We start from the raw sequence: 57,671 nt of genomic DNA, 5'->3' as shown, positions 1-57,671 counted from the left end.
TGGAAATAGCTGTTTACTATTCGCATACGAGACCAAATGGTAAGGCTCCCTTTTCAGCATATTCCAAGTTCATGAGCGCCGGTGAGAACATCGCCTACGGATTCCCAACCGCATCAGCTGTATTCGAAGCATGGAAAGAAGATGATTTTAGTTATTCCGGACAGGGGCATCGCAGAAATATGCTTAGTTCTGCAAATACCTGCGTTGCAATAGGACATGTTGTGCGTAATGGAGTGCATTTCTGGGTTCAGGAATTCCGTTCTCCCACTGTTTCTACTACCGAAACGAAAGTCCTTAATGATAAGGAAACTGTAGATATAGATTTTCTCTCGTCTAAACTCGAGTATAAAGCAGCACCTTCCGTCATCAATGTGACATATGGTGAAAGTTATGACTTAACTACTATCAAGGAGAATGTTTACTATCAAGGCAGAAGCTATGGTAATGGTGCCATTCTCACAAAGGCCATAGATACATTTACTGTGTCCGATAACTCGGTCATTGAAGTTTCCGGGACCACGCTCACAGGCAAAAATGCCGGATCTGCCGATTTGAAAGGAAAGCTCTCAAATGGAACTGATTTTTCTATTCCTGTAACTATTGAAGCTGTAAATATTTATTCCGCAAATTGTTCGGATATTTCAGACCAGACAAGTACAGGTGCACCGTTAACTCCACAAGTTATGCTAACCTACAAAGACAAGACGCTTACTAAGGACACGGATTACACTTTAACGTACTCAAACAACATTGATGCCGGATATGGCAAAATTAGTATAGAAGGCATCGGTAACTTTACCGGATTAAAAACTGTCTACTTTCTGATTAAAAATCCTCCAAAAGAGGAAAAAAAGGATACCGATAGTAATGCCAATTGGTCTAAAAACAACGAGAGTTCTAATGACACCACAAATAAGGATGTAGCCACGGCTCCCACCAATGTACAATCATTTTCCCTTACCAAGGCTAAGAAGAGCTTTTCAGTCAACTGGTACAGCAATTCAAAAGCAGATGGATACGAAATACAGTATGCTACTAACAAAAAGTTTACCGGAAGTAAGATTAAGACTTGCAAAGCATCCAAAAGCTCTCTTAAAATCAAGAAGCTCAAATCCGGCAAAAAATATTATGTACGTATTCGTTCTTTTAAGAAGACTGGTGATAAAAAGCTCTACTCTACATGGAGCAAGATTAAAAAGGTAAAAGTGAAATAGCTTTAAAACAAAAGGACCATTTGACAGTACACATTATACTGTCAAATGGTCTTTTACCTATTATAGATTGCTTAAATTATTAGCCTTTACATTCAATTATTTCTTTTCTGGAAAATTTATTCACAAAAAAGCCAAATACATTTCTAACCAGGGGCCCTGCGAAGAATATCTGCCAGCAGAGGGCCATCGGAAAGTTCTTAACTGTTGTCTGAAGCCACACTGCAATGAACTCGGAACCGGCATCCTTGAAAAGGATTGTAGCTACAAGGCTCATCATAGGACACATCAGACATACGCTCATGGCAGAGATACCCAGAATAATCATTATCATAGGATCCTTTCCCGGAGTAACAAATCTAAATGCCAGCTTCTGAGCAAGCTTTCCGACAAATAACAGTTCTATTAAAACTGCCACCGGCAACATGATAAGCATTTCCTTAAATGCTGCAAGAAAAATGAAGTTCTGCATGCCTCCTACATTAAGAGAAATATTGTAGCAGATCATTGCATAAACCATGACAAAAGCCATAAAAATAGTGAAAATAACATCTTGAAACTTGTTCTGTGGTAACATACCTGGGATTCTCCTTTCATTTCTCAGGGGAAGACCTCGGGCGTGTTGTTCGTTTGCACCACACAGTGTTACGTTTCCAATGTTACCGGCTCTACATCTTCAAAAATAAATTTATATGACAAGCCATGATTATATCAGAAAAAAATTTTTCGTGTAATACCCTGTTTCAAAATCCATCTGTAAATTCATCAGCAATCCCGTAATAATCATCATAGCCATCTGTATTTGATGTATTGACATCATTATCACAAGATACATTTTCTTGATAATCCGAAATATACTGTGAAGGATCTTTGCCAACCTTCTTTACCATATACAGGAACTCGAGTTTTGCTGTGTTATCAGCCACTCCTGAAAGGCCTTTAAGTCTGTTGTATACAGAGTCATAGGTAGTTGTTCCCTTGTTCTCTGAATTTCTCATAAGCATACCAAACTGTGCGACTCCGCATGCCCATGAAGTATCATCGTCCATAGTCTCTTCGAGCATATCGTATGTTACGGGATATTCCCTAAGGACGCTTTCAGATGCTTCAGGCGCTTTGTATCTGATGTTTACAGTAAGAAGCTCTCCGGAAGGATCTTTTGAGGTTTCTTTTTCATTTTTCTGATATTTTGACTGTACCTTGGGCATATCCATTGCTGAACCTGCGGGAACTATCTCATAGAGGACAGTAACACACTGATTTGAGCCTATTTCACCGCCGTCCTTTGTATCATCAGCAAAATCCTCAGCAGCCATCTTTCTGTTCTCATATCCAACGAGGCGATATCCTTCCACTGTTTCCGGATTGAACTCAACCTGAAACTTTGTATCCTTTGCAACCGTGTAAATTGTTGACCAGAGCTCGTTCTTTAAAACACGCTCTGCCTCATCGGGGCAGTCAATATATGCATAATTACCGTTTCCATGATCGGCAAGGGCTTCCATCTTGTCATCCTGATAATTGCCTGTACCAAAGCCGAGGCAAGAGAACATAACTCCTGTTTCCCTCTCTTTTTCAATAAGCTCTATAAGTCCTGCTTCAGATGTTGTTCCTACGTTAAGATCTCCGTCTGTTGCCAGGATTACGCGGTTATTTCCTCCTTCGATAAAGTTATTTTCAGCAATCTTGTAGGCAGTAATGATTCCTTCGCTTCCGTTTGTTGAACCGCCTGCCTCAAGCCTGTCGATCATGTCCTTAATTTTTGAATGCTTATCTCCTGATACACCCTCCGCAACAACTTCGGAAGAGCCTGCGTATGTTACTATTGAAACACGGTCATTCTCATCAAGCCCATCGGTGAGTACTTTAAAAGCCTCCTGAACAAGCGGAAGCTTATCAAAATCGTACATTGAGCCTGAGGTATCAATAAGGAAAACTATATTACTTCCTTTCTCAGGGGTAGATTCCTCTGTTTTTAAACCGATTTTCAGAAGAAGTGTATCTTCGTTCCATGGACAGGGATTAAGAGTTGTTGTTACACCAAATTTTTCCCCGTTTTCCGGATCCTTGTAATCATATTTAAAATAATTCACCATCTCTTCTATACGGATGGCATCGTTGTCTATACCGTATCCATACCAGTCATATTCATGGCCAAGAATTTTTCTGCGAAGATTTGAATACACTGCAGTGTCTGTGTCAGCACCAAATGTTGAAAAGGGCTGCGTGCTTACTGATGTAAACCCGGACTCCGAAATTTTCCTGTATGACTCGGTATCCCAGATAACAGGTTCTTCGAAGGCACCCGGTTCTTCTACGCAGGCTTCTTCATACGTATCCTCGCATGCTGCCTCACAGCTTTCCTCTACTGCTGCTTCAGTTGCCATTGCTGCCGAATCACAGCTCTTTGATGCACCGAATAAACTACTTATACCATTTATAATACCCGGGGCAGATGCTGCAGTATCTGCTTCTTCATATGACCTTCCCTTTTTAAGGTAGTCCTCATATGCTTCTCCTGCATTATTAACAAGCTTATCCATTTCAGATGATGATTTAGCAGGTTTTTCCTCTTCTTTTTTCCCGGTTTGGGCAGTATCTTTATCATCCTGCTCTGTACCCTGTTCCTGTACAGACTGATTATTTTCCGGGACTGTCGGCTGTGCGCAGGCTGTGAGTGTTATTGATGCTACAAGTGCAAGTACCAGTAATGTTTTTCTTTTCATATTTGTTTCCTCCTCAAATTAAAGGTTTTTATTTACTTCTCTGCTATATATACAGATGAGGAAACATATATGTTGCAAAAAGACCAAAAAATTTTAAAAAAATTACAAATCTCAAAGTAATCATTACACAAGTGACAGCTCTGCATCAGCTCTGAGCGTGCCGTCAAACATGGAAGAATAGAATCCCGGCTTTAATGGTTCAACCTCTGCTCTTGATTTAAGTTCATAAACTTTTCCTGATTTGATCGATTCATCAAGTCCGAGAAGTACTTCCATGCAATGATATCCATACTCTTTACTGAGTCTGTTTTTCCTACCCTGCCTGATGGCATATGCCAGATCTGCAACGCCCACTCCGCGGTGACCGTATCCGTCAAAAGGTTTTGGATCTCCCAACATATTTTTACCGTTAAAACCATGTGTAAAAGGCATTTTCACGGGTTCATTTTCCGGAAGAGATATTGTTATTTCACCATCAAACCTGTTTGGATCTCCAAGCTCCATATTGCCTCTGGTACCAAACAGTTCAAATCTGGTCTTCTCACCTCCGACATTGTTTCCGTTAAAATGAATTGAAACAAGCACTCCGCTCTCAAATTCCAATGCTCCGCAAAGTACATTTGTACCGGGAATCTGCCAGGAATCCGGATTGCCTTTTACAAACAAAAGCTGCTTATCATGAATCAGGGCAGGTGCACCAAAACCTGAAACCCTTTTCACACTGCCAAGTAATGTAATCAGTGCACCTATATAGTAAATTCCCGCATCGTAAGGTATTGCTCCACCTTCCTGCTGTAAAAATCTGAAAAGCTCAGACATAAGACACTGATCACGGTTTACACTGACAAAGCCACTAGTAATCCCGCCTATAAGACCGGAATCAAGGTAATGCCTTGCTGTCTGTATGCCGGCCCCAAGAACCGTGTCAGGCGCCACCGCTATCAGCAGATTCTTATCATCGGCAATCTTCATAAGCTCTTCGGCTTCCTCAAGCTTTGTTGTAAACATTTTCTCTGTATATACGTGTTTTCCTGCCTCAAGCATCTGTTTTACTATTGAATAATGCACATCCGCAGGTGTAAGGTTTACAACCAGCTCAATATCTTGAGAAGCTGCAACCTCATCTATTGTCATAACCCTGTCTATCCCATAAATATTGGCTTTTTCTTTGGCTCCATTTACTGAGCGATTGGCTATTGCCGCAAGATCAATGATATCGAACAGCTCTTTCAGATTACGAATGTATATATCGCTGATCATTCCGCAACCAATAACTGCTGTTTTAACCTTTTTAAACTTATGTATAGAACTCATCTCGGATACCCTCCTCATCTATAAAAAAATGTTTTATCCGCCTTATACATTCATTGCTATAATAACTGCTGCATATTGAATCTTTGCAGATACTCCACAACATTAAAATCGTAGGTTCTTTCCAAAAGCTCTTTTGTCAGAATTTCTTCCTTTTTTCCGGAAGCCAGGATTCGTCCTTTTGAGATAAAAGCTATTTCGTCAGCCAAATACCGGGCGACATTTATATCATGAAAAACCCCTATTATGGTAGGCTTATACTCTCTTTTTCCGACCATTTTCACAGGCTTTTGCCGCCATTCCAGAAGATAGTCAAAAAGCTCCGCCTGTATCTTCATATCAATGTGATTCATAGGTTCATCGAGAATCATCACCGGACTCCCCTGCGCTATACATCTTGCCAGCATAACTCTCTGGAGCTGTCCTCCTGACAATGTGGTTATCTGCTTATCTGCTATATCAGTAAGTCTCAGTTTTTCAAGCGTCTCATCCACAATCTCCTTATCTACCGCGCCTGCCCCCGAAAAGAATGTACTTCCGTGAACATAACGTCCCTGCATCACTGTCTCATATACACTGTATGAAAAGTACACCTGAGACATCTGTGAGAAAAAGGAAATGTATGATGCAATCTCCTTGCGCTTCAAATCATGTATGTTTTTTCCGTCAAGCAGGATCTCTCCATAAGATGGAAGCATACCTGCAATCACTCGAAGGAGCGTTGTCTTACCGCAGCCATTAGGACCCAGAAGACACACGCTGTGCCCCTCCTTTATTTCAAGAGAAATGTCCTTTATGATCAGTTGCTCATCTTGAGGCTTCCTGTTTTTTCTGTTTTTCACATATCCTGCTGATACGCCCTTTAATTCAATGATTTTTTCGCCCATTCAGGTCCTCCTCTTATAATATACCCAGAGGAAAAACGGAGCTCCCACAAAGGCCGTAATCGCGCCTATTGGTATCTCCTGTGGTGCCATAAGGGTTCTTGCAAGCAGATCGCAGATTGTCATAAACGCTCCACCTAGTATAAGGCTCATAGGAACTACAACCTTATGTGCGGAACCGTATATCCGTCTTACTATATGAGGAATCGTCAGATCCACAAAGCCTATAACACCTGTAAAACATACTGATACTCCCGTGAGAAATGAGGCCAGAATAAGAAGAATAATCTTGGTCCTTTTATTATCAACTCCTACCGCTTGGGCCTCCTCATCGCCAAAGGAAAGAATATCAAGCTCCCTGTGAAAAAGCATGATAAGTATCATTCCGATGATAAGACATACAAAGATAACAGCCACATGAGCAAAACGTCTGCCCGAAAAAGTCCCAAGCTGCCATAAGATAAGTCTTTGCATGTGACTCTTGTTCAGTGCACTGAGCATAGTCATAATCGCATTTACAAAAAGTGAAAATATCATTCCGAATAGAATGATTGTGTGATTTTTAAATCCCGAATCAAGGCCGGTTGCGACTAATATAACAAGAAGGACAGTCAAAAGTCCGCATCCAAAGCCTACCGCCGGAAGCAGAAAATATCCGAGAAATGCTCCACCAATTCCCGTAATAATTACTATTGCAGCACCGAGACATGCTCCGGATGATACCCCGAGTGTGTATGAGGATGCTAACGGATTCTGAAGTATAGACTGTATTACTGCTCCGCTGACCGCAATGGCTCCTCCTACAAAAAAAGCACAAAGTGCCCTTGGAATTCTTATCTCCCACAGGATAGAAATAAGCGAAGGATCGACGGATTCCTTTACCGCACTGCCTGACAGCTTTGCCATGATTATCGAAAAAGTATCGGTTAGCTGTATATTCACGCTTCCAAGGCAAATTCCCATCAAAAGAGCTATAATTCCTACGATAAATGCTGCTATGATTTTTAATGTGTTTTTTCCTGAATTATAAGTCATATTTTTTTCTATACAGAACGCAGGATTTCTAAAAGCTTTTTTCATCTTTGCGTTCATAAAGTCAAAAAAGAAAAAAGTTCTGCTACCTTTTAATGATAGCAGAACTCCTTTCATTATTCAGCACCGTTTAGTGCAACATTCTCATATTTTTCAGGGTAAATGTATTTGGCCATCTCAAGCATGACATCCATTACATGTTGATTTGGCTGGTTAACCGCATCACTACTAAGCTGATATACTTCTGAATTTTTAATCGCAGTAACATTTTCCCAACCGGTTGTATTAAGTATAGTGTTTATAACATCCGGTGTGTACATATCTGCTGTAAGAATTACATCGGGGTTAGCTGCAACTGCTGCTTCCTCTGAGAGTGCCGGCCACTGCTCGGCTTCTGATGCAGCAACGTTCTTAGCTCCGATAGTTTCAAGCATTTCATTGATGTAGGTTCCGTTTCCTGCCGTGTAAATAATCGGATTATCAGCTGAGGGAGTGAAAAGCTCAAAAAGAACGTTCTTCTTTTCATCCTCGGAAATACTGTTTCCGATTTCAGAAAGCTCATCTATCTTTCTCTGCATATCATCCGCAATTGCCTGTGCTGCATCTACCTCACCTACGCACTGTCCGATGAAGGTTATGTCCTTCTCAATATCATTAAGAGATGCACTGCTGGGAATATCAGCTATGCAAACACCTGTCTCGCGAACAGTCTCAAATACGTCAATGCCCTGGCTTGCGCTCATTCCTGATGTAAATATGATGTCAGCTTTAAGTGCAATGATCTGCTCCTGATCCGGCGTCATCATATCGAACTGGGGAATATCGGCTTTGAGCTCTGATCCATAGCTTGCAAATGAATTGGTGTCACATGCGACTATCTTATCTGCAAGGCCAAGATCTATAAGAATTCCAGTTGTAGATGGTGCCATTGAAACAATGCGCTCTACAGTCTCAGGAACTGTGATTTCATTACCGCTTCTGTCTGTAGACACAGTGCCTGCAACTTCTGCATCCCCGTTTTCTGCCCCGGCAACCTCATTTTCATTGCTCTCCGGTTCTTTATCTTCTACAGCATTGTTTTCAGCATCTGTATCTGCAGCAGCCTCTTCCGAAGCTGACTCTTCCGATACAGATTCTGTACTCTCTGCCTTAGTGTCTGCTGTCTTATCTGCGCCACAGCCTATTGCAGAAAGTGCCAGCATGCACCCCATCATAATTGCTACAAGTCTTTTTTTCATAATGTCTCCTTTTTCGAGAATTGGTTATTCTCATTTTTGTGTAAGATTCTTTTGCCTCAAATATAATAACCATTGTTCCCGAAAAAATCAAAAAACAATTTTGCCTGTTACACCCATGTGAAAAATTATGACTTCTTATATCTGTGTCTTTTTCGATAGCATTCCTGACACATATTGAATCTGAAAGACCATTTAAGCTTCTTTCCACAATAAATACAGGTTTTCATACTAAGATTCTGCTTATCAAGGATTTTAAACATTTTTTCGGATATACGTCTCTTTTCCTCAAGAATTCCCGAAAGATCATCCTCTTTTCCGAAAAATCGGGTGAAAGCATAAAGGAAATCATATACCGCACTGCTTATTTCAAGCATCTGCAGAGCATCCTTTTCATCCTCATCCACATTTTCTGCCCTGTAATCATCCATGGTTCTTTTAAGATCCGGCACCCTGCCCTCAGCAAGAACACTGTAAAAATCCAAGTACACTCCAAAGGTCTCCCTGCTGTCCGGATTAGTCGGAATCCTGATGAACTGCCTTATCAGTTCACGCTTATCAGCGATCTGCTCAAGAGCCACTGCAATCTTTATCTTTTCGGAAATATCCCCTTTATCATAAAAATCACTCGCCGGTATCTCATTCCACATCTCGAGTATGGTTGATACTTTTCCGTTCTTTCCCAGAAATTCCTCGGGTATGCTTATCATAGCTTTGTCTATGGGCCTTACCTTTTTATTAAGCAGTTTTTCTATCATCTCATAGTCAAAATATGATGTCACATAGCCTGTATCATATATTCCGTATCTTCCCGCACGGCCGGCAATCTGCTTTACCTCCGAAGCATTAAGCCGTCTGTCGTCTTTTCCGTCGAACTTCATGGTCTGCAAAAATACTATGCGTCTTATTGGCAGATTCATTCCCATTCCTATCGCATCAGTTGCAACGACCACTTTTGTCTCGCCACTTGCAAACTTACCGGCCTCACGATGCCTCACATCGTATGGTAATGCGCCATAGATCACGCTGCAATTAATCCCCTTGTCCTGGAGTTCTGCCGCTACGCTGTGTACGTCTCTTCTGGTAAAAACAATAAGCGCATCACCATCCCTTACATCCTCGGGAAATCTAAAGTCCATGGCATATTTATCCATAACAAGCGGCGTCATTCGCTTATGATACATAATCTCATACGTATCCCCGCAGGATAGCACCATCTTCTTCAAGGCTTCTTCCGCATCCGGTGAAGCACAGACATGTATGATCTTTGCCCTGATCCCAAGTATAGCGGCAGTCCACGATCCACCTCTTTGCTCATCAGCTATCATCTGGGCTTCATCGATTACAGCCATATCCCATTCTTCTCTGATATCGAGCATCTCAATGGTGGAGGATTGATGAAAAGCTCCCGGCATAAGTATCCTCTCTTCACCGGTTATCATTGCACAGGGAACGCCCTCACGGTTCATTCTTTCATATTGCTCATAGGCAAGTAGCCTAAGCGGTGCAAGATAAATGCCACTATCTGCCTTCTTTAGTTCTTCCATTGCCTGATAAGTTTTTCCGGAATTCGTTGGTCCGATATGGATTATAAATCTTCTCTCCATCTGCCTTGCAAGCGGAAACAGCATTGTCAGATCATCCGGTGTGGAAGATTGAATATTTTCGTATAGAAGCTTCTTTGCTTCCATAACCTTCTTGATACGCTTAGTAAGATATGTATAGTTTGGATTATGATCGAATTGTTCAAAGACTACCTGCTCCGAAAGATTTTCCCTTAGATAATATATAATATCCTTAATTTTTCCGGTCTCGCGCAGGTGCTTCATTATGATCTTGGAAGCAACCTTTTCCCTGCTGTCAGTTGCAAAGGTCACTATTTTCTCATCCTCAGCCTCCATCAAGAATTCATAAATTATATGCGAAAACTGAGGGAATGTTTCATGTATGTTTGTAGCGTTAAGCTTTTCGGAAAGCCGGCTGCAGAACTTTTCTATATTACCCCTGTACAGCTCCTGCTTCTGCATTTTTCCGTAAGCAGTTTTTCCGTCCATGAAAAACCTGTCATTTTGCAAGGACTTAAGACATGCTGACAGTACTCCCCGCTTTATGACAGATATATTTTTTTCCCAATATTCATTAAACTCATTCTCAGGAAAAATATTCCTTGCATGAGTTATTTCATTTTTAAGCTTTGCTCTTTTTCTGGCAAATCTGTGCTGATATTTTTTTGATGACATACATTCTCCTCGCTAAGCATATTTTACAGGCTTTTTCATAGAGAGTACAACCCCAAAGGTACCCATTCCAAACGGACTCCTTTGGGGTTGTACATAAAAAACTCTGTCACAATAATGCACTGATCAGATCATTCATCAAAATTCAGCTCAGGATATTTTACAACAGCGCTCTTGTAGAATTCCTTTAACGCCTTTTCCTTATCACATTCGCCTCTGATATACTTTTTAAAGGTTTGCAAGAATGAATCATTAAGTCCTGCGTCATAAGGTCCTACATGGGACATATCGATTTTAGGCGCAGCCTGTGAAAACAGTTGGATGTGATTCTGTCCGTTTAGGAATTCCGACTTATAATCCGAAACAGCAAGAGAATCCATTCCTGATTTCGTATTTGTATAATCCTCAGTTTTCTCGGTAATATCAAGCATGATAGCCTTATCACATGTAAGCTTTCTTATGATGTCAGCTACAAGATCGGCATTGTCCGTTCCTCTCGCACCGGCAATCCATGTTCCGCCCCAGTACCAGGCTGCAGGCCCTTCACACACAGCCCAGTCACCATAGCCCGCTTCACCTGCATTTCCAAGAAGTGTGAAATTAATTCCCCATGTGGACATGAAGAATCCAAATACCTTTGATTCCGATGTCTGATCAAAATTCCAATCATCGGACCATTGGCTGGTATCACCCATCCAGCCATTCTCCATGTATTTTTTGCACATATCAGCCCATTCCAGTAGTTTGTCATCAATCTGTATCTTGGGTGAAGCCGCAGTAGGGTCATCTACCCAGGGATTAGTTACATTGTTTGAAAATACTCTGAAGCTGTCCTCTGTTCCGGAAAGCATCTTATAGCCATTTGCTGCCATTTTTTCCGCAACACTGTCAAATCCTGCCCAATTTGAGAGCATTGCCTGAACCTCATCAGGGTCATCCGTTCCCAGTACTTCCTTTGCAATCGATCTCTTATATGCGAAAAGTCCGGGAGTAGCCTGCCAGCTTGTTCCCTTTAGTTTTCCATCTCTTGTGGTAGCTATTGTCTTTGTGTACGGGTACTGATCAGCAAGTTCTGTCTCTGTAATTCCAAGGTCATTTATGACATCAAGCGTATAGTCAGATTCTACATATTTCAGAATATAGTCCGCTTCCATCAGGAACATATCTATCCTGCTGTCCTCAGGCCTATCCATATTCAGCAAAAGCTCTTCATCAAGAACATTCTGGTATGCATAATCATCAGATGGTGTGATGCTCCATTTAACCTTTACATTTCCAATTTGCCCGGTTCCATCTCCATTGTCAGTATATCCCGGATAAAAATCCGTCATACGTTCTTCAAACTCCGTATTCCAGCAGTAAATGTTCAGAACGCTTCCGCCATCGCTACAAACGGGAGCTTTATTATTTTCTTCCGCTGCTGCATCAGGGGTCTCTCCCTTACTCTTAGCGCACCCGAAAAGTGATAAAACAAGACAGGATACTAACGATACAGCAATCATGGTAGTCAGTTTTTTCATCTTCATGACAGCCTCCAATTCATTATCAGATATGTATCTCATTGATGCTCTCATCGAGAACCTTAGCGATATCATTCAGTTTGTCGCTTCCCTCTGCCACAACCTTCAGTTCATCAATAATACTTGTCATGGTATCTGATGTTTCCTGAGAACTTGCAGCATTTTCCTCAGCTATAGCCGAAAGACTTACAACAGTATTAAGGATATTCTCTCTTGCATCATTTAACCTGTCCGCACTATCCCTAATGCCTTCTGCGTTACTTAATGAATCATCAATACCATCACGTACGATTCTGAAAGCATCCTCAGTCTGCTCAACCAATTTGCTCTGCTGCTGCATAACACCTCTTACTTCATCCATTATTTCAACTGCCTTCATGGAGTTATCAACAAGCTCTCTTATAATGTCATCTATACTCTGTGCTGATTCACTTGACTCTGAAGCAAGCTTTGAAATCTGTGTAGCAACTACAGCAAAGCCTTTACCTGCATCTCCTGCTCTGGCTGCCTCTATGCTTGCGTTTAGAGACAAGAGGTTGGTTTCATCCGCTATGGCAGCAATAAGGCTGGCAGCTTCCTTAATCTTCTGAGCTGCCTGGTTGGTTTCATTAGTCTGCTCGTAAATTCTTTCAATTGAAGCGGTCGTATCCTTATTAATTCTGCCAAGTTCCTCAAGAATCGAGAATGCTTCTTCACTTGTGTTCTTCATATTATTGGCTGTCTCGGTAAGTCCGTTTACCTGCTCTCCGGTATCAAGGATCATCTTTCCGATTACACCTACGTCAGTATTAGCCTTTTGTGTCTCATCCGCCTGAGATGCTGCACCTGTAGCAATGTCACTGACCGCATTTTCAATATTGTTCGCATCATCGGAAGTATTCTGAGCACTCTGAGAAAGGTCTCCGGAGGTCTTATACAAAAGCGTACTCTGGGTCTGAATTTTCTCCACTATAGTAACAAGCTTTGTACGCATGGCTTCTACAGAGCCGGCAATAACTCCTGTCTCGTCTTTTCTTTTAACCAGTATTTCTGTTTCCTTATCATCAGAGAAGTCAAGATCACCGATTTTATCGACAAACTTTGCAACCGTATGAATTGGCTTTGTTATTCTTCGTGCCTCAACCCATCCGAAGAGAAGCATTACAACAAAGATAATGACACCGGTTATAAGTGCAAGCATTGTCATGTGATTAAGAGTTGATAGAAAATCCTTTTTCTCAACAGCAACAGTAAGAACATAGCCCTTATTACTTGCATAAAAAGCAGCTATCTCTTCAACACCGTTGAATGTATACTCAATAATTGCAGGTTCTGTAACTTTGCCTCCTGCGAGTGCCGTCGCAATACCTCGTATAGTCTCATTTTCAGTCTGACGTCCTATTTTGTCGTGATCAGGATGATAAAGCGTGATTCCATCGTCTCTCACAAGATAACAGTAGCTGCTATCACATCCCTCCATCCTGGCTCCCTGCAAAAAGGCTTCAAGTCTGGAAGGCACCTTACGTATATCTATGTCAAATTTTGTAAGGTTAACAGCTGTTTCCAAACGTGCTCCATACAATTGAGCTGTCATGAAAAGATAATTTGAATTAACCTTCTCCAGCTCCTGTCTGACAGGTATCGTAACCACTATCAGTATTGCCACAACCGTAGCAAATACCGCACCACCAATCGTACACATAATTCTGAAACCGATCGATGCAAAAATCGGAACCTGTCGATTTTTCGTTTGATTTGATACATTTTCAGTCATGGTTTTTCTCCAATCCCAATAAGTTAAATCGTGTTTTAAACACACTATTAAATTGTGCACTTTATTTTATTATTAAACTGATATACCCCATATTCAAATTAAATAACTATAAAAAATCATTAGATTTTTCTAACATCTACGAATAAACCTTGCGCATAGATCAATGGAAATCATTTACGTTATTGAGTATAATTATAATGACGTAAAAAATCGTTATATGAAAGGAACTCATATGGAAAACAATGCGTCTCGGGTACTTATAGTCGATGATATGCCGATAAACAGAATGATTCTTTCTTCTCTTCTGGCATCAAAAGGTGTTTTGTCAGATCAGGTTGAGAGCGGTCGGGAGTGCCTTGATATCTGCAAGGAAAAATCCTACGATCTGATCCTTATGGATCATCGCATGCCTGAAATGGATGGGGTTGACACATTTTTAGCCCTCCGAAAGGAGTTCGAAAAAAGAGGTGTCAATACCCCTGTGATCTGTCACACCACAGAAGAGGGACGTACAAATATTAATCTTTACAAGGCATCCGGTTTTGCCGACGTTCTTATAAAGCCGATTGACCCCAAACAATTATATGAAGTGCTCATGACCTATCTTCCCGAAAAAAGCTCCCTTGTTCAGGAGGTTCATGAACGCACTGTAGATTCTCTTATTAGCAATATGGAAAACAGCTCCGTTTCTGATGAAGAGCTGAAAGAAGAACTGGACAAGCTTCCTATTTGGTTAAAAACCGTACCTCACATCAATCTTGTGGAAGGAATATCAAATTGCGAAACAGCTGAAGATTATATTGATGCACTTTATGTTTTCTATTCTTCTATTGAAACAAAGTGCCGGGATATCGAGAAGCATTTAGTATGCGAAGACTGGACCATGTATAAATTATGTGTCCATTCCTTAAAGAGCATGGCCCGGCTTATAGGCGCAAAAACCTTGTCAGCAGCAGCTGCAGACCTTGAGGAAGCAGCAGAAAACGGCAACTATAGAAAAATAAGGAATGAAACCACTCAGTTCCTTAATACCTACAGATCTTTCACTAATCTTCTTTCAAAAATAAAGGACGATGAGGATATAAAACATCTTATCCACACATCCTCTGAACAAAGTGCAAAAAACGAAGATGCGGATTCTGATGAAGACATTAGCAAAACCATCCTGTTTGTGGTGGGTAATACCGGAATAATCCCTAAGAGTATAGAAAAAGCTCTCATTTCCGCAGGCTTTAAGGTTACTGTTATTTCCGATGAGCCCAACATGATAATCGCTTATCGGTCCAGAGTGGAGCAGATTATTTACTATCCGGAGACCAATGATAAATCCCACATCAAATTAACAATGAACCTGCTTGGAGAAATGTGTCAGGATGATTCAAAGATTTTGTGTCTTGCGGGAGACCCTCAGGATATCGATATAGCCATGTCTGCGGGCGGAGCAGCCAGAGTATCGCGTTTTTACAAGCGCCCTATCAACATGGATACCTTTATTGATGATATTAATTATTTTTCATATCTGTTATCCGAGTATCGCAGGGTCAAGACGATATTCATCGTAGATGATGATCCTGATTATCTGACCATTGTAGATCACTGGCTTTCATCTGTTTACCATGTATCAGGCTTTAACAGTGGTGATGATCTGCTCAAAGGACTAAAAGCAACCATTCCCGATTTGATACTGCTTGATTATGATATGCCCAACATGGATGGATATGAGCTCATGAAAAGAATCCGGACCAATCCGGATACAAACAATATCCCTATCATTTTCCTCACAGGAAAAAATGATAAGGAGCATGTATTTAGAATCCTTGAATATAAACCCGACGGATATCTCCTTAAATCCTCTCAGAAGGACAACCTTATTGATGCCCTTCAGAGATTTTTCTCAGAGGATTTGTTTAATAATTCGTTATGTACTGTATGGCCAACTACCATGTAGGGCAGCCTCTTAGTTTAATATTTCAGCTATGGCCGCAAGGAGCTTTGGCTTTCCTTCCGCCTTCGATATTACGCCGGCAGGTCTGCAATTCTCCATGATTTCCTGAGATGACGTATCATCCTTCCCTGTTCTGAAAAGGACAGGGATATTTTTTGATGAGTCATTCTCTCTTATAGCATTTAACGTGGCAGGACCATCCATATCCGGCATTCCGTAGTCAAGTAGAATAATGTCAGGTGCTTTTTCAGAAATTGAATTTAACGCAGCTCTTCCCGAAGTCACCGCAGATACCTCATATCCACCGCGCTCAAGCCACCTGGACACAATCTTTAGCATATCTTCATCATCATCCACAAGTAAAATATGTTTCATTGAAATCCTCCTGTTTTCAATAACCGACTTTCTACTAAATCATAACCATTTTTTATAACATTACAGTTAAAAAGTAATAAAAAAATGATTAATTAGCTTCAGGGAGCAATTTAGTAGTATGATAATAAAAAAATTGGAGGTACAGACATGGGAATACAATCAATAGATGCTGAAGATGATCAGTTTGCATACCGCTATGATACTCAGCTTTTGATCGACAGAAGAGATCAGGATTTAGACGAGGATGAAATCGCGGAATACATCACAGATCACTTTGAAGGAAACAGTCTGATCGCTGCAGGTGATGAAGAACTGATCAAGATACATTTTCATACAAACGAACCCTGGAAAATTCTTGAGTATTGCAATACTATCGGTGAAATCTATGATATCGTCGTTGAAGATATGATAAGACAATCAAACGGGCTTCAGGGCTAAGAAAACACGTATCTGTGGAAAAACATTTTCACAGGTACGTGTTTTATATTTACTCGCTTTTATGATTCATTTAAACGTCACAAATGATCCCTCCCGGCGTTTGCTTTCGTAAGCACCCTCGTCGGCTCTTGTGTAAAGGGACTCAAAAGAGTCAGTATTATCACATAAATAAAAGCTTGCTCCGACACTCATGCTTATTTTTCTCTCTCCCAGCTCAGGGATACTGATTTTATCCAGATTATTAAAGAATCTGTCTATGATCAAACGACCGGTTTTCTTACTTATAACTCCCTCTGAAAAGGCTGCAAACTCGTCACCGCCCAGTCTGAAAACCACATCATTATTTCTGAAGGATGACTTCATACATTCAGCAATGGCGATGATTACCTTATCGCCTGTCTTATGGCCAAAATTGTCATTTATAGATTTGAAATTATCAGCATCCATAAGGCAGAACATGCCTGTTCTTCCCTCAGCCATAAGGCGCTTAATTTCTGCTTCTCCGCTGCCTCTGTTACGGATTCCTGTCATGCTGTCTGTCTCTGATTTTTTTCTGAGACTTTCCTGGCGCTTTCTATCCTCGTCAATGGACTCGAAAGCAAGAAGCACCTGAGAAAGTTTACCTTTATCATCGTGCTCCACAGCAATAAATCTGATGCGCATCCAGCATCCCTTATAGTCCAAAAATTCCTGCGAAATTGAATTTACACCCTGCATTCTTGCATCAAGAGTCTCAGGCTCCATAAAACTTACAACCAGATTTCTGGATTGGTCTGAGAACATGGTTTCCGCCATTGTTCTTGCATTTTCCTTAAAGGTCTTTGAGGACTGACTTATCATTAAGTCATCCCTGGTTTCATTCATTCTGATGAGCTTTAAGGTATCTTTTTTCAGATCTATTTTCAGAACACAGGCATAAATATCTGCAATAGCATCAACTTCATTACTAAGCTCCACTGTGCGCCTGTTTTTTGCAGTAAGAATTAGGAAAATCATTAAAAGAATTGCTGCTGCAAGTAAAAGAAACACCCCCGTAATCATATAAATTGATCTTAGAGGAAAAAAAGCGATAGATTTGTCGAGAACAACAACAGTTTTCCATACGCCGTTTATATCCTCAACAAAAGCGATATCAGGCAGGTTATAATCCTGTAGATCAACAAAGTTGTCGTTTGTATTAAGAATGGCATCATAGATCTTTTTATCAATCTCTTCTCCATCATCATAGAGGTGCTTTTCGAGGTGAGAAGCCTCCGAATGGGCAATGATATATCCATCATAGTCAATAACAAAAGCTTCCTTTATGGTCTTGTCCTTGGCGCTGTCCTCCATCATTTTCTGAACACCATCAATGTAAATATCCATGGAAACCACACTCTCCTTGTCATCAAGGAGCTGGCTGATAGACATCATATACGCAAAAGTCTGGAGATTCATATATGGCTTTACGGCAACGATTTTCCCATCGCCTCTTACTGCATCAATGTACCAGGGACGGCTTAATGGATCATAGTCCTCCGGTGGTTCCCAACCGCTTCCATCAAGATATGTTCCCTTATAGTATCCATAAACACCTGTATTATTGTCTCTTATAACCTTTGCATAGGTCTCGGTTTCATTAATGAGATAGGCACCGACCTCCTCAGTAGTAGTACCCTCTTCTTCCATGGCATTTATTTTTGCAGCAGAAAAAGACACAGCATCCATAGGTATCCTCAGATAAGCGCTGAATTCCTGAGCCATTTCTCTTGTCCTGTTACGCCAAATACCTATGATATTCTGTTTGGACACGTCATAAAGAGCGTTAAATATGCGAATTATAATTACCATGACGATAACCAGAGCAGAAATATAAATGACTATCCTGCCCAAGCCAACCTTATTTTTTCGACTTTGCATCTACATAACCTCTTAAGGTTTTTCAGCTTAAATGCCTGATCCCTATAAAAACGCATAATTACATATGGTTATTCTACCCACTGCCAAATGCAAACGCCATAAAATGAATATTAAATAATAATAAAAACAAATAGGATGGCTTCTATTTGGAAGCTGACTGTAAATCCAAATTATGATGAAAATGAAGTAATAGAAGGCTGATTTGTATAGAGTAAACCAACACCCAAACAATAGATGGGGCTGTCTATGACAGCCCCATTGTATCGGTTTCTAGCTTTTATCTCATCTGCTCCACTTCATAAGCGGTTATATTATCCAAAACATAGATAACATCATCATCTGTAATTATGTACCGACCGTTGCCGGACTCAAAATATGTGAATGTGACTCCACTAACATTGAACCTCTCAGCATAGGTTGCACCTGTACGCTGCTCAGGAGCTACAGTGTATGTACCATAGAACTTCTTATTTCCATCAGCAATAAATGCTATATCCTGCTTGCCTGTATTATACAGAGCAACAACGATTTCATCCCCATCATTATTCGATCCAAATAAGCCTGTGACAAACTGTGATTCTTTAACAGAAGATGCCGGTACCTCAGCTGCAAACGCTGTACATGTCATCCCCTGTAAAAATAAGCCGATTCCAAAAATAATTGCTGTAAGTATTTTAAAACTTTTTTTCATGATTTTTATCCCCGCTTTTAACCTTTATGGTGTGTTTTTTTCTTTCAACAGGTAGAAGCTTATCAAGGTTTATATCACATATTTATCACTCTGCCTTGTCCGTCTACTGATTAATGTTTTTAAGCTTTTTTTATAAATGATTTAGCTTTTTGCCGTTTTTTGTACACATTTGGGGTATATCATTTTCAAAACCCAACCTATAGATTCCTTTATTTCTTCAAGGAATTCAGAAAGTCATAAGTTTGATAACATGGTTGATGAGGGAGCCTATCATGAAAAAACTGAAATATAAAATAACTGAACCCCAATTGGAATATATAAAAGAACACACTTTTAACATAGTCTATGATAAGACTCTCTACTGGTTATTTTCAGAGCGCATGCCTATGCTCTATCCTTTCCTGACAAAGAAAAAGAAAGACAATGTGTCTCTTGAGGATCTTCTTGAATATTGCAAAAACCAGGGAATAGAAGTATATCCTATGACTTTTAGAAAAAACATCATATTTACAAATATTGGGGCTTATTTTGATATGCTAAAAATGAAAAAGCGCGGCATCCTCATAAAAAGCAATCAGGTTGCCGCACTCATAGTAGAATATTCTAAATATTGTATTTCAAATTTTCCTGCAGAAATACAGGATTTTTGAACGAATTTATATTTTTGCGTTCAAGAAATCAAATTTCCATACTGATTAAGAGTCAGTTCCAGATCAGCCTTAATCGTCTTATTAAGACAGAGTCTGACGTTTGTCATATCACTGAAATCCACAAACCTTTCAGCGGCTTTTCGAGTGTTTCCGCTCTTTATTTTTCTGTCAATAAGTCGCCCACGCAGCATGTTTTCATCGGCCTTTATAGAGATTGTATAATCAGCATAATCCTTTATTTCTCTCCATCCGTCTTCATCAAGCAGCAGATAATTGCCCTCCAGAAGAACTATGTCTTTTTCCACTAAGATTGCGTTCTCAACGGGGTTGTGAAGGTGTCTGTCATAAGATGGCCAGGGTGTCTTTTCTTTCTCAAAAAGCTCTTTTATTCGTTGTTTTAATAAGTCCAGATCAAAGGTTATCGGTGCCCCTTTGATATCGACCATTCGCACTTCTGCTCCATCGCGGATTGTGTTATGTGTCAGCAGATACTCCTGCCTTCTGTGGAATCCATCCATCCCAATCGCCTGAAGGTCCTTAAATTCATCATGTTCCTCAGACAGCTTTTGTAAAAAACTGCACAGTGTACTCTTTCCGGCACCGGGAGGTGCTGCCAGCAATACAAGAAGTCTCCCACCCTTTTCCTTCTGAGACTGCGACAATTCTGATAGCAACGGTAGGAAAATATTATTAACTGATTCCTCGCTGTAGGATGCATCTACATCTATTCCGTTTATATTTACACGGTAGTTATGATTCATTTATAATCCGCCTTTTCTAAGCTTTCTTAATGTATTTGCCATTATCTCTTTTTTAATGACTACCGATAAGCCCTATCAAGTGACAGGTACATTACTCATCAAAAGTAAATCTGTCAAAAATACAGGTTTCTTCAGGATCATCTGAAATAAATTCAAAATATACAGCATGTTTTCCGATAACACCTGTTGTTATCTTTGCAGTAGCTTTGGTCACGTCACCATCAAATGAAAGCTCTGCAATTTCACGTCCCTGATAGGAATCGATGCGGACCTTGACCTTAACCTTCTTTGCCTCTTCAAGAATTACAGTAACCGTCTTCGGAGAATTAGCTCCAAACTGCAGGTACCTAAAGCCCACAGTTGTTCCATCCGTAATCCCCACAACAGGAGTGGAAAGATCATCTATTTGCTCGTAGGAAGGGCGTACATAGGCATGTTTTTTACTTCCGAAAATATGGCAGGCATAACCTGATGAAATCCATGAAAACGCATCAATGCCGTTTATATGAGGTCCCTGAGAGGTCATCTCCACAGGCTTTGTCGAAACCGGCTCTCCTCCGATAAACTTCACATCGCCAATATAAAGATTTCCATCGGTTCCCATAGCAACTTCGATTGGCTCAAGCATTGCCTGTCTCGAATACTCGTTTACACCTGTCTGGCGATGATAAAATACATACCACTTTCCGTTCACTTCCATGATTGACCCATGATTATTACCCCACTGGTAAGTCATGGTACCTTTGCCTTCAGAATCGTGAAGTATCTCTCCACCGTTAAAGCTTATGTCACCGCCATCATGAAAAGGTCCAAAGGGACTGTCGCTGAATCTATAAGAAAGAAATCCGTTATTTTCGGTGTAAACACCAAGCTCCGGAACCGGTTTCTCATATCGCTTTGAATATATGTAGACATATTTCCCCATAACCTTACGGGGACTTGAGGCTTCAAAAAATCCGTCAATCAATGAAATATGCCCATCGTCTACAGGATTCCACGGACAGGTTGAATGTCCGAGAGGATTCTCCACAAGTGTTCCTTCCTTTATTGTAGCCATGTCATCCTCAAGCTCGGCAATATAGCAGGGTGCAGCGCAGCCTCCCCAATATGCGTATACTCTGTCATCATCATCTACCAGAATACCCGGATCAAAACCAAGCTTTGTCTCCACAGGATTTTCAAAAGGTCCCCAGGGTGTTTTAGAGCTTGCAACTACCACAAGACTTCCGCAATGTTCCGTAGCGTACATGTAATAGGTATCACCGCGTTTTACAACATCCGGTGCATAAAGTACGGAATCATAGTGTGTCTCATAAGCTACACCATGGCAGGTCCAATCAGTAAGATCCTCAACAGGTGCAGACCATACCACATAGTTTCTGCCACAGTACTTATCCTTTTCAATATCATGTGATCCGTATACGTATACTCTTTTTTTATTGTCATGTTCAAAAACTCTCGGCTCGCCATCCGGAACATGCTCCCAGAGCGGCATATACGGATTAGCCCCCTTTATAAACTTCTTCATATCAAAAACCTCCTCAAAAAACTATTACAAAATTCCCGTAAAACATAGTCAATATTTTCATTCAAAAACAGCTCAAATTCAAGTGGATAAACGAAATCTCCTGAGACGAGGACAATTTGTAACCATTCTTAATCTGTCCTGCGCTTTTTAAGATCGTTTTTATTCTCGTACATATTCTTATCCGCACGCGTAAATACCGATGCTACGCTGTCATCGTTTTCATAACTGGATGTTCCGCAGGCTATTACAATTCCACCATCTCCAAGTGCTTCTTCATTGCGTTTCCTGATAATATTTACAAGTTCAGTAATGTTTTTGTAATCCTCTCCCTTAGAAATTACCACAAACTCATCACCGCCTATGCGGTACACCGGACTAAATTTAAACTCTCTGCATATAATAGAGCAGGCATTACGAATGTAGTCATCTCCTGCCTTATGACCTTTAGTATCATTAATTTTCTTCAGGTCATTAACATCGAATATCGTAACGGCAAATTCAGGACATTCCCCGCTCATGATGAGATTATCCAGCTTTCTCTCTTCATCCTGATATGCATTTTTATTTTTTACACCGGTCAATGCATCAATGTGAGCCTGACTCTGAACCTTTGCAAGACGCTCCGTATATTCGTTCTTGATGCGCATGGCATCGGTCACATCCTGACACAGTCCAAGCAGGCATTGACGCCCCGTATCATCTGTAAATTTCAGTTTTGTAGTTTGAAACCGTCTCTGATGTCCGGTAGCATCCGGCACATTTTCATAAAATATATAAGGTTTATCCATAGACAATGCTTTTTTATCATCCTCAATAAAATGCATTGCTGTATCCCAGTCAAAAATCTCAAAATCTGTCAGTCCCACAACACCATCCGGTGTCTCTTTATGCGCATAATCAGCAAAGGCCTGATTACAAGCCAGATATTTTCTGGTAACCACATCTTTTGAAAAAGTCATGGCAGGCATATTGGTAAGCAAAGCGGACACTGATTCCTTTAATTCCGCTATTTTCCTATTGGCATCCGCTTCCTTTTTCAGACGCTCATTCTCTTCCTGAAGCTTGAAATATTTTTCAGACCTATCGGAAATATCATCAAACTGCGTTTCCTCTATATCTGAACTATCTTCCACATTCCATTCATGCAAAAGATCAATTTCATCTTCCATGAACTTCACAAAATCATCAGGTGGAATAGGCCTTGAAAAATAAAAGCCCTGCTCATAATCACAGCCCATCTCTGCCATCTTTTTCTTCATTTGGGCTGTCTCTATTCCCTCTACGACCACTTCCATATTAGCATATCTGAAAAGCCTCATTAAATCAGGCAAAAAATCAGCTTTACCAGCAAAATAAGATTCCGTAAAAGTCATATCTACCTTTACAACATGGATTGGAAGATTCATAAGACTTGTGAGATTAGAAGCTCCTGTCCCGAAATCATCAAGTGAAAGCTCAGCACCAACAGCCTGAAGCTCCGCTATCTGCATCTGAATCATTTCATAGTCATCCACCATGGATTCAGTTATCTCAAAATCAAAAATGTCCATTGGTACATTATGTTTAGCAGCAATATCGGAAAATTCTCCGGATAAATTATGGTTCATGCACTGTGTGGGCGAAAGATTTACATTTATAAAATCAATCCCAAGTTCAGAAGGGTCTATCCTTTCCAGAAAAATGCAGACCTTTTCAAATATCTGCCTTCCAATTTCCATAATATCGCCATTTTTTTCCGCAATCGGAATAAAATCAAGTGGCGGAATATCCCCGATAACAGGATCCTTTAATCTCGCAAGTGCCTCTGCTCCGCATACCCTTCCCTCTTTAGTACCGTAAATAGGCTGAAAATATACTTCAAAGCGATTGTCTGAAACAGCGTTTTTTATAGCTCTTTCCACAGCTTTTTGCTTTTTTACTCCCTCAATCAGTTTATCCGAAAATACATAATTTCCCCGCCTATTTTCATTATATGCATTTGCAATACCATATCTTGCAAGATCACCTGTAAGTAGCTCATTATTCAATATCAGATAATCCGGCAACAACATAGCAGAAAGCTTCAGCGGTATATCACCATAATAAAATCTCTGTTGAATATCATACTGCTCCTTCCAGTCCTCCATAATCATTCTGGGATCGGTTTGGAGACGCCCTTTCATAAAAATAACAAAGTTTCCGTTTCGGGTATAAAAATGATAAGCCTTTGGATAAGTCTTAATTAGCCAGCTTGCAACGGCCCTCAATCCGTCGTTCACCTTATTAATGCTGTATACCGATTTGGATGCTTCATAATTGTGAATGGAGATTGTCATAATACTGAAAGGTCTCTTATTTTCCCAATAGTCAAGCCCGATTCGGTCCAAAGCATTCTTATTCATGAGTCTTGTCCTGCTTTCTCTGTATAGATCAGGATTCTCTGAGGTCAGGAAAATAATAAGGATTGCTATAATGCTGAAGTAACTGGTCACAAGCATATGATAAAACTGTTTCCTTATCAGTATTCCAAACAGGAGAACAACATTGAAGGAAAAAAGGCCCGCTTTCATCCTTCTTGATAGTTTTAACCAATTGTATATTACCAGTATTAGTGAGATTATCAGATAGAAATATGTGCTAAAATAAATGATTTTATATAGAAAACAGTTATGATAGCCGTCTTCCGTAAACGTATATATAGTTGCTGTCCATGGCGTAGACAGTATCAAAAAACAGGCTGTGGCAGCCGGAATTGCTGTCACGATCCTGAAAATATAATTGTTTCTATGACTGTGTGCGGACTCTGCCGTATACGCAAAAAGAGCCCATCCTCTTATGATAAACCCAAGAAAATAGGCATGATTTATGGCATACATAATCCATAACGGAAAAGCTGTCCATATCTCGTTCATCTCACAGGAGATAATGTCAGCGGAGGTCATAACAAGATTTGCAACCATAACAAGCCAGAAACAGGTGCTCTGTCTTATAGGCAGATTCCTTCTGACTCCATAAAAAACAAGCAATATAATCTGAATAGGAATTGTTGCTAACGCAAAGTCATAGTTGAAGGGACTGATCCAATTAATCATGTACCTCCTCCTCTTTAAAACATTTCATTAAAATTCCAAAGCATCGAATTTTTGTAACAGCTCCCGTATTCTATCCAGATAGCTGCCGATCAATTCTTTATCTTTATCAGTCAGTCTCTCCTGCATATGGATTTTATGTACCATCCTGATGTAGCATAAAAAGGCGGCTTTCTCTATCACTTTTTTTAGTCGGTCTTCGTCGTCTGTATCCAAATAGGATCTTAGGAAGCAATCAAAAAACTGTTTTGAGATCTCATATGAAAAACCCATAAAATTTTCAATAACCGAAGGATCATTTTCTCCAAGTATCACATAAAAATAGTAAATATCACTGATTTCAAAAATAGGATGTCCGGTGGAAAGTCTGTCCAAATCTATAAGTAGCAGTTCTCCGTTATGTAAAAATACATTTCCTGTATGAAAATCTCCATGAACAAGATTATTTGTATTTGGAACATTATCAATCAATTCTTTACATTTTTTAGCAAGAGCTTCATCCTCAATTTCCACTCCGCCGAAAAGATAGTTGTTAATCCGGCTCTTTACCGATGTGAATCCATCTTCCTTACTAACCTTAATATTGTGGATTTCCCGGCAAATATATGCCATTTTTTTAGCATACTTTTCAGCCAGCGCAGGATTTTTTGCAATCAGTGTCGAAATTGTCTCTGAATCAAGCAGTTCATACATTGCTCCATATCTGTTACCTACAGACACAATACCAAAGGAAATCGCTGTCGGCACGCCTAAAACAAAGGCTTTTCTGCTATGTGCTATTTCCCTCTCCACATCACGATATGTATTATTCTGATTGAAGACCTTGATTACCAGTTCATCATTATAGCGGTATACCTTGCTTTTAGATCCCCATCCGATCATTTTACAGCCATCTATAGAAACCTCTTTATATTTCCTGTATCTGGCTTTTCTATAATCAAAGGTTCCCGGCCATATAAAATTGACATGTTTAATGAACTCTTTAAATGCTCCGGTCTTGTTCAGAGATAGTTCCACTATCTCGCCAATACTTTGGTAGTACCATCTATGCTGTTCCGGATCGCTCTGATTAAGCGATTCCCATATCTCCTCACCTTTCTCGGAATATGCTCCCGCCAGAGACCTGATGTTAGAGAGCTTGTCAGCCAGCCAGAGCATCTTTACTCCTATATCAGAACTGTTTTTAAGGACAAGCAGTGATTCTTCCTTTCGCCGTTTCCATGATGTACCACGACTCTCCTCCGGATACTTATTCTCGGATTCGGAATTTACAAGATCTGCCACTCTTTTCCCAAATCTCTTTTCTATCTCGTTCAGAGTACCATCAGTATCCTCTACAATATCGTGAAGTATTCCGGCAGTTATGATATCCTCATCGTCTGTCATTGTAGAAAGGATTTGCGCCACCTCCAGGGGATGCAAAATAAAAGGTTTCTCTCCCAATTTGCGAGTCCTTCCCTGATGCATGATAGTCGCATAAATAATAGCTTCCTCAATTTTTTCCATATATTTTCCGTTCCTTAGGAACCCCCTGATTACCCCTTTGACAAAACTTTAATATGTCAATTATTTATCTTTTTATTGATAACAAGGTCCAGGTCATGCCCTTTAATACTAACCTTAATATTATCCGCAAGATGGGTTACAAGTGATTTTTCAAGTTCATCCCATTCTACTTTTGCTCCTTCGGCTATATCCTTGTTCTTTCGAAGACGCTCCTTATATGCCTCAAGTGACCATGTAAGGTCTCCGTTAGAATCAGCCACAATAGTATCAAGCAAATATTCCGGGGTATCATCTATTGGCATAGGCTCAAAAAAAGCATGCATTTTGCCCATTATTCCACGATGTGCTTCATTTTTACCATTGGTGGCAGCTGAAATCAGTTGCTTTTGCTGTTCTCTGTCAAGCAAAGTAATGGTCTTTAGATGGAATATACATTCTTTTCCGGAAACCTCCGCCCAGAACTTACCCTCAAGTCCACCAATAATAGAATGCACCATGTTCATCATCTCTTCTCCGAGTAAATGAAGATGCAACGCTTCCCTTTCAGATACCTCAAGCTGCTCTGCTATTTTATCAATCTGTTCGAGCGCATCTTCTATCCCATATCCCTTGTTAGACACCAGAATTATATCAGTTTTCATTTTTTATTCTCCTGTGCACTTAGACCTAATAGATTCGGTTATCTGCAGACGCACCACTCATGCCCCGCACCCTTACACTGAATATATCAAACTATCTATATGATTATTATATTCGGCAAAGCGTCAATTATCCTATAAAAAAAATATAAACCGATTCTTAATTCTTCATGCCTGTGCCTCTTTTAATAAAAATCCCTTAATGTCTATATCATTCTAATACAGGAAATCCATGCAATATAGCGGTTTTCCTTCTACGTAATCTGTATGAAAATCACTGACTGCCTTCAGAATGATTTTTGCGCTCATGGACGTATCGCGCCTTTTATCTATATAGTATTCTGTGCCATCATCGCTGAAAGCTACTCTTAACCACTCAGGCATAAGGACAACCTGAACTCTTATATCTCCTGATGCTGAATACGCATCCATTATGCGTTCCGTAAGCATTTCCTCAACAGCAAGTCGTATGGACATTGCACGCTTTGCTGAATATCCCACAGACGATGCCAGATCATTTATAAGACTGGTGACGGGAACAATATTTTCTCCGCCTCTTATGATCACGTCTTTTATTCGTCCGGATAAATGAAGAAAACCGTCTTCATCAAAAAAGCCAAGCTTTTTTAATTCTTTTGTATCGGCATTTGTCTTTATGGCAAATGCATCATAATTTTCACTTTCATCATAGGGAATCTTCGAAGTTATAATTCCCTCATCACTGTATTCTTTTCCATCTTTTTCGCAAAAATAATGGTAAAGCGTGGCTTCAATAAACCGGTTTAGTCCAAGCCCATCGCACAGTCCATGAAACATCGAAAAACTCATCACGTTGTCATGATATGTTACATCAAGCATATGGTAGTTTGTTTCTTCACCGCCAATTACTCTGGGTTTGTTTGATTTTGCAATTACAAAAGGGAGGTTATTACGCCGCTTTTTCTACATACTCCTGATAAAGGCTTTCATATGAGTCCATTGCATCCAGGAAAATTTTCATAAACTCATCAGCTTTATACAGTCCATCCTCATTTTGTTTTATATTCTTAAAACTAATGTGGAATATCTCCGGTGAATTGCTGTCTGTATCAAGTATTGGCATATTTCTAAGCTGCGACGGTGTCTGATATACGAGATCGGCAGACCAGAAAACCTCAGAACCTTTACTCCACTTTGTAAAAACAATCTTGCAGCCTATTGGGGTCTTTTTTTCTATTGCATTTGGAAGCTCATAATCCTCTGCTCCAATAGCAGCAAGAACACTTCCTACATTTGAATCATGTCCGCAAAGGAATGTGAAAACCCTTCCATCAGTATTCATCTCATCATAAATTTCGCTAACAAGAGGGTAAGCAACATTTACAGCAATCATTGGAGCTGTGAATAAAACATCACCGTACACATCTTTTATCTCTGATATGCTCTTCCATTGTTCATATGTTAGTTCCTGTCCAAAACCTGCTTTTTGTGTGTCACTTTCTTCGTAGTATTGGAGAACCAGCGCATCACTTACTGAACAAGCAGTTTTCAAAGATCCGCTCACTCCCGGCTCAGCTCCTTCTTTTAATGAAAACTCCTCATCTCCCGCAGTAAATGCTGTAATACTTTGGTCCTTAAATCCATTTGATTCTTCCAGATCGATCACGTCTGATAAAAGCTCATAATTATCATTAAGACTTTTCATTGCATCCGCATAATATTCATAGATCTGATCCTTAGCGTCTTTTTCATATTCGTCCGTCCAAAAAGTAAGCTGAGGGGTGAACACCGGATCCATTTTGTCAAATTCCATATGATACTCAACAGGTAACCCTGCTGTAGGGAACATTCCGGCAGTAAAATACTGTGCTGTCGCAATGGTTCTTTGTTTTGAATTTGCGTAAATTCTAACCTGGCCGTTATCAGGATGATAGTTTGTCGGTATAAGTTCCTCTTCTTCTGCCCACTGTCTGAAATACTGTCCCATCTGAGTTTCAAGAACTCCTCCGCGTAGTGATAATTCACTTGGCGCAGAGGTCCAATTAAACCACTCATGAGGCGTGATCTTACCAAGAAGTGAATCTCCTCCGCTAAGCGGGGATCTAATATTATGTCTACTCAGAATAACAACCTGATCAAGCTTATATCCGTCATAGTCTATAATCCTTCCACCTGCATTCGCTTCTTCATCGATATTTTGGGTTGATCCTGTATTCGTCTCTGTTTCTGTGTTTGATTCAGCATTTACTTCTGAAGTTGCTTCAGAATTTGCTTCTGTATTGTCTTCAGCAGTTGTTTCTGCTTTTGCTTCAGTTGTTGTTTCTGTTTTTGCTTCTGTAGTTTCTTCTGTTTTTGCTTCTGTTTTTGCTTCTGTTGTTGCTCCTGTATTTGTTTCTGTATTTGTTTCTGTATTTGTTTCTGTTTTTACTTCAGTATTATCTTCAGTTTTTAATTCCGAATTTGTTTCCGAGTTTTTCATGTTGGGATTTTTTAAGCTGATTTTTCCACAACCTGTACTTCCTATGACTGCCGCAAGAACCAGACTACATGCTGTTATTACTGTTTTTTTCATAATTTTCTCACCCTTTGTCCTAAAAATACTTCTTGTGGAAGATTCTTAAGAAAAAATACAAGTTAATACGTAATATGAAACAATCTAATTTTTATTTTACTATTCCCTAACCTCCAATATTATTAAATAAGCATAAAAAGTTAATTTCTTTTTTTAGATTTTTCTCCAATATAAAGAATAAAAAGTTCAAAAATTTGTCAGCTTATATTTTTTTGGATTCATACTTTTAATATAAATTGTGCATAATCAACAAATAAATTTAAGTCTATTGAAAGCCATCTTTTGATGTTGTATGATACATCCTACGCAATTTTTTACAGGAAGGAAAAAGGAATTTTAACTACATGGATAATCAATTATATTCTTACGAAGACGCATGCGAACTAATTCAAAATAAGGAACTGAAGATGACTATGAAGCGTGATGCTGACATGAATAAAATCTGCCAGTTTGGCGATCATGGCTCAATTTTGAATGTTAACACTCTTTTATTTAATCGTTACCAGTTTCATGCTACTGAAAAAGATTTTAATGCCATCAAAAGAATGGCTGATTCAGAAAATCTTGCTATCATTTTAAGAGAGACCGATAGGGAAGAAATTGAGGACATTATCTCCGGATATGAAGAAGTAGGAAGTAAAGCAATCCTTTTTATAAAGAACGGCAACAGACTTTTACAGTTAAACGAAACAGAGAAAAATCTGCCTCACGAAATCATTTTCTTTACAAATGAGAATCTTGATCTTATTCTTGATTGCCTTTGTGAAAATAGTACCTACAAGCCAAAAGCAAAGGCTCCGGTACCTGTTGTGAAAGTGACCAAAGTGGTTGAGCCCGAACTTACAGATGAAGAGATAAAAGAAATATATCCCGAAGGCTGTTCTGTTAATCACACCAAATACGGTCAGGGAACGGTTAAATCCATTTCTATGGGAAAAATCATCGTAGAATTCGGCAATTCAATTGAGAAAATTCTTGCAGCAAGAATATGCATTAAAAACAAACTCCTTACTGTAGTTTAATATAAGAGAGCAACTGGGGATGAGGGTCATCGTACTTCATCCCCAGTTTTTATCTTTTGAGAATAACTAACTATTGCTTTATTCTATTTATAATTTTGCTAAAAGAGACAGTAGCCATGAGTCTTTTAACATTATTTTACAGCCAATTTGGTGTCCACATGTTGGATTCGGTGTTTAAAATCCTGCCAAAATATATATTTGACTTCGTCCACATCTTGGGGGCCACTTTAAGTAACGCATTCTGCCTCTTTCTGGTCTTTTCATGATATAGGCAGAACTTCGACCATAAACAACTATAAACTACTCTATAGTGGAGAATTTTGATTTTACTTTTAGCCCATTTGCCACAAATTGTACTGCTACTATTAGTAACATCTAAGATAAGTACCCTATCCTGTAAGATATTTATTCCTCCAGCAAAAAATCTACTATCATCTTCTTTTCTTCTTCCGAAAGAAACTTCATATGACCACGTCCCTTAAGCATATATGTCGCGCAATTCGGAATGATTCTTCCTACTCTTTCAATCACACTTGCTTTATCATCATGTCTCTGCTCATCTGTACAGCATGCTTTCATCAAAAAATGCCAAGCCTGCCATACCTTCAATAAATTTTCGGATATACTTTTCATCCGGGATGTTCCAGAAAAATCCCGAGCGTGCAAGCACCTGTATGGTATACTCGCATTTTTCCTCTACAGGCACCGCTCCATAAACGTTTTTAATCTGAAAATCTTTCGAGTAGATTCCACTCAGACGTTCACTACCGGTAACCACCAGTCGCAACCGTGATTCGGGAAAAACCCTGAAAAATCGCAGCATCTTTGGACTGATAAAGGTTACTGTTACCTGCTCCTTTGTCACTATCTTGGACAATTCCACAGGATTGCGCATAGCAGACACAGGTATCAGGATATTGGACGTTCCAACCCCCAGCCCGCAAAACAGATTTATCAATCCGGCAATGAAAAAGAAGGGAACACCCAGCCCTATCACATCATGTCCGGTTAGTTCGATGAATTTTACTGTTCGGTCTATGCTATCAAAAATAGCGCCATGATCGATCAGGACACCCTTCGGATTCCCTGTGGATCCTGAAGTATAGACAAGCAATGCCGCATCATCAGCCGAAATCAGTGCACTGCATTCAATCGGAGAATAATCATCCAAACCTTTAACGTAATCAGGAGTGATCACCGCCTTTGCCTGACAGTCATGATATATATGCAAGCCTGCTTGGTGGATATGATCCATTTAACGGCGCAACAGCCGCTCCAAGTTTCATACCCGCAAGCACGGAAGCGATAAAATCAATACTGTGCGGCAGTACAACGGCGATAGCGTCGCCCTTTTCAACACCGCCGGATTGAAGTTTTGCAGCCAGCTTCCCCGCCATGGTATCCAATTCCCCATATGTCAGGCTGATTCCTGTCACAGAATCAATTACCGCAGTGTTATCCCTATGATCACGGACATTTGCTTCAAAGAGTTCTATAAAAGTACCCATAATCTCACCCTCACAAGAAACTCAAATAAACTTCCGCATTGTAATAGACTAATCTTATCATTTTCACCTAGCCCCTACAAGAAACAGCCGTGCCCTTATTATCCCATCACATAAATTTTTAACATTTCAGTATTTGTTTTACAAAAAAAGCCATAGCAAATCCCTCGACTCACTATAGCTTGACTTATCCTTGATATGAATTTTCAATTAGAAAAAATCCTCACATCCTGGAAATTATTAAATTTTTATTGTCTTTGTACTGATTTTCTTGACCAAGCTACTGCCCCACATCTTGCACAGCAGTAATTCCTGTAATTTCTCGTAAATTTTGAATCTCTCTTTCTGTATATCTGTACCCCGCACCCTTTGCAGGTAAAAATATACTTAATTTCCCTCGGTTTACTCTTATAGTCCTCAACGCCTTTCTCACTGCCCTTTGTTATACGCTTAATATTATAGCCATATGTCCTGTTCATGATTTCAGCGTTGATTTTCCAATTTCCCTGGTGATTCATCCCATTTTCACAGGTATGAAGTATCTCATGTATCATGGTTTCGAGCACTGCTTTTTCAGATATTCGATCATCTGTAAGAAGCGTCGAAGAAATCTGTATTGCATATGTTCCGTCAATATTTTTCTTACATTGTCCCCACCTGGTTTTAGCCCTTGTATTTATCTCCCAGGATACAATTTTTCCAATCTTAATTCCTGCATTCTTAACGTCACTAAGGCTTTTTTCTTTTAAGGCTTCAAAATCTTTCATAGACAATATATTTCCGTTCTGAAAAAACTATAGAGAAAAATCTGTTTTATGATAATTTCATTATATTTGTTTTGATTACAAATTTACAAGTATCTTTACTTGTTCTTACTCTCTTATTTTGCTCGCAGAATCATAATGTCTTACATTGAAGCGTAATTAAATCTTCAATATTGTTCATAGTGCAAGTATTACAACAAATAATATATAAACCCATTATCATTCTCTGAAAAAAAGATAAAAAAACAATAGTCATCCCCAAAAGGAAAATGGCAGTAAGCGCAAGAATAAATGCCCGTAAAAACAGGCTTTTTATTTCTAATTTGACACAGTTTATGTGATTTACATAAAAGACCACAATTATTTTAAAGAACATTACTATCGAAACAACCTTAAATAGCACGTTTTAGTTTGATATAATAAATCTTGAATATAATTAATTAAAAAAAACGATATCATTTATTGCAACATATGTGAATAATGTGATATGTGTGATTAATGTTACATTATTCATATATATCTCATTCAATTCACTCTTTAATAATAATTTGTTTAGATATGTGATTTATGTCACAAATGTAACATCTATTACATAGATAACTATATTGACATATCTAATATATGTATGTGATATAATAAATATAATAAATATATCAACATTAATAAATAGTTTATATATGATTTAAATGCAATATATTATTAATATGTTCATTATTGGTTATTTGTATTATATGTGTACATTTATTTATATCGTACATATGTATTATATGCTTTATATATATTATGTTTATTTAATGATAGACATTATTTATATTAATTATATTTGTAATTTATCATATTTATCTTATGTGTCTTATATATCTCATATATACATTATTAGTGATACATATTATATATATTCCTTCATTTATATATATTTTGTTATTTATATATATAATATTTATTCATTCAATCATATATATTTTATAATTGATATATATTTTATTATTGATATATATTATATTATTCATGTTTGTCTTATGTTTCAGTTAATTATTTTATGTTTTATTCTACATATCATAAATATATATAATATGTGTATATTGAGTCATATATTTAATATTAGTTTATTAGTGTATATGTATAATATGTGTTTTATTATAAAGATATGTTTTAATGTTTATATAAGATATATTGCTTATATAAGTTTAATAATTAAATTGATTTATATGTTTGATTTGATATATATGAAATATATATGTCTATTAACACATATAATTTATATGTGAAAGTTAAGATATATTTTAGTTATGAGAATTATTAATTAATTTACAAATATGATATATATGAATTAAATTAATTAATATAAGCATATTATTTATATCATTCTTATATTGAATATTTCTTATATTTATAATATAATTTGTATGAATGATAGTATGTTTTTTTGTGATAAATTCACAAATTCCAGCATTAAAATATAGGGGATATTACTAAATTTGTTCCCTTTTGGAGGTAATTATTTTCATGAGAACCATCGTAATCGCATCTCAGAAGGGTGGCGTTGCAAAAACAACTACTGCCGTCCAGATGAGTGCAATATTAAATCGGTTAGGACATAAAACACTCCTTATCGATACAGATCAACAATGTAACTCTTCAAACACATTCAGAGCACAGATAGAGGGTGTCCCAACGCTTTATGATGTACTTGTTGAATCAGGCAAAAACAAAAAATTAATCAGTGATGTCATTCAGCACACTGAAATCGGTGATATTGTTGCTGCCGATCCACTTCTTGCAGAGGCAGAAACAAAGCTTTCATCCTCTCCAAACGGTCTTTTTGAACTTTCAGATTCATTTGAAAAGAGTGATCTTTCAGAATATGAATATTGTGTAATTGATACAGGTCCGAATGTTAACCAGCTTCTTATGAATTCTTTAATTGTTGCTGATGATGTTGTAATTCCGATAAAGGCATCAGAATATGCTCTCCAGGGACTTGGAAACATTTATGAAGCAATAAAAACAGTCCAGAAGAGGTTTAACAGTAATCTTTCTGTTGCAGGTATACTTCTTACAATGCATTCCAGCCGCACAAAAGTAGGCCAGGCAGGAAAGAGCATTATAGAAGCTGAAGCTGAAAGAATGGGTACAAGAGTTTTTGATACAAGTATTCGTACTACGGTAACAGTTGAAGAGTCTCAGGTCATGAAAATGCCTCTTATTGATTATTCATCAGGAAGTGGTGTAGAGCTTGATTATGAGGACTTTATTAAAGAATATCTGGGGGTAGAATAATATGGCAGCCGGAAAATCATCAAAAAATTTTGCTGAAGCATTTGCAAATAACAGAAACTCTGTTTCTGAAAATATCAAGGAAAAAGCCAGACAACAGGCTGAAAAAGCTGAAAAGAAGGCTGCTAAAACAGTAAAAACCGAAAAAGTAAAAGTTGTCGAGGAAGAGCCCGTAAAAGAGTCACCTGTAGATGAAATGATAGAAGAAGAAATTGCTGAAACTGAGTCTATTGTTGAAGAAACTGTTACGGAAGAGCCTGTTGAAACAGTAATTCAGGCTCCAATAGAAGAAAAAATCCAGGAAGAACCTGAACAGGAGATAGTTATTCCTACACCGGTAGTAGAGACTCCTATAGTAAAGGAAATTGTTAAACCGGTTGTTATACCTACACCGGAACCTGCTCAAGATCTTTCCAAGCTTCGTCACCGTGTAGCTGCTGACATTTCTGAGGAGAATTATATATACCTTACCAGACAGTCAGGAGCACTTGGTAAAAAGTTAAATAAATTTTGGGATGAAGTCATAGAATTTTATAAAATAAATCATGAACAAGCCTTCAGATAAATCCTATATTTTGTATCTTTAAAAAATATTTAACCTTAAGTTTTTTAATCAAATTTTATGTGTAAATTATAAAACAAATAAGGGTTATAGAACTTACTTAAAGGGTTTATTGTCTCAGTCAGTCATATATCACATTTGTTATCATGTTTTGATTTATTAATATGGATATTATTAAAAGCTAAGCATCATAAACAGATTGCTTGGCTTTTAAATATTTATAATAACAATATATTTTCATGTAATTTCAATAAAAAGAATATATAATTTTTCATCTTTATAAAGATAAAAAATTATATTTCTTTTTTATAATTATTTATCTTTATTTTGATTCTTATTTTTTCGGTTTGTATTACACTAATATGTTTTCTCTCGCACAAAAAGAGTAAAAAAAATCAACCAAACATATAAATCCATTCATGTTTATAACTACCTTTTATCATCAATATATATACGTTATTTTATCACACGCATTACGCTACTATTTACTCCACATATAACGCATTATTGTTTCTCCATTTTTTCAAATAAAATACATCATATCTTTGATAAATTCACTTTTCCTATGTTCTATTTAAATCTTTCACTCAGCCGTATATATATACATCATATGCATGCTAATAAATCCTATTATTATCGTTAAACCAGTAAATGATGTCTATAAAAAATGTTTTAAAACAGAGATTTTTGATTTGAGTAAATAGAGGCTATTGCTTATTCTCTAAATGTTATGACAATATCATTGTCATAATGACCTTAATAATCTTCTACAAATAGGTTTTAACGTCTTTTTAGAGGATTATTTAATAAAAGATCATTATCCTTGTTAAATCTAATACATACTTATTTATGCGGTTATGAACCTTCATCAACAATTTATACCGGTTTATAGAATATTTCTTTTTATCCAATCAATATTTTCAAGAAATATATAATGATAACTCTGTCTGGTATTGTTACTATTTCATCATGTATATGGATAACATTAAAACAATTTCATGTTACAAGAAAAATAAATTCCTAATTTGTCCATATACACATTTAATGTTATGTTATTATATTTACTTAACATACAACTTCTTTTATTTATTTAGAATTATTGTATAGTGCGAGAATAAGCCATTTTTATAACTATTAAACGGACAAATAGGGAGTAATAGCGGGATTTTCAGGTAGTTCCATAAGGACAAAAAGAGGCTTTTAGAGGGACTTTTGGGGAGCGTTATATAAAGACATCCAGGTATAAAAATATGACAGACAGGGAGTAGAAAACGGACATATGAGGAGATAAACATGACAAATAGGGAATATAAGGGACAAAAAAGGCAAATTTCTATATAAATCATATAAACGGACATATGAGGAAAATTCATAGCTAAGAAATGAACAATATATTGTTTTTTGATGTTTGAACAATCGAAAATAATCTAAAAATGAGCTATTGACCGAGTTAGTCACGCTTTTAAATAACAAAATTTATTGATAAAAATAATATATATTGTACGTTTTTATTGATGAATATTATGCTCTTTAAACTATGGTCATTTTGGGAAAATATCAATAAAAAAATGTGAAAGGTATGACGGACAAATTGGGAAAATTACATTAAGCCACTGTTAATCAGTAGTTTGAGAGGATTTGTTAAAGAAATAAAGTGGGACAAATTGGGAAATTAAAACCCTAAAAAACGGACATATGAGGAAAATAACCAAAACGGACAAATTGGGAATAAAAAAACGGACAAATCGGGAATGGTTTTGTGGTAGAATATTAAAAGAAAATACAAAATATGGTAGATGATTTGTTACATATCACAAGAGATTATATATCATAAACGATTTGGGGGACAAATGGGGAGAATGTCTAACGAGCGGTATGAGCAGCAGAAGCTCCTGCCGACATCGATGAATTCCGTAAAAAAATCCAATATACTGATAAATAGCCGTGGAAGGGCATCATTAATGCTGCAAAAGCTGTTTATGATCTCACTTTCATATGCTTATATGGATGAAAAGACCAATTCAATGGAATGTGTCCTGTATTCTCAACAATTAAAGGACATTTTGGGAACGACTGGTGGATCAACATATCAGCATATCAAGGAACTGACTCTTCCTAATAAAGAGAAGGCTACTCTTACTGACTGGAAGATTATCTATATGGATGATGAGCAAAAAAGGTTACAGGTAACAAACGTTGTTACAGATGCCAATTTTGAGAACGGTGAGTTTCGTATAACCTTTAATAATAAGCTGAATGATTACCTTCAGTTCTATAAAGGCAATTATACGATATTGTCTATGCCGGAGGCTATGAGTTTATCCAGTATGTACTCTTTCAGACTGTATGAGTTCTTAAAGTCTCAGCTGGATTATAACCGAGCTGTACATAAGGTAAAGGAAGAACCCGTAGTTTTCGAGATCAGCCTTACTGATCTGAAGCTTAAGGCAGGTATCATTGATCATCAGATTTCACCTGAAATATATAAGATACTTAATTCACCTAATCCTGATTATGACAGGATAGAAGAGATTGCCTTGAAAAAATACGAGGCAGATAAAGCAGCGGGAATAAAGCCCAGTCCTGTGTATCCGGTATATTCGGATCTTAAAAAACGTATAATAGTTCCTTCTGTTGATGAGATTAATGAAAAGACCGCACTTTCTGTGGATTTTAAGCCTATTAAAAAGGGTGCTAAGGTCAAAATGATCAAGTTTATCCTTGATTATAAGAAAGAACAGTCAAAAAAGGCAGAAGAGAAGACAAGACCCGTTAAGGAGTATTCAGAAGAGGAAAAGCTGGATATTATATTCAAAGTCAGGGATATCATGGAGGATGCATGTTCTGCAAGAATTGGCAGTTCGGATGCAAAATCAATAGCTGAAGCTGCTTCATATGATATTCCCAAGATAACCGAGGCTGCGGAAATCCTGAAATATTCCGGGGATGTTGATAATGTTATCGGATTTATGATTTCTGCAATAAAAAACGGATATAAAGCTCCTGTAAAAAAGAAAAGTATAAGAAAATCCCAGTTTGGCGAATTTGAGCAGAGAAGTATCAATTTTGCGGATATGGAAGATGTTTTGCTTGATAATTAAAGAATGATTTCCGAATTTTTGAGGAAATTTAGAAAATCTATAGGCACGCGAATTTCATCAGAAATTCGCGTGCCGTTCTTTTACAATAAAAACAGGTACATTAGCGTCTCCCACGCCTCTCATAACCTGTTTCCTGATAATATTTTGTTTTTTCGTCGTACATAATATTATCTGCGATTTTTCTTAATTCTTCTACGGATACATCAGGATAGTCTTTATGGGCAGCGTAACCAATAGAGATTGCAAGACTATCACAATAATTGCCTTTCCAGGCTGCTGCTTTTTTACGAATTTCTTTATCAATAGCTTTTATATTATGAGAATGAATAATAGCTGTAAACTCATCACCACCAGTCCGGTACACTTTTCCTGAATCCTGAATAACAGAAGTTAAGCAATTTGCTGTTGCTCTTATAAGTTCATCTCCTGCTGCATGTCCCAGGGTATCATTAGCTGCTTTTAATCTGTTGATATCAATGGAGGCTATAATAAAGTCTTCCTCCAAAGCGGAGTTTTTGTATATGGCCAGATCATTATCGAGGCTTCGTCTGTTAAACAGTTGTGTAAGCTCATCTGTAAGGGAAATGCGAATAAGATCTTCTTCGCGGCGTTTATCCATATTGATATTTTGCACAGTATATACTACAAGATATGGAACGCCGTTTTCATAGGATTCGACGTTAATATATTGAGCACGAAACCAGCCTGTTTCAACATTTATAAATTCCCCGTAAATAAATCTTTTACCCTTTAATCTGTTTTCCAAAGTTCTTAAATTAGTGAATTCAAGAAATCGATCAAGATGATCGGGCGAAACCTGTCTTTTTATCAGGTGATTCATCTTTGTATGGGCATGTTTTTCAAAATCCAGCTCGTGTGTATTGTAGGATTGGTCGCTTAGAGACATTTCTGTCATGGATTTAAGATCTATAAGATTTACGTTGTCATAAACTTCGGCCATTGAGAAAAGAATAGTCATCTGCTCTTTCAATCGTTCGGCATTTTCGATAGATTCCTTATTTCTACTTATCAGAACTGTAAAGTAATTGATCAGAATATTTGTTATGGTAAGCCCACCTACAAGCATAACAATTGTTTCAATTGTGTAACCGAGGATAGTATTTATGAAATAATCGGTAGCATTGGAATAGGAGGTACTAATACCGGCGTTATAAGGAGAAATAAGCCATGTGGCAATAAGCATGGCTACATAATTGGAAATAAGAATGATTATAAATAGCTTTGTTTCACAAAAGAGGATGCCCAAAAGAGGAATGAAAAACCAGGTAATGTGAATATGGATATGATTGTATACCATGAATACTATAAGTAGTTCCATTGCAAGAAGAGCAAGCAATCCAACATGCTTGGAATAAGGCCATCTTTTTATGATTTTCCTATGTAAAAAAGCGACAATGGACATGAGTATGGATATGGCAAAACATGTAGTGTAACTTGCAACCTCGAAAATACCCAATTTAATACCAACGGCTATGGCAGGGCCTGTAAGTATACAAAACCAAAGAACAGTATTTAAGTATCTGTTCACCATAACTCTGTTTTCACGGATGAATGAGGGATAGTCCGTTACTTTGGATATATACTGTTGTAATTCCGAAAAATTCATGTTTGTCATAAACAATACCGTAAAATGGGTTATTCAGGTACGTATTTATTTTACAATAGTAAATTACCCAATTGATATTTAGTAGTTATTTTTTAGAGAATGTTTATAAATCCGAAGATTAAAAGGATTTATATTGTGGGTGCATTATGTAGATAACCCCAAATATGGGTGTTGACATTTGAAATGCAAATGATATCATAATGATATCAGATAGATAAACGAAAATGTTTGCGATATTATTTTTTTGAGAAATGGAGGTATGTTATGGAAACTACACAATATGACAGCAAAACTTTATTAAAATACCTTCGCTGGGTATTCCTGATTGCCTGGGTAATGCAGGTTGCTGTATGGATGCTCTATCAGAATGGAGGTGCAACAGCAGGGCAACTTCTTATGTCAGTTATGATGTATGTACCTTTGGTTGTAACGCTTATTTCAGGGATTACTCTGAAGGGAATGGGATGGAAGCCTAAAATTAAGGGAAATATCGGAATACTGCTATTCTCTTGGTTTGTACCCTTTATATTGACTTTTGCAGGTATGGCATTATATTTTGCATTTTTTCCGGGACATTTTGATATTACAGGAGAAGCCGTTTTTGCTGCAGCGGGAGAGAATGGAAAGGCTGCAACTGAAGCCTTTGAGGCACAGGGAATTAGCTATTCGGAATATTTCCTGATCAATTCCCTAAGTGCTTCTTTATATGCACCTCTAATAAATATGTTTGTAGCAGTTGGGGAAGAAGTTGGCTGGCGAGGCTATATGAATCCGGTATTAAAAGAGAAGTTTGGCAGAAGTAAAGGAGTTATAATTGGAGGAATCATCTGGGGAATATGGCACTGGCCTCTCATCGCTTTTATCGGCTACGAGTATGGAACAGAATATATAGGCTTCCCGGTTGTCGGAATGCTGGTATTTTGCTTATATACTGTTTTACTTGGAATTATTCATGACTGGGTTTATGAAAAGAGCAAATGTATTTGGTTTCCTGCAATCCTGCATGGCTCAATAAACGCTGCGGCGACACTTCCAATCATGGTAAGTAAACCCGATGTAGGTGCTTACAGACTCCTGGGGCCTTTCCCAAATGGCATTATTGCAGGACTTCCGATTATTGTAGTAGGTGCGGTGATTTTTTATTTCAATTACAGAAAACAAAAATCGGTATAAAAAAAACATGACGTTTAGAACGAAAAAATGAAAAATAGGAATCTATACATTTATAGATGAAAAAAGTAAATAAAATATATGTTTATAAAGGAGGCAAGTATTATGAATGAAAATGTAAAAGAAAAAGTCTTACAGGGACATAAAAACGGAATGGCAATAATGATTGTAACTATAGCAGCTTATGCAGCAGCCATATTGCTATTGGTATTTACTGCGATGGGGCTTGATAATCCGGATGCATTTATTGCAGGAGCAACATCAGATGGACTGAACAAATTTTTATTCATATTTAGTATCATATATGTTTCACTTGGCTGGTTTCCTTTACTTGGTCTTAAAGTTTTAAAACCGGGCGAAGCACTTGTGCTTACGCTTTTCGGAAAATATATCGGAACTTTAAAAGAGGATGGTTTTTATTTTGTAAATCCTTTCTGCACAGCCTTTAACCCTGCTGCAGACACCAAGCTTGGTCAGAGCGGTGATATTGCCGATAGCAAGAAGATTGCAGGCATTTCAATTTCAGGCTCCGATATGCAGGTTTCCGGTAATCAGTCCAAGAAGATTTCACTTAAGGTTATGACTCTTAGTAACTCAAGACAGAAGGTTAATGATTTTCTTGGAAATCCTGTTGAAATCGCAGTTGCAGTTATGTGGAAGGTTACAGATACAGCAAAGGCTGTGTTTGCAGTTGACAACTTTAAGGAATATTTGTCACTTCAGAGTGATACAGCTGTTAGAAACGTGGTAAAACTCTATCCTTATGATATTACCGAGAATGTTGACACAACAGGTGATGGAATGGCAGATGACGGAAGTCTTCGAGGATCAACAGAGCTCGTGGCTCAGCGCATTAAGGAAGAAATACAGTCCAAGGTTACAGATGCCGGACTGGAAATAGTTGATGCAAGAATCACATACCTTGCTTATGCACCCGAAATTGCAGCAGCGATGCTTCAGAGACAGCAAGCAGCAGCTGTTGTTGATGCCAGAAAGCTCATTGTTGACGGTGCGGTTGGAATGGTTGAGCTTGCACTTGAGAGACTTAACGAAAAAGAACTGGTTGAACTTGATGAAGAGAGGAAGGCAGCTATGGTATCTAATCTTCTCGTAGTCCTTTGCGGTAATCATGACGCGCAGCCCATAGTTAATTCGGGAAGTCTATACTAATGGCTGAGAAAAAGCAGGTTCCGCTTCGCCTGAGCGCCAAGTTGTATGATGCCATTGCTGCCTGGGCTGAAGACGACTTTCGCTCGGTGAACGGACAGATAGAATATCTTTTGACTGAATGTGTTAAGCAGAGAAAGAAGGACGGCAAGTATGTTTCAGAGCATCTTGACGAGCCACCGGAATTTGATATTAAGTGATAATAATGACAGGATTACTTATAATGAAATATTTCAGAACGTTTTTTTTAGTGATGATGCTTATATGCATGATTTATTCAATAAGCATTTATCTGGTAGGAAGCGGGACATTCTCCTTCGTGATATGGATAGCAGGTGCAGCGTTTTTTGCGGTAGCTTTTTTCTTCTCTGGAAACGAAAGATGGATGAAAGTGCCGGGAGGATTCAGAAAAATCTGCTATTGTCTGATTGCACTTGTATTTGTGGTTTTGATTACATGCGTTATTGCAATGCTTAGTCATTTTAGCGATAAGGGAGAAGATAATCTTGATTATATTGTGGTTTTAGGTGCTCAGATGAGAGATTCAGGGCCAAGTATTGTATTTAAATACAGATTGGATGCTGCTTATGAATATCTCGAAAAGAATCCCGGGACAATCTGCATTGTTTCAGGTGGGCAGGGACCTAATGAATCCATAAGTGAAGGTGAGGGCGGGAAGACTTACCTCGCTAATAAAGGATTAGATCCGGAGCGCATTATCGCAGAGACTAAAGCAATTGATACTACAGAGAATATTGCATTTTCCATGAATATCATCGATGGAAGAGATCAGAATGTGGACAAAACTAAAAAAATAGGCATTGTAACAAACAATTTTCATGTTTTTAGAGGTGTGCATATTGCAAAGAAGCAGACCACAGCTGATATTTACGGTATAGCTGCATATACTGAGCCATGGTATCTTCCTAATAATATGGTCAGGGAATCCTTCGGAATTATCAGGGATTTACCGCTTTTGTATTAGTACAATGTGTTTATTGCCGGATAAATAGTAAGTATTCTGCAATCAGGCCGGTTATTTTGCAAACGCTGCACAAGTTTTGATCATGAAATATATAGCAAAAGAAACTAAGTGTAAGCAATATATTTTTAATAAGGTTGTTTTTGAAGCTAATAGGAAACATATAAATTATTTGTCAAGTACGAATTTTGAATAAGCTGCTTCAAAATTCGTAGATTATGAAATTAAAATTTCATTTATAATTAGACTTGGTCGCGTTAAAAAGAAGTATTTTTTAGTAACTGAGAGTGAATTTTATCCAAAAGAGGGGAGATAAAATTGACATCGATGAGGTTCGGAAAAACACTTAATTTCATCGCATCACGTCACATTACCGTCCATCGAAGAGACGTTTGTTTTTCGTGTAATAAAATTTGGGTTTAAATATTTACCGCTATGCAGAATATGGCATTTTTCTGCATAGCGGTTTTTATTATGCAACTGTTGCAACAGTAAATGGTGGTCTTGTAACACCTGTAGGAGCGGGAAATGCAACTATTACAGCTAAGGCAGGACCTGCAGCGGTTACCTGTAACGTAACCGTTCCCGCAGCCACAATCAGCCAGACGTCTGCTGATCTTACAATTGGAGGAACTGTTCAGCTTTCAGTAAACAATTTAAATAACGTTTCCTGGAGTTCTTCAGACCAAAAGGTTGCTACAGTAGATAATGGGCTTGTAAAGGCCGTTGATGAAGGAACAGCAACAATTACTGCATCAGCAGGTTCTGTAAGGCTTACCTGCACAGTAACAGTTAAGGATGACACAGTAATCAATCAACCCGCAATACAGTATTCAACAGTTATAAGAAAAGCATCCAAGGGTTCGGAAATGATAGAGGAAGAACTGACTAAGGCGACTGTTAAATTTAACGGATTCCCTAAGAAGGTAAGTCATCTCAAAAAAATAAATCGTGGTGATGGAAAAGGTAATGCTGAGAATGGACAACAGGATGGAAAATATTTAACCGTTGCATGCTTGATGTCAGCCCTTGCTGCATATTCAGAGGGTCGAGATGCTGATGGTAAGGCGATGATGGATTACCTTATGATATCACCTTCTGTTTCAGCGCAAAATGTTGGCGGTTCGGGAAATCTCTCATATTATTTTGGATATGATGATAAGAAGACAAAGCTTCCATGGGCATTTTTTGACGGCTCAACACCGGCAAACAAATATACACCTAACCAGCCATATACAATTACCCTTGAAGAGTATCCTTATGCGCCTGTAGCATGGACATCCTATGGACCTTTATATCTTGAAAAGCTCCAGTTCCATACGGATGATCATCCGTGCCTTAAGAATAACTCCACAGTAGCTGTATATCAGGATCCTAAGGATAAACAGTGGTATCTGTCACCGAACCCCGGTGACTGGGGATTTGTTATATCCACAGCTAGTATTTATTAATCACAATTATTTTTAATTCTAAATAATAGGTAAACCTAAGAGGGGTTGGCTCACATCACAATATGAGCCAACCCCGTAATTTATATTGCCATACGCCATTTTGATCCGGTTCTCGGGTCATAATATATCCTCACTATTCGTTTCATTCCCATCGAAATGATCAAGCACTCAAAGATGAAGGTGGAGTCTCCTACATAGATTCCGTCTTCAGTTGTATGTGTGCCTCTTTTTTCGGCCTCTCTAAAGCCTTTAATGGTAAATGTTTCATATTCTCCGTCATCATTCATAAACCTGAGGCGTAGAGGGATAATACTGCCATCTGCCTTATGTTCACAGATAACATCTACATCGTTTATTACCTTACTCATAAATACATCCTCTATATTAAACAAACACTTATATCCGGCTCAGACCGGTATGTTATTGATACTGATACCCCTTCATATCATGCATCACATTTTTATTTCCCTGATATTGTCGAAACTTATATCTGTAGTAACAATTGTCAGATAACCTGCGTCCTTCCTTATTCGGGATATAATGCCGGTCTTTTTAACATATGCCCCGAAATCATAGTAGATTATGGATACCATATCTCCGACTTTTAAGAGTGAAAGCTGATAATCAAGGTAATTTAGCGCTTCATCCGTTAAAAAGACCTTTTCTACTTCAATTCTTTCCTTTTCCCTTAGAGCTTCTTCAAAACCTTTGAGTGCTGCAAAGGGCATAAACTGGCTTGCTCTGTCTGTTCTTGGCATGATAAACTCCTCATCTGAAAATGTTTCTTATCTGCAAACATGCTAATACAAGGTAGAACCGGCTTTATGTCCGCCGATGAATTCATTTCTATCTCTGGTATTGCCTGCTTCATACAAATCCATGCCCTTAAGAATGGCATTTTTTCCATAGCGTGCCTTTATCTGATTTACTGATTGTGTTATTTTCCTGTCCTTTTCCATCACTTCGGGATCAACAAAAAAGCTGTAATGTTCATAACATTCATCCAGCACGGAATTAGCGCTGATCCCTACTCTTCGTATGGGAATATTGCGCCTCGTACTCCTGTAATACAGCTGAACGTAAGCATCAAGCAGTATCCGATAGGAATTTGTAGTAACCTGAAGATTCGTACTTGCACCTGTTGGAGGAAAGGATTCAGCGCTGTAGCCTATATAAAGAGAAACATTACTGCTGACTACATGGGCGGCAACCATGTTAAGTGAAAGCTCATCTGTCATCTCTTTTACTATGATAAGGGCTTCGTCATAGGTGTAATCACGCATTAAGACCTGACCGCAGGAGAGGGATTTGGATCTGCTCCGATAATTTTTTATATCCTGCATGGTGCAGGGTTCCCTTCCCCAGGCATGGTCAATAAGATATTCGGCGAGTACTCCGAAGTTCTTATACAATAAATCGTCCGGGAAAATGGCGATATCTCCCTGTGTATATATTCCCAGTGATCCGAGTCGTCTCTGGGTTCCCGGACCTATTTTCCAAAAATCGGTAAGAGGTCTGTGGGTCCATAAGCGCTGCCTAAAGGACTCTTCCGTGAGCTCTGCAATAAAGTCAGGAGAATGCTTGGCAAGAATATCAAGGGCTACCTTGGCAAGATACAGGTTTGTACCAATGCCGCAGGTAGCCCTCAGACCCAGTTTTTCTCTTATATCAGTCATGATCCTGAGTGCAAGATCATGCCCGGATAATCCGTAAAGCTCCAGATAAGTGGTCACATCAAGAAAAGACTCATCGATGGAATAAACATGTATGTCCTCTTTGGCGACGTAACTAAGGTAAATTCCGTAGATATCAGCAGATACGTCGATGTATCTCTTCATTCGGGGTGGGGCGATTATGTAGTTAAGGTGCTTCGGAATCTCATATATTCTGCAGCGATTCTTGATACCAAGAGCCTTCATGGCGGGGGTGATGGCGAGACAGATGGTTCCCTTGCTACGCTCCTTATCTGCTACAGCAAGCAGTGTGGTCATAGGGTCAAGCCCGCGGTCAACGCATTCTACACTGGCATAAAAGCTCTTAAGATCTATAATGAGAAAGCAGTTATGATTGTCCGAAATAGAAGAACTGTTCATATAACAACTCCTAAAACATCGAATGTCAGTTCCGAAAATATGTTCTTTGTGGTTCATATAATACTCCTTGAGAACATATGTTTCAATCGAACAATTTCTTAAATTTTTGTAACTATCTTTAAACAGGCTAAAAACATGATTTTTTTTTCATGTGGTACAATAGATGGATATAAGGGGGAGATATTATGAGAGTATTGGTTGTTATTGATATGCAGGAGAAATATCTTGGAGATTACGATGGCAATCTTCTTACTAATGTTAACCATACGATAAAGATTGCGCATGAGGACGAGGAAATTCCCATCGTTTATGTGAAGAATATCGGATTGACCGGTAAAAAAGCAGGGTATGATTTTTCTGATGAGCTCCTGCTTGTTTCTAACCTTATCTATGAAAAGAAGTATCCGAGTGCATTTTCCTCAAAAGAATTTTCTAAGAAGCTGGAATCGTTAAAGGCAACGGAGCTTGAAATTGTCGGTGTGGACGGAAGCGCCTGCGTTGCAAAAACAGCTATGGATGCAGCAAAGTTGGGATATAAGACAGAGGTCGTTAAAGACTGTGTCGGAGCAAGAAATGACAGGCTGTATGAAAAGACCCTTAAAAAACTTGCGGATGCCGGAGTTGCCATTATATGATGTCAGGGGCAAAAGGCCAAAATGTTTTAATGCCTGCAGCGAAGCGATTCGTGTCATCATTATAGGGAACGTTTAAACCGCATAAGGAATTTATAAGCGGTTTAAAATAAGTTAATTGGAGTAGCAGTTTTTTATGAATATTTTAAATGTTGAAAATGTATCAAAGACATATATGTCCAAGCCGGTTCTGAGTGATGTTTCGGTGGGGATAAATGATACAGATAAAATAGGTATAGTAGGTACCAACGGAACCGGTAAATCAACGCTTCTTTCGATAATTGCGGGGGTGACTGCTCCGGATAGCGGAAGGGTTGTAATAAGTAACGGACTTCGTATTTCATATCTTCCGCAGAATCCTGTGTTTGATATGAAGAAAACACTTCTTGAAAACATAACCGGAAAAATCTATGCGGGAAACGATCACTGGGATAAAATGGGCGAAATAAAGGCAACTCTTGCCAAATTTGGGATTGATGATCCGGAGTGTAATCCTGAGATTTTATCGGGCGGGCAAAAGAAAAGAGCAGCCCTTGTGGCAGCCATAATGACTCCCTGCGATCTTTTGATATTGGATGAGCCTACAAACCACCTTGATTCGGAAATGATTGAGTATCTGGAGGATTTTCTTAAGCATTTCAGAGGCGCGCTTCTGATGATCACTCATGACAGATATTTCCTTGATGAAGTAACAGAACAGATTCTGGAGATAGATAAGAGTAATGTTTACCGATATGAGGCTAATTATTCGGGCTTTTTGGAATTGAAACAGCAGCGAATGGACTATGAGCAGGCTGCGGAGAGAAAAGCAGCTACTCTTTACAGAAAAGACCTTGCCTGGATGCTCAGAGGCGCAAGGGCACGTTCCACAAAACAGAAGGCCCATATTCAGCGTTTTGAGGCCCTTAGAGACAGGCAACGGCCGGAAGAGGAACGACAGGTAGAGCTAAGCTCTTTACCCACCAGAATGGGCAATAAAACGATTATTCTTGAGGGTATATCCAAAAGCTATGGAGAGAAAATTCTTTTTAAAGATTTTTCCTATACATTCAATAAGCTGGACAGAGTGGGAATTATCGGTCCAAACGGCTGCGGAAAATCGACACTTTTGAAATGTATTATCGGATCGGTGGCACCGGATACAGGCTCTGTGGAGATTGGACAGACAATAAAAATCGGGTATTTCGGCCAGGAAAATGAGGCCTTGGACGAAGGAAAAAGAGTAATTGATTATATAAAGGATACTGCGGAGTTTATCAGAACGAAGGAAGGGCTTGTATCTGCCTCCGTAATGTGCGACAGATTCCTTTTTAGCCCGGATATGCAGTATGCACCTATAGCCAAGCTCTCAGGTGGTGAAAAGAGAAGACTGTATCTGCTGAAGGTGCTTATGGAGCAGCCCAATGTTATTATCCTTGACGAGCCTACAAACGATCTGGATATCCAGACATTGAGAATTCTGGAGGATTATCTGGATAGCTTTGCGGGAATTATCATAACGGTAAGTCATGACAGATATTTTCTTGACAGGGTTGTTACCAGAATTTTCTCTTTTGAACCCGGTGGTATTTTGCAGCAAAGCGAGGGCGGTTATTCCGACTATGTGATCCATAAAAAGGCATCAGGAGTTTCTGAAGAGCAGAGTGCTGATAATAAAGCCGGAAAATCCCAGGTGAAGGAGGAGGATAAAGGCTCTAAGGGCAAATATCGTGCGCCAAGGGAAAAAACAAAGCTTTCTTATATGGAACAAAAAGAGTATGACAATATAGAGTCAGAAATTGAAAAGCTGGAGGAGCGCAGTGCGGAACTGGAAACAGAAATAGCTAAGGCAGCGACTGATTTCCCAAAGCTTATGGAACTTAGTAAAGAAAAAGAAGAAATTGATGCTGAAATTGAAAGAAAAATGGACAGATATGTTGAACTGCAGGAATTAGTGGACAGTTTCAGTAAATAATCCGGTGAAATACGGATAATAAATGTTTAATAAAGCCGTTTTAGGAGATCGCCCTAAAACGGCTTTTTAGTGCTTTTTGAAACATGTGTCATATTTGTGATATATGTTACATGTGTTAATAATGCAACAACTATGCCAGTTGGCACATCGATTTTTTCTTTATCGCCTCTTTGCGTCTTTGTGAGATGCCAGTTCATCAAGCAGAAGCCAGCTGATTTCTACCATTTTTTTCTCATGATCGGTTAATTTCTCAAAAGGCTTGATTAAGCTATTGGTTCTTGTATCATCATTGGTATTTTCGCCATAATGATAATTATGAAGATAAAAGAAACGAAGTAACCGGGCATGTTCAAGTTTTATCAGAAGTTCCCTCTGTTCAGCGGACAGTTCGTTTCTTACTACGGAAGCTTGCCTAAGTACTTTTGAGGGAATATCATCAAAGGGAAGATTAGGAGCTTCTTCACCGAGAAGCATACGGACCTTCAAACTTATATGATCTGTAGTAGTATAGTTCATATCCTTGATAAGGCTGTTTAGGTTTTCCCACATAGGAATATCACCACCAGCATAGAATCTGAACATTTCATGGCGGCATAGTGCCATGTCTGTCAGAGTGTTATGCAGTACAAAAGCCGGCGTGAGAATATCTCTGGTCTGACCAAAAGGTGTGGCAACACTTCTTACGTTACTGTTATAAATATAAAGTTCTCCCCTGAAGGGGAAGAATTTCTGAAGAGTCTGAAGAATGGCAATGTTTTCAAGCTCCGAATCGCCGCATAAGATGATTCTGTCAGCTTCTGAAAGGAGCTTATCGTCAGTATTCCAAGGGGTATCGTGGAAAATGATGCTGTCTTTATCCTCAGACAATTCATTTATGCTGACTATTTCATTTAATTCTTTGCGGTTTCTGCAGTATTCATCAGAATCCCCAAATACGTGATAGGAAATTGACTGTTTGTCAAACAGAACATTGAGTTCCAGAGCTCTGTCAAGCAATTCGTTGCCGGCAGCTCCAAAGCCTATAAAGATGATGGTTTCATTTTTCTTTTTTATAGGATATTGTTGCCAGAATAAACGTGCAGTGCAATCCGACAATGAAAAGAAATTGATATTCATCGGATGATGAGCAGGGGTGAAATTGGCAAGGCAGACTATAGGCGCTCCGGTATCAGACAGTTCTATTGCATCAAGGAAATTTTCCATTTCATTGTCCTTCATACACATAAGGTGAGCGTCATAAAGTGATCCGCGACGTTCCAAAAGCTCAGAAGGAGACCATTGAACTGAGATGGATCTGGGGGTTTTCCCGGCTTCCTTTGTACCGGAATAGATTATCACGGCATCAGGGCGCACGGCTTTTATATTTTCAGCAAAAATCATTGAATATTGAGACTGATCGGTAAAAATATACCAGGGCTTGGCTGTTTGTATGGAAAGCTGAATGATTGGCTTTATACGGGAAACAAATTCCATCATGAAGCCAACAAAGAAACCCAAAAGACCAATGCCCAGGATAACAAATATAGAAGCAATGAATCGTCCTGCATGGGTAACGGGATAAAAATCACCATAACCTATGGTGGTCAATGTGACTATAGAATACCAGAAAGCCTCCCCAAGGTTATGAATTGTGGAAGTCGGATCCTTTTTTTCTATTTCTACAAGCAAAATGAGCAGAGCAACATAAGCTGCAAATATTGCCATAAGGATTCCGATATAGCGGCGAATCATAAAAAACATTCGCTTGAAAACAGAGCCTCCGGAGCCTTTGTTTACGGCGTGGGAGAGCTTTAAATCACGAATCCTGTCCTTTAACGATCTCTTATTCTTCATAATAATTCCTTTGGGAAACTCTTTATCATCGCATTTACAGATTTGTGAATATATTTTAACTTTATCCCATTCAAAGGTTCCTTGTAAAGCATTTTATTAGCAAACTTGTTCTGACATCTTTCCATGGTATATACTTATTTTGTAAGTTATTATTACTACTGAAAAAACGTATTGTGACACAGTCTTAAGAGGAAAATTTTTTATGAATAATAATCTGCCGGTTGAAACAAAAAACTTCATAATACAGCCTCAAAACATGCAGAATCCCTGGAATGGGGAATGGCAAATCTGTCTTAAAAGAGAGCACCATGAAAAGGTTGGAAGTCTTTGTTTTGAAGACGTGGTCGCTCCCGGAGAAATGCTTTTACGCTCCACGCTTGTCCCATCATATGATAAAGCAAAATATATTGAGGAAATATATTTCGCAATTTCCAGGTTTGTGTTCAATTATTCCGATACAAAGGAGCTTCACACTGATTGCAGACATGAGAATGACCATCATGTCCGGGGACTGGAAAAATCAGGCTTTGTTTACCGTGAATGTAAAGACGGTACCGATCATTACTCAATAAAGAAGCAAAAGACAGGATGGACGGGGCTTTATATCTTTATTGGAATAGTTGCCGGTTTTATGGCAGGAATTGTTATTTCCAATCTATGGATAGGCACAATTTCAGGGGTTATCATCGGAACACTGATTGGATATCTCATGGATAAAAATGAAGCGGTGAATGTTAAAAGATAAATATTTTTATAAAGCAAATACAATAACAGATTTATAATAAAAAGAGGACTCCGTGGATTATATGAAAGACATCAAAAACAATGAAGTTTTATGGGCAAAGGGAACAAAGGCTGTAGAAATCAGTATTACAGATATTGATTCAATCAGAATAGGACAGGTGGAGGATAAGGAAGCAGCTACCGGATGCACAGTGTTTATCTGCGAGAATGGTATGTGTGCCGGTCTGGATGTCAGAGGCGGTGGTCCGGCTTCTCGCGACAGTCAGCTGTTAAATCCGCTGATGGCAGCACAACAGATACATGCGGTGGTATTATCCGGAGGAAGTGCGTATGGACTTTGCACTGCTAACGGAGTGATGAAATATCTTGAAGAAAAAGGCTATGGGTATGACACGGGCGCTGCATTGGTTCCGCTTGTGGCGCAGGCTGATCTATATGACCTTTCTGTAGGAAATCCGAATGTTCGGCCGGATGAGAAAATGGGATATGAAGCAGCAAAGAAAGCATTTGAAGCACCTAATTACAAAGATGGAAATTACGGTGCCGGATGTGGAGCATCGGTAGGAAAAATGGCAGGTGTGGACACCAGTATGAAAACAGGTATCGGAAGTTATGCCATACAACTGGGGGATCTGAAGATAGGTGCGGTTGTCGCATTAAATGCCCTTGGAGATATCTATGACTGGAAAACAGGAAAACAGATTGCGGGGCTTCTTACAGAGGATAAAAAAGCGCTTAGAGCAACAACGGATTATATGATGTCATCCACGAAAGTGGTTGATAATAAATTCACCGGGAATACAACACTTGCAGTTGTTATTACCAATGCAAAATTTGAAAAGGCACAGCTGTGCAAGATTGCCGGTATGGCACACGACGGCTATGCGAGATCAATAAATCCTGTGCATACTTCTGCGGACGGAGACAGTATTTATGCGCTATCTGTAGGAGATGTAAAGGCTGACCTTGATTTAGCCGGTATTCTGTCAGCTGATGTTATCAGTGAAGCTATTATAAGGGCAGTGGAAAATGCTAAGAGTGCTTACGGTATTACTGCCGCTTCTGATCTTTCATGAATATGTAAGCGGTGATACTATCAAAATAGCATTAAATGGGCAGCATGCATTCATTTATGAAGAGTTTGCTGCTCTTTTTGTTGCTATAAAAAATGAACAGCCCGCATAAGCGGGCTGCCCAAAATGAAAAAGGGATTATAGGAAAAAAGGTATTAATGAGAGCTATTATTAAGTGTTTTCTATATTGTATATTCCCATGTCCAACAAATGTCCAACATAATAAAAATTATTTATCTGTAAATTGTTTATTGTGTTTTCGGTAGCTATAATAGTGCGGAGAAAACAATAAGAGGAGTGAATATAGTGGAAAATTTGATTTTTAGTTTGAATGCGACACTACCTATATTTTTGCTTATGACTCTGGGCAATGTATTCAGAAGAATCAGGATAATTGATGATAATGCTGCCGGATTTATGAATAAGTTTGTATTTAAGGTGGCACTGCCGGTCCTTCTGTTTTCAGATCTGGCTAAGCAGGACTTTATTGGGACCTGGAATACGGGATTTGTGCTTTTCTGCTTTGCAACAACGATTGTGAGCATATTTTTAATATGGATACTTTCAAAAATAATAATTAAAACGCCTTCCAGAAGGGGAGAATTCCTGCAGGGGTCATACAGGAGTAGTGCAGCACTTTTGGGAATCGCCTTTATCCACAGTATTTATGGCGAATCAAGTAGTGGAATGGCACCTTTGATGATTCTTGGCAGTGTGCCATTATACAATATCTTTGCAGTAATAATCCTCACACTAACAGCTCCGCAGGATGAAAATGGTGGACGTTCTTCGGAAGATAAGAGCAAATTGATAAAAAAGACAATACTTGGAATAGTAAAGAATCCTATCATCTTAGGTATTATGATGGGGCTGTTATGGTCTGTACTTAAACTTCCAATTCCAAAGATAATGAATACAGTGGTGGATGATATAGGTAAGCTGGCAACGCCTTTGGGGCTTATGTCAATGGGAGCAACCTTTGAATATAGAAAAGCATTGCAGAATATAAAGCCTGCGCTGGTTGCCAGCTTCATAAAGCTTTTCCTTCTGGTCATGATCTTCATGCCGATTGCTGTGAGTATAGGATTTTCCGGGGAGCAGATAGTGGCCATTCTTGTTATGCTTGGATCAGCAACAACGGTAAGCTGCTATATTATGGCTAAAAATATGGGACATGAAGGAACATTAAGCAGCAGTATTATCATGATAACGACCTTTGGATGCTCATTTTCTCTGACGTTTTGGCTTTTTGTGTTGAAAACACTTGGGGTTATCTGATTGTGTGAAAGATACGTGGCGGAAAGTTTAAATTTGTTTTGAAAATGCTTACACTACGATCATTTTGCTGATAAAATGTAAAACGCTATAAAACCCAATGATAGGGGAGTGTAAATGGAGGAGATAAAAATGAATACAGACAAAAGAAGATGGTTTATACTTTTAGCCTGTTGTCTTATCAATTTATGCCTTGGTTCTATTTACGCCTGGAGTGTTTTTTCTTCAGCAATGACTGAGTATTTAAATACTACCGTAGGGCTTAATCTTGGACCGGGTGACATGGCTATTGTGTACACTATTGCGAATTCAGTAGGACCTATAACTATGATAAGCGGAGGATGGTTCAACGATCACATTGGACCTAAGCTGGTAATCATGATAGGCGGAATCATGTGGGGGGCGGGAATGTTTTTCTCAGGCTTTGCGACAAGCGTTCCTTTCCTTATTGTGACTTATGGTCTTATAGGGGGACTTGGTCTTGGAATGGCTTATGGCAGCACGATATCTACCTGTGTAAAGTATTTTCCGGATAAAAGAGGATTGATCGGAGGTATAACAACAGCTGTCTATGGTGCAAGCTCGGTTATTCTTCCACCGATCGTAACAAAGATTGTTGCAGCATCGGGTGCGCCGTTTGCCTTTAAGGCTATAGGAATCGCGTTCCTTGTAATAATTGTCCTTGCAGCGCTTTCTCTTGCACCTTGTCCGGACGGGTATAAGCCTGAAGGCTGGAATCCCCCTGCGGCAAAGGCAGGAGCAGGTCCAATAAACATGGACTGGAAGCAGATGATAAAGACTCCTGTATTTTATGTAATGCTTATTCTTCTTACCTGTGGAGCTTTTTCGGGTATGATGGTTATATCACAGGCATCACCCGTGGCACAGAACATGATTGGAATGACAACAGCTGCAGCAGCCGGAGCAGTTTCAGTCCTTGCACTTTTTAATGCTCTTGGAAGAATCATGGCGGGATATATTTCTGACCGTATCGGAAGAATTAATACACTAATGGGAGCATGTATTCTCTCAGTTGCAGGACTTTTGCTTTTGTTTATTTCACATGAGGGAAGTCTTTTAACCTTCTATATCGGGCTTTCAATTGTAGGAGTTGCTTTTGGCTCGTTTATGGGTGTTTACCCGGGATTCACTGTTGATCAGTTTGGGCCTAAAAATAACAGCGTTAACTATGGAATAATGTTCATAGGCTTTGCACTTGCAGGTTATTTTGGGCCGCAGATCATGCGAAACGTATATGCTTCTACAGGGGCATATCAGAATGCGTTCCTTATAGCCAGTGGGTTGTCGCTGTTTGGCGTTATTCTTACTATAGTGTATAGAAAAGTAAAATAACCCATAATCAGTTGTATTTTCCCGGTGTTGTGCCCTTCATTTTTTTAAATATTCTGATGAAGGCATTACTGCTGCTAAAACCGGTAATGGCAGCTATATCGGATATTTTCATATTTGTGTTTTGCAGTTTTTGTATGGCGTGATTGATTCTTATTTCGTATAAGTAGTCAATCACGCTTTTTCCGTATTCATTTTTGAATTTCTTTGAAAGGTAGGCAGGCGTTATATCAAAATGCTCTGCTATGGTGTTTAGGTTCATGTTAACATCAAAATAGTTATTATCTATGTATTGACAGATATTTTTGCCCAGAATTATTATTGTTTTACCGCTTACAGGGGCCACTACCTCAGCATTTGTTTTTACTATATTCAGATTGCTGGGATGGTGGCCTGATAACCATAGGCCTTGCATCATACGAAGATGGTAAATCAATCACCGATATGATGGAGGAAGCGGATGCAAAGCTATACTATAGTAAACGAAATGGCAAAAACTGTGTTGTGAGTGAGTTGTAGTTATGCTTATTAGGCGCATATGCTTTAGTATCTGTTATGCACTTTTTCTGCAAAACACATCATATCCTGAATCTTGATTTTTGTCCCATCATCAAGAATTACTGTGCCACTCATCTTGCCAAATACCTGATGCTGGTCGGAGACAATGATTTTGTAATCAAGGTTCGCAGACCTGTCAAGTACCGGAATAAAATTCATTTCAAAACGGCCATCGGAAGATGTGAATGTCCATGGATCCATGTATGACTCTGCAGGGATATTGAAGGTAATATCATCGAGCTTATGTACTTTACCGTTATAAAAAATGATATTTTCTGATGCGGCAATAGTATTCCCGAAGCCGTAACCTATATTGAAACCAAAGGGAATTCCATCAATATCTGTATTGCCGGATCCCCAATACCAGGTATTGTCATATGTCCAGACTCCGCGGCCCCAGTCGAGGGTTCCGAAATCCTTCGCCGGGTTGAATTCATATTTTTTTCCATCGTAAAGCATATATCCGGAGGCTCTCATACAGTTTATCTTCTGATTGTAGTAAAATGCATGCTTTTTATCCCATGGAGTTGCGATGACCATGGTATCCATGTCAGGCTGAGATAACCATATAT

The 57,671-nt window shown here is 38.6% G+C and carries 49 protein-coding genes (2 of these 49 only partly in view); 19 read left to right on the top strand and 30 right to left on the bottom strand.

Translation table 11 applies throughout. The annotated features are described in order from the left end of the window. Positions 1–1,214 carry the 3' portion of a CAP domain-containing protein gene (locus tag BV60_RS0102050; protein ID WP_197029488.1) on the top strand. 253 nt of this gene lie to the left of the window's left edge, so 1,214 of the gene's 1,467 nt are visible here — the last part of the coding sequence; the start codon falls outside the window, past its left edge; the stop codon is at positions 1,212–1,214. Positions 1,215–1,293: 79 nt separating this feature from the next. On the opposite strand, the gene BV60_RS0102045 is transcribed toward BV60_RS0102050, so the two are convergent. From BV60_RS0102045 to BV60_RS0102005, 9 genes are all read right to left on the bottom strand, one after another. Then, entirely contained in the window at positions 1,294–1,788 is a 495-nt protein-coding gene (locus tag BV60_RS0102045) for a DUF2798 domain-containing protein (protein ID WP_029319152.1), read from the bottom strand. A 166-nt stretch (positions 1,789–1,954) separates the two neighbouring features. After that, positions 1,955–3,937 (bottom strand): vWA domain-containing protein, encoded by a 1,983-nt coding sequence (locus tag BV60_RS0102040; RefSeq protein ID WP_051656446.1) that lies wholly within the window; start codon positions 3,935–3,937, stop codon positions 1,955–1,957. A 123-nt stretch (positions 3,938–4,060) separates the two neighbouring features. Continuing rightward, positions 4,061–5,251, bottom strand: a complete 1,191-nt coding sequence (locus tag BV60_RS0102035) for a Gfo/Idh/MocA family protein (RefSeq protein WP_051656445.1) — start codon at positions 5,249–5,251, stop codon at positions 4,061–4,063. A gap of 56 nt (positions 5,252–5,307) precedes the next feature. Further along, entirely contained in the window at positions 5,308–6,135 is an 828-nt protein-coding gene (locus tag BV60_RS0102030) for an ABC transporter ATP-binding protein (RefSeq protein ID WP_029319149.1), read from the bottom strand. After that, a complete protein-coding gene (locus tag BV60_RS0102025; RefSeq protein ID WP_242840925.1) occupies positions 6,136–7,224 on the bottom strand; it encodes a FecCD family ABC transporter permease in 1,089 nt (362 codons plus the stop codon). Between the two features lie 56 nt (positions 7,225–7,280). Beyond that, positions 7,281–8,402: an ABC transporter substrate-binding protein gene (locus BV60_RS0102020; RefSeq protein WP_051656444.1), complete on the bottom strand. Its 1,122-nt coding sequence runs from the start codon at positions 8,400–8,402 to the stop codon at positions 7,281–7,283. Positions 8,403–8,527: 125 nt separating this feature from the next. Continuing rightward, a complete protein-coding gene (locus tag BV60_RS20740) occupies positions 8,528–10,639 on the bottom strand; it encodes a DEAD/DEAH box helicase (RefSeq protein WP_051656443.1) in 2,112 nt (703 codons plus the stop codon). Between the two features lie 128 nt (positions 10,640–10,767). Further along, entirely contained in the window at positions 10,768–12,198 is a 1,431-nt protein-coding gene (locus tag BV60_RS0102010) for a carbohydrate ABC transporter substrate-binding protein (RefSeq protein ID WP_242840924.1), read from the bottom strand. Continuing rightward, positions 12,182–13,909 carry a methyl-accepting chemotaxis protein gene (locus tag BV60_RS0102005; RefSeq protein WP_051656442.1) on the bottom strand — a complete coding sequence of 576 codons (1,728 nt, stop codon included), beginning with the start codon at positions 13,907–13,909 and terminating at the stop codon, positions 12,182–12,184. Before BV60_RS0102005 ends, BV60_RS0102010 begins: the two co-directional genes overlap by 17 nt. 163 nt (positions 13,910–14,072) lie before the next feature. Between BV60_RS0102005 and BV60_RS0102000 the strand changes: the two genes are divergently transcribed. Continuing rightward, positions 14,073–15,857, top strand: coding sequence for a response regulator (locus BV60_RS0102000; RefSeq protein WP_029319143.1), 1,785 nt, complete (start codon positions 14,073–14,075; stop codon positions 15,855–15,857). Between the two features lie 9 nt (positions 15,858–15,866). On the opposite strand, the gene BV60_RS0101995 is transcribed toward BV60_RS0102000, so the two are convergent. Beyond that, a complete protein-coding gene (locus BV60_RS0101995) occupies positions 15,867–16,229 on the bottom strand; it encodes a response regulator (RefSeq protein WP_029319142.1) in 363 nt (120 codons plus the stop codon). A gap of 147 nt (positions 16,230–16,376) precedes the next feature. On the opposite strand from BV60_RS0101995, the gene BV60_RS0101990 reads away from it, so the two are divergent. Then, complete coding sequence (locus BV60_RS0101990; protein ID WP_029319141.1) at positions 16,377–16,667, top strand: hypothetical protein; 291 nt, start codon at positions 16,377–16,379, stop codon at positions 16,665–16,667. A gap of 66 nt (positions 16,668–16,733) precedes the next feature. Here BV60_RS0101990 and BV60_RS21535 read toward each other — a convergent pair whose 3' ends face one another. Together BV60_RS21535 and BV60_RS0101980 are read right to left on the bottom strand one after the other, a co-directional pair. Beyond that, positions 16,734–18,566, bottom strand: a complete 1,833-nt coding sequence (locus BV60_RS21535; RefSeq protein ID WP_051656441.1) for a sensor domain-containing diguanylate cyclase — start codon at positions 18,564–18,566, stop codon at positions 16,734–16,736. Between the two features lie 277 nt (positions 18,567–18,843). After that, the gene (locus tag BV60_RS0101980) at positions 18,844–19,257 is read right to left on the bottom strand and encodes a hypothetical protein (RefSeq protein WP_029319139.1); all 414 of its coding nucleotides are present in this window, start codon (positions 19,255–19,257) and stop codon (positions 18,844–18,846) included. 272 nt (positions 19,258–19,529) lie between these two features. Here BV60_RS0101980 and BV60_RS0101975 point away from each other — a divergent pair, with 272 nt between their 5' ends. After that, positions 19,530–19,907: a hypothetical protein gene (locus tag BV60_RS0101975; protein ID WP_029319138.1), complete on the top strand. Its 378-nt coding sequence runs from the start codon at positions 19,530–19,532 to the stop codon at positions 19,905–19,907. A 20-nt stretch (positions 19,908–19,927) separates the two neighbouring features. Here the strand turns inward: BV60_RS0101975 and BV60_RS0101970 are convergent, their stop codons facing one another. From BV60_RS0101970 to BV60_RS0101940, 7 genes are all read right to left on the bottom strand, one after another. After that, positions 19,928–20,668, bottom strand: coding sequence for a nucleoside/nucleotide kinase family protein (locus tag BV60_RS0101970; RefSeq protein WP_029319137.1), 741 nt, complete (start codon positions 20,666–20,668; stop codon positions 19,928–19,930). 91 nt (positions 20,669–20,759) lie between these two features. Continuing rightward, complete coding sequence (locus BV60_RS0101965; RefSeq protein WP_051656440.1) at positions 20,760–22,196, bottom strand: family 43 glycosylhydrolase; 1,437 nt, start codon at positions 22,194–22,196, stop codon at positions 20,760–20,762. A gap of 128 nt (positions 22,197–22,324) precedes the next feature. Next, a complete protein-coding gene (locus tag BV60_RS0101960; protein ID WP_029319135.1) occupies positions 22,325–25,267 on the bottom strand; it encodes a bifunctional diguanylate cyclase/phosphodiesterase in 2,943 nt (980 codons plus the stop codon). Positions 25,268–25,294: 27 nt separating this feature from the next. Next, positions 25,295–26,770 (bottom strand): HD domain-containing protein, encoded by a 1,476-nt coding sequence (locus BV60_RS21530; RefSeq protein WP_051656439.1) that lies wholly within the window; start codon positions 26,768–26,770, stop codon positions 25,295–25,297. Positions 26,771–26,826: 56 nt separating this feature from the next. Then, positions 26,827–27,411 (bottom strand): hypothetical protein, encoded by a 585-nt coding sequence (locus BV60_RS0101950; RefSeq protein WP_029319133.1) that lies wholly within the window; start codon positions 27,409–27,411, stop codon positions 26,827–26,829. Positions 27,412–27,624: 213 nt separating this feature from the next. After that, entirely contained in the window at positions 27,625–28,266 is a 642-nt protein-coding gene (locus BV60_RS0101945) for an ATP-binding protein (RefSeq protein WP_156035908.1), read from the bottom strand. Positions 28,267–28,336: 70 nt separating this feature from the next. After that, positions 28,337–29,959 carry a histidine-type phosphatase gene (locus BV60_RS0101940; RefSeq protein WP_051656438.1) on the bottom strand — a complete coding sequence of 541 codons (1,623 nt, stop codon included), beginning with the start codon at positions 29,957–29,959 and terminating at the stop codon, positions 28,337–28,339. A gap of 344 nt (positions 29,960–30,303) precedes the next feature. On the opposite strand from BV60_RS0101940, the gene BV60_RS0101935 reads away from it, so the two are divergent. Next, the gene (locus tag BV60_RS0101935) at positions 30,304–30,981 is read left to right on the top strand and encodes a hypothetical protein (protein ID WP_029319130.1); all 678 of its coding nucleotides are present in this window, start codon (positions 30,304–30,306) and stop codon (positions 30,979–30,981) included. Positions 30,982–31,386: 405 nt separating this feature from the next. Here the strand turns inward: BV60_RS0101935 and BV60_RS23975 are convergent, their stop codons facing one another. The 4 genes from BV60_RS23975 to BV60_RS0101915 form a co-directional block, all read right to left on the bottom strand. Then, the gene (locus tag BV60_RS23975) at positions 31,387–31,512 is read right to left on the bottom strand and encodes a hypothetical protein (RefSeq protein WP_255358072.1); all 126 of its coding nucleotides are present in this window, start codon (positions 31,510–31,512) and stop codon (positions 31,387–31,389) included. 25 nt (positions 31,513–31,537) lie between these two features. Continuing rightward, on the bottom strand, positions 31,538–32,152 hold the full coding sequence (locus BV60_RS0101925) for an AMP-binding protein (RefSeq protein WP_197029487.1): 615 nt from the start codon (positions 32,150–32,152) through the stop codon (positions 31,538–31,540). A gap of 43 nt (positions 32,153–32,195) precedes the next feature. Further along, the gene (locus BV60_RS0101920; protein ID WP_029319127.1) at positions 32,196–32,489 is read right to left on the bottom strand and encodes an AMP-binding protein; all 294 of its coding nucleotides are present in this window, start codon (positions 32,487–32,489) and stop codon (positions 32,196–32,198) included. Between the two features lie 245 nt (positions 32,490–32,734). Further along, positions 32,735–33,253: a hypothetical protein gene (locus BV60_RS0101915; RefSeq protein WP_029319126.1), complete on the bottom strand. Its 519-nt coding sequence runs from the start codon at positions 33,251–33,253 to the stop codon at positions 32,735–32,737. Positions 33,254–34,756: 1,503 nt separating this feature from the next. Between BV60_RS0101915 and BV60_RS0101910 the strand changes: the two genes are divergently transcribed. From BV60_RS0101910 to BV60_RS0101900, 3 genes are all read left to right on the top strand, one after another. Further along, on the top strand, positions 34,757–35,530 hold the full coding sequence (locus BV60_RS0101910; RefSeq protein ID WP_029319125.1) for a ParA family protein: 774 nt from the start codon (positions 34,757–34,759) through the stop codon (positions 35,528–35,530). A 1-nt stretch (position 35,531) separates the two neighbouring features. Next, on the top strand, positions 35,532–36,092 hold the full coding sequence (locus tag BV60_RS0101905) for a hypothetical protein (RefSeq protein ID WP_029319124.1): 561 nt from the start codon (positions 35,532–35,534) through the stop codon (positions 36,090–36,092). Positions 36,093–37,939: 1,847 nt separating this feature from the next. Then, on the top strand, positions 37,940–39,190 hold the full coding sequence (locus BV60_RS0101900) for a replication initiation protein (protein WP_029319123.1): 1,251 nt from the start codon (positions 37,940–37,942) through the stop codon (positions 39,188–39,190). Positions 39,191–39,290: 100 nt separating this feature from the next. Here the strand turns inward: BV60_RS0101900 and BV60_RS21525 are convergent, their stop codons facing one another. Further along, a complete protein-coding gene (locus tag BV60_RS21525; protein ID WP_029319122.1) occupies positions 39,291–40,826 on the bottom strand; it encodes a sensor domain-containing diguanylate cyclase in 1,536 nt (511 codons plus the stop codon). Between the two features lie 255 nt (positions 40,827–41,081). On the opposite strand from BV60_RS21525, the gene BV60_RS0101890 reads away from it, so the two are divergent. The 5 genes from BV60_RS0101890 (at position 41,082) to BV60_RS0101870 (ending at position 45,587) form a co-directional block, all read left to right on the top strand. After that, on the top strand, positions 41,082–41,990 hold the full coding sequence (locus tag BV60_RS0101890) for a CPBP family intramembrane glutamic endopeptidase (RefSeq protein ID WP_029319121.1): 909 nt from the start codon (positions 41,082–41,084) through the stop codon (positions 41,988–41,990). A gap of 102 nt (positions 41,991–42,092) precedes the next feature. Further along, entirely contained in the window at positions 42,093–43,157 is a 1,065-nt protein-coding gene (locus BV60_RS0101885) for an SPFH domain-containing protein (protein WP_029319120.1), read from the top strand. Next, positions 43,157–43,354 (top strand): PTS ascorbate transporter subunit IIC, encoded by a 198-nt coding sequence (locus BV60_RS0101880; protein ID WP_026492054.1) that lies wholly within the window; start codon positions 43,157–43,159, stop codon positions 43,352–43,354. The genes BV60_RS0101885 and BV60_RS0101880 overlap by 1 nt, the downstream gene beginning before the upstream one ends. A gap of 68 nt (positions 43,355–43,422) precedes the next feature. Continuing rightward, positions 43,423–44,139 carry a YdcF family protein gene (locus BV60_RS0101875; protein ID WP_197029486.1) on the top strand — a complete coding sequence of 239 codons (717 nt, stop codon included), beginning with the start codon at positions 43,423–43,425 and terminating at the stop codon, positions 44,137–44,139. A 410-nt stretch (positions 44,140–44,549) separates the two neighbouring features. Beyond that, complete coding sequence (locus BV60_RS0101870) at positions 44,550–45,587, top strand: Ig-like domain-containing protein (RefSeq protein WP_029319118.1); 1,038 nt, start codon at positions 44,550–44,552, stop codon at positions 45,585–45,587. A gap of 80 nt (positions 45,588–45,667) precedes the next feature. On the opposite strand, the gene BV60_RS0101865 is transcribed toward BV60_RS0101870, so the two are convergent. From BV60_RS0101865 to BV60_RS0101855, 3 genes are all read right to left on the bottom strand, one after another. Then, positions 45,668–45,955 (bottom strand): hypothetical protein, encoded by a 288-nt coding sequence (locus BV60_RS0101865; RefSeq protein ID WP_029319117.1) that lies wholly within the window; start codon positions 45,953–45,955, stop codon positions 45,668–45,670. Between the two features lie 84 nt (positions 45,956–46,039). After that, on the bottom strand, positions 46,040–46,345 hold the full coding sequence (locus BV60_RS0101860) for a hypothetical protein (protein ID WP_029319116.1): 306 nt from the start codon (positions 46,343–46,345) through the stop codon (positions 46,040–46,042). Between the two features lie 42 nt (positions 46,346–46,387). After that, on the bottom strand, positions 46,388–47,680 hold the full coding sequence (locus BV60_RS0101855; protein ID WP_051656437.1) for a Y-family DNA polymerase: 1,293 nt from the start codon (positions 47,678–47,680) through the stop codon (positions 46,388–46,390). Between the two features lie 185 nt (positions 47,681–47,865). Between BV60_RS0101855 and BV60_RS21520 the strand changes: the two genes are divergently transcribed. Both BV60_RS21520 and BV60_RS0101845 read left to right on the top strand, forming a co-directional pair. Next, complete coding sequence (locus tag BV60_RS21520) at positions 47,866–48,315, top strand: cysteine hydrolase family protein (RefSeq protein ID WP_051656436.1); 450 nt, start codon at positions 47,866–47,868, stop codon at positions 48,313–48,315. Between the two features lie 133 nt (positions 48,316–48,448). Next, on the top strand, positions 48,449–50,266 hold the full coding sequence (locus tag BV60_RS0101845; protein ID WP_029319113.1) for an ABC-F family ATP-binding cassette domain-containing protein: 1,818 nt from the start codon (positions 48,449–48,451) through the stop codon (positions 50,264–50,266). Positions 50,267–50,425: 159 nt separating this feature from the next. Here the strand turns inward: BV60_RS0101845 and BV60_RS0101840 are convergent, their stop codons facing one another. Beyond that, entirely contained in the window at positions 50,426–52,099 is a 1,674-nt protein-coding gene (locus BV60_RS0101840; protein ID WP_081846540.1) for an ion channel, read from the bottom strand. Between the two features lie 202 nt (positions 52,100–52,301). Here BV60_RS0101840 and BV60_RS0101835 point away from each other — a divergent pair, with 202 nt between their 5' ends. The 4 genes from BV60_RS0101835 to BV60_RS0101815 all read left to right on the top strand — a co-directional run bounded on the left by BV60_RS0101835 (position 52,302) and on the right by BV60_RS0101815 (position 56,544). Further along, the gene (locus tag BV60_RS0101835; RefSeq protein ID WP_029319111.1) at positions 52,302–52,844 is read left to right on the top strand and encodes a hypothetical protein; all 543 of its coding nucleotides are present in this window, start codon (positions 52,302–52,304) and stop codon (positions 52,842–52,844) included. 61 nt (positions 52,845–52,905) lie between these two features. Then, positions 52,906–53,919 (top strand): P1 family peptidase, encoded by a 1,014-nt coding sequence (locus BV60_RS0101830; RefSeq protein WP_051656455.1) that lies wholly within the window; start codon positions 52,906–52,908, stop codon positions 53,917–53,919. A gap of 303 nt (positions 53,920–54,222) precedes the next feature. Next, on the top strand, positions 54,223–55,194 hold the full coding sequence (locus tag BV60_RS0101820; RefSeq protein ID WP_029319109.1) for an AEC family transporter: 972 nt from the start codon (positions 54,223–54,225) through the stop codon (positions 55,192–55,194). A gap of 129 nt (positions 55,195–55,323) precedes the next feature. Further along, entirely contained in the window at positions 55,324–56,544 is a 1,221-nt protein-coding gene (locus BV60_RS0101815) for an L-lactate MFS transporter (protein ID WP_029319108.1), read from the top strand. Positions 56,545–56,551: 7 nt separating this feature from the next. Here BV60_RS0101815 and BV60_RS0101810 read toward each other — a convergent pair whose 3' ends face one another. Both BV60_RS0101810 and BV60_RS0101805 read right to left on the bottom strand, forming a co-directional pair. Then, a complete protein-coding gene (locus BV60_RS0101810) occupies positions 56,552–56,959 on the bottom strand; it encodes a helix-turn-helix domain-containing protein (RefSeq protein WP_081846539.1) in 408 nt (135 codons plus the stop codon). Between the two features lie 125 nt (positions 56,960–57,084). Further along, on the bottom strand, positions 57,085–57,671 hold the 3' portion of the coding sequence (locus BV60_RS0101805; RefSeq protein ID WP_029319106.1) for a DUF2804 domain-containing protein. It continues 439 nt past the right edge of the window; only the last 587 of its 1,026 coding nucleotides appear in the window; its start codon lies beyond the right edge, outside the window — the gene reads right to left on this strand; the stop codon is at positions 57,085–57,087.

The sequence above is a fragment of the Butyrivibrio sp. AE3004 genome (assembly GCF_000703165.1).
Taxonomy (GTDB): Bacteria; Bacillota; Clostridia; order Lachnospirales; family Lachnospiraceae; genus Butyrivibrio.
Note: the sequence above shows the minus strand (reverse complement) of the source record. Positions and strands in the feature narration are given on the sequence as shown.

Coding starts and splice junctions, on each gene's coding strand:
- BV60_RS0102025 (WP_242840925.1), bottom strand. CDS start 7,224: ATGAACGCAAAGATGAAAAAAGCTTTTAGAAATCCTGCGTTCTGTATA.
- BV60_RS0101830 (WP_051656455.1), top strand. CDS start 52,906: ATGAAAGACATCAAAAACAATGAAGTTTTATGGGCAAAGGGAACAAAG.
- BV60_RS0102040 (WP_051656446.1), bottom strand. CDS start 3,937: ATGAAAAGAAAAACATTACTGGTACTTGCACTTGTAGCATCAATAACA.
- BV60_RS0102005 (WP_051656442.1), bottom strand. CDS start 13,909: ATGACTGAAAATGTATCAAATCAAACGAAAAATCGACAGGTTCCGATT.
- BV60_RS0101915 (WP_029319126.1), bottom strand. CDS start 33,253: ATGAAAGATTTTGAAGCCTTAAAAGAAAAAAGCCTTAGTGACGTTAAG.
- BV60_RS0101905 (WP_029319124.1), top strand. CDS start 35,532: ATGGCAGCCGGAAAATCATCAAAAAATTTTGCTGAAGCATTTGCAAAT.
- BV60_RS0102000 (WP_029319143.1), top strand. CDS start 14,073: ATGGAAATCATTTACGTTATTGAGTATAATTATAATGACGTAAAAAAT.
- BV60_RS21530 (WP_051656439.1), bottom strand. CDS start 26,770: ATGGAAAAAATTGAGGAAGCTATTATTTATGCGACTATCATGCATCAG.
- BV60_RS0101860 (WP_029319116.1), bottom strand. CDS start 46,345: ATGCCAAGAACAGACAGAGCAAGCCAGTTTATGCCCTTTGCAGCACTC.
- BV60_RS0101945 (WP_156035908.1), bottom strand. CDS start 28,266: ATGCTTGATGTAACATATCATGACAACGTGATGAGTTTTTCGATGTTT.
- BV60_RS0101815 (WP_029319108.1), top strand. CDS start 55,324: ATGAATACAGACAAAAGAAGATGGTTTATACTTTTAGCCTGTTGTCTT.
- BV60_RS0101990 (WP_029319141.1), top strand. CDS start 16,377: ATGGGAATACAATCAATAGATGCTGAAGATGATCAGTTTGCATACCGC.
- BV60_RS21535 (WP_051656441.1), bottom strand. CDS start 18,566: ATGCAAAGTCGAAAAAATAAGGTTGGCTTGGGCAGGATAGTCATTTAT.
- BV60_RS0102030 (WP_029319149.1), bottom strand. CDS start 6,135: ATGGGCGAAAAAATCATTGAATTAAAGGGCGTATCAGCAGGATATGTG.
- BV60_RS0101875 (WP_197029486.1), top strand. CDS start 43,423: ATGATTTATTCAATAAGCATTTATCTGGTAGGAAGCGGGACATTCTCC.
- BV60_RS0101960 (WP_029319135.1), bottom strand. CDS start 25,267: ATGATTAATTGGATCAGTCCCTTCAACTATGACTTTGCGTTAGCAACA.
- BV60_RS0101885 (WP_029319120.1), top strand. CDS start 42,093: ATGAATGAAAATGTAAAAGAAAAAGTCTTACAGGGACATAAAAACGGA.
- BV60_RS0101995 (WP_029319142.1), bottom strand. CDS start 16,229: ATGAAACATATTTTACTTGTGGATGATGATGAAGATATGCTAAAGATT.
- BV60_RS0101975 (WP_029319138.1), top strand. CDS start 19,530: ATGAAAAAACTGAAATATAAAATAACTGAACCCCAATTGGAATATATA.
- BV60_RS0101845 (WP_029319113.1), top strand. CDS start 48,449: ATGAATATTTTAAATGTTGAAAATGTATCAAAGACATATATGTCCAAG.
- BV60_RS0101890 (WP_029319121.1), top strand. CDS start 41,082: ATGGAAACTACACAATATGACAGCAAAACTTTATTAAAATACCTTCGC.
- BV60_RS0102020 (WP_051656444.1), bottom strand. CDS start 8,402: ATGAAAAAAAGACTTGTAGCAATTATGATGGGGTGCATGCTGGCACTT.
- BV60_RS0101900 (WP_029319123.1), top strand. CDS start 37,940: ATGGGGAGAATGTCTAACGAGCGGTATGAGCAGCAGAAGCTCCTGCCG.
- BV60_RS0101935 (WP_029319130.1), top strand. CDS start 30,304: ATGGATAATCAATTATATTCTTACGAAGACGCATGCGAACTAATTCAA.
- BV60_RS0101880 (WP_026492054.1), top strand. CDS start 43,157: ATGGCTGAGAAAAAGCAGGTTCCGCTTCGCCTGAGCGCCAAGTTGTAT.
- BV60_RS21525 (WP_029319122.1), bottom strand. CDS start 40,826: ATGACAAACATGAATTTTTCGGAATTACAACAGTATATATCCAAAGTA.
- BV60_RS0101855 (WP_051656437.1), bottom strand. CDS start 47,680: ATGAACAGTTCTTCTATTTCGGACAATCATAACTGCTTTCTCATTATA.
- BV60_RS0101910 (WP_029319125.1), top strand. CDS start 34,757: ATGAGAACCATCGTAATCGCATCTCAGAAGGGTGGCGTTGCAAAAACA.
- BV60_RS0101840 (WP_081846540.1), bottom strand. CDS start 52,099: ATGAAGAATAAGAGATCGTTAAAGGACAGGATTCGTGATTTAAAGCTC.
- BV60_RS0101980 (WP_029319139.1), bottom strand. CDS start 19,257: ATGAAAAAAAGTTTTAAAATACTTACAGCAATTATTTTTGGAATCGGC.
- BV60_RS0101965 (WP_051656440.1), bottom strand. CDS start 22,196: ATGAAGAAGTTTATAAAGGGGGCTAATCCGTATATGCCGCTCTGGGAG.
- BV60_RS0101940 (WP_051656438.1), bottom strand. CDS start 29,959: ATGAAAAAAACAGTAATAACAGCATGTAGTCTGGTTCTTGCGGCAGTC.
- BV60_RS0101810 (WP_081846539.1), bottom strand. CDS start 56,959: ATGATGCAAGGCCTATGGTTATCAGGCCACCATCCCAGCAATCTGAAT.
- BV60_RS0102035 (WP_051656445.1), bottom strand. CDS start 5,251: ATGAGTTCTATACATAAGTTTAAAAAGGTTAAAACAGCAGTTATTGGT.
- BV60_RS0102045 (WP_029319152.1), bottom strand. CDS start 1,788: ATGTTACCACAGAACAAGTTTCAAGATGTTATTTTCACTATTTTTATG.
- BV60_RS0102010 (WP_242840924.1), bottom strand. CDS start 12,198: ATGAGATACATATCTGATAATGAATTGGAGGCTGTCATGAAGATGAAA.
- BV60_RS0101920 (WP_029319127.1), bottom strand. CDS start 32,489: ATGGGTACTTTTATAGAACTCTTTGAAGCAAATGTCCGTGATCATAGG.
- BV60_RS0101950 (WP_029319133.1), bottom strand. CDS start 27,411: ATGAAAACTGATATAATTCTGGTGTCTAACAAGGGATATGGGATAGAA.
- BV60_RS0101865 (WP_029319117.1), bottom strand. CDS start 45,955: ATGAGTAAGGTAATAAACGATGTAGATGTTATCTGTGAACATAAGGCA.
- BV60_RS20740 (WP_051656443.1), bottom strand. CDS start 10,639: ATGTCATCAAAAAAATATCAGCACAGATTTGCCAGAAAAAGAGCAAAG.
- BV60_RS0101970 (WP_029319137.1), bottom strand. CDS start 20,668: ATGAATCATAACTACCGTGTAAATATAAACGGAATAGATGTAGATGCA.
- BV60_RS0101835 (WP_029319111.1), top strand. CDS start 52,302: ATGAATAATAATCTGCCGGTTGAAACAAAAAACTTCATAATACAGCCT.
- BV60_RS21520 (WP_051656436.1), top strand. CDS start 47,866: ATGAGAGTATTGGTTGTTATTGATATGCAGGAGAAATATCTTGGAGAT.